General features: G+C 73.2%; 45 protein-coding genes. 26 read left to right on the forward strand and 19 right to left on the reverse strand.

Features of this window, described 5'->3' with window-relative positions; genetic code table 11:
* Positions 1–175: 175 nt before the first annotated feature.
* Entirely contained in the window at positions 176–982 is an 807-nt protein-coding gene (locus AB0C17_RS28275) for a hypothetical protein (protein WP_357389666.1), read from the reverse strand.
* Between the two features lie 74 nt (positions 983–1,056).
* Here AB0C17_RS28275 and AB0C17_RS28280 point away from each other — a divergent pair, with 74 nt between their 5' ends.
* Positions 1,057–2,001 (forward strand): Ppx/GppA phosphatase family protein, encoded by a 945-nt coding sequence (locus AB0C17_RS28280; RefSeq protein ID WP_357471763.1) that lies wholly within the window; start codon positions 1,057–1,059, stop codon positions 1,999–2,001.
* Positions 2,002–2,076: 75 nt separating this feature from the next.
* Positions 2,077–2,883: a sugar phosphate isomerase/epimerase gene (locus AB0C17_RS28285; RefSeq protein ID WP_357389670.1), complete on the forward strand. Its 807-nt coding sequence runs from the start codon at positions 2,077–2,079 to the stop codon at positions 2,881–2,883.
* Between the two features lie 31 nt (positions 2,884–2,914).
* On the opposite strand, the gene AB0C17_RS28290 is transcribed toward AB0C17_RS28285, so the two are convergent.
* From AB0C17_RS28290 to AB0C17_RS28300, 3 genes are read right to left on the reverse strand one after another with little or no spacing between them, the layout of a single operon-like run.
* Complete coding sequence (locus tag AB0C17_RS28290; protein ID WP_357389672.1) at positions 2,915–3,481, reverse strand: CGNR zinc finger domain-containing protein; 567 nt, start codon at positions 3,479–3,481, stop codon at positions 2,915–2,917.
* A 19-nt stretch (positions 3,482–3,500) separates the two neighbouring features.
* Positions 3,501–4,667 (reverse strand): glutathionylspermidine synthase family protein, encoded by a 1,167-nt coding sequence (locus AB0C17_RS28295; protein ID WP_357481277.1) that lies wholly within the window; start codon positions 4,665–4,667, stop codon positions 3,501–3,503.
* Between the two features lies 1 nt (position 4,668).
* On the reverse strand, positions 4,669–4,953 hold the full coding sequence (locus tag AB0C17_RS28300) for a hypothetical protein (protein ID WP_357389676.1): 285 nt from the start codon (positions 4,951–4,953) through the stop codon (positions 4,669–4,671).
* Positions 4,954–5,071: 118 nt separating this feature from the next.
* Between AB0C17_RS28300 and AB0C17_RS28305 the strand changes: the two genes are divergently transcribed.
* Positions 5,072–5,992, forward strand: coding sequence for a proline dehydrogenase family protein (locus tag AB0C17_RS28305; protein WP_357389678.1), 921 nt, complete (start codon positions 5,072–5,074; stop codon positions 5,990–5,992).
* Between the two features lies 1 nt (position 5,993).
* On the opposite strand, the gene AB0C17_RS28310 is transcribed toward AB0C17_RS28305, so the two are convergent.
* Positions 5,994–6,398, reverse strand: coding sequence for a VOC family protein (locus tag AB0C17_RS28310; protein ID WP_357471766.1), 405 nt, complete (start codon positions 6,396–6,398; stop codon positions 5,994–5,996).
* Between the two features lie 76 nt (positions 6,399–6,474).
* On the opposite strand from AB0C17_RS28310, the gene AB0C17_RS28315 reads away from it, so the two are divergent.
* The 11 genes from AB0C17_RS28315 to AB0C17_RS28365 all read left to right on the forward strand — a co-directional run bounded on the left by AB0C17_RS28315 (position 6,475) and on the right by AB0C17_RS28365 (position 16,388).
* Complete coding sequence (locus AB0C17_RS28315) at positions 6,475–7,269, forward strand: alpha/beta hydrolase (RefSeq protein WP_357389682.1); 795 nt, start codon at positions 6,475–6,477, stop codon at positions 7,267–7,269.
* Positions 7,262–7,831, forward strand: a complete 570-nt coding sequence (locus AB0C17_RS28320; protein WP_357389684.1) for a TetR-like C-terminal domain-containing protein — start codon at positions 7,262–7,264, stop codon at positions 7,829–7,831. Before AB0C17_RS28315 ends, AB0C17_RS28320 begins: the two co-directional genes overlap by 8 nt.
* Positions 7,828–8,163: a YrdB family protein gene (locus tag AB0C17_RS28325; protein WP_357389686.1), complete on the forward strand. Its 336-nt coding sequence runs from the start codon at positions 7,828–7,830 to the stop codon at positions 8,161–8,163. The genes AB0C17_RS28320 and AB0C17_RS28325 overlap by 4 nt, the downstream gene beginning before the upstream one ends.
* A gap of 117 nt (positions 8,164–8,280) precedes the next feature.
* A complete protein-coding gene (locus tag AB0C17_RS28330; RefSeq protein ID WP_357481280.1) occupies positions 8,281–9,771 on the forward strand; it encodes a hypothetical protein in 1,491 nt (496 codons plus the stop codon).
* A 29-nt stretch (positions 9,772–9,800) separates the two neighbouring features.
* Positions 9,801–11,198, forward strand: coding sequence for an efflux RND transporter periplasmic adaptor subunit (locus tag AB0C17_RS28335; RefSeq protein ID WP_357389690.1), 1,398 nt, complete (start codon positions 9,801–9,803; stop codon positions 11,196–11,198).
* The gene (locus AB0C17_RS28340; RefSeq protein WP_357389692.1) at positions 11,195–12,082 is read left to right on the forward strand and encodes an ABC transporter ATP-binding protein; all 888 of its coding nucleotides are present in this window, start codon (positions 11,195–11,197) and stop codon (positions 12,080–12,082) included. Before AB0C17_RS28335 ends, AB0C17_RS28340 begins: the two co-directional genes overlap by 4 nt.
* Positions 12,079–13,263 (forward strand): ABC transporter permease, encoded by a 1,185-nt coding sequence (locus AB0C17_RS28345; RefSeq protein WP_357389694.1) that lies wholly within the window; start codon positions 12,079–12,081, stop codon positions 13,261–13,263. The genes AB0C17_RS28340 and AB0C17_RS28345 overlap by 4 nt, the downstream gene beginning before the upstream one ends.
* Positions 13,264–13,475: 212 nt before the next feature.
* The gene (locus AB0C17_RS28350) at positions 13,476–13,685 is read left to right on the forward strand and encodes a helix-turn-helix domain-containing protein (protein ID WP_013288759.1); all 210 of its coding nucleotides are present in this window, start codon (positions 13,476–13,478) and stop codon (positions 13,683–13,685) included.
* Between the two features lie 221 nt (positions 13,686–13,906).
* Positions 13,907–14,008 carry an AURKAIP1/COX24 domain-containing protein gene (locus AB0C17_RS28355; protein ID WP_007465623.1) on the forward strand — a complete coding sequence of 34 codons (102 nt, stop codon included), beginning with the start codon at positions 13,907–13,909 and terminating at the stop codon, positions 14,006–14,008.
* A 119-nt stretch (positions 14,009–14,127) separates the two neighbouring features.
* Entirely contained in the window at positions 14,128–15,201 is a 1,074-nt protein-coding gene (locus tag AB0C17_RS28360; RefSeq protein WP_357389696.1) for an NAD-dependent epimerase/dehydratase family protein, read from the forward strand.
* Positions 15,202–15,530: 329 nt separating this feature from the next.
* A complete protein-coding gene (locus AB0C17_RS28365) occupies positions 15,531–16,388 on the forward strand; it encodes a lysophospholipid acyltransferase family protein (protein ID WP_357389735.1) in 858 nt (285 codons plus the stop codon).
* A gap of 6 nt (positions 16,389–16,394) precedes the next feature.
* On the opposite strand, the gene AB0C17_RS28370 is transcribed toward AB0C17_RS28365, so the two are convergent.
* The 3 genes from AB0C17_RS28370 to AB0C17_RS28380 all read right to left on the reverse strand — a co-directional run bounded on the left by AB0C17_RS28370 (position 16,395) and on the right by AB0C17_RS28380 (position 19,497).
* The gene (locus AB0C17_RS28370; protein WP_357389698.1) at positions 16,395–17,273 is read right to left on the reverse strand and encodes an HAD-IB family hydrolase; all 879 of its coding nucleotides are present in this window, start codon (positions 17,271–17,273) and stop codon (positions 16,395–16,397) included.
* Positions 17,274–17,385: 112 nt separating this feature from the next.
* A complete protein-coding gene (locus AB0C17_RS28375; protein ID WP_357389700.1) occupies positions 17,386–18,243 on the reverse strand; it encodes a DUF5667 domain-containing protein in 858 nt (285 codons plus the stop codon).
* A 282-nt stretch (positions 18,244–18,525) separates the two neighbouring features.
* Positions 18,526–19,497 (reverse strand): ECF subfamily RNA polymerase sigma factor, BldN family, encoded by a 972-nt coding sequence (locus tag AB0C17_RS28380; protein ID WP_357389702.1) that lies wholly within the window; start codon positions 19,495–19,497, stop codon positions 18,526–18,528.
* A gap of 708 nt (positions 19,498–20,205) precedes the next feature.
* Between AB0C17_RS28380 and AB0C17_RS28385 the strand changes: the two genes are divergently transcribed.
* Both AB0C17_RS28385 and AB0C17_RS28390 read left to right on the forward strand, forming a co-directional pair.
* Entirely contained in the window at positions 20,206–20,460 is a 255-nt protein-coding gene (locus tag AB0C17_RS28385; protein ID WP_013288752.1) for a glutaredoxin family protein, read from the forward strand.
* A 24-nt stretch (positions 20,461–20,484) separates the two neighbouring features.
* Positions 20,485–21,126 (forward strand): HAD hydrolase-like protein, encoded by a 642-nt coding sequence (locus tag AB0C17_RS28390; RefSeq protein ID WP_357389737.1) that lies wholly within the window; start codon positions 20,485–20,487, stop codon positions 21,124–21,126.
* A 9-nt stretch (positions 21,127–21,135) separates the two neighbouring features.
* Here AB0C17_RS28390 and AB0C17_RS28395 read toward each other — a convergent pair whose 3' ends face one another.
* Positions 21,136–21,792 carry a response regulator transcription factor gene (locus AB0C17_RS28395; protein ID WP_357389704.1) on the reverse strand — a complete coding sequence of 219 codons (657 nt, stop codon included), beginning with the start codon at positions 21,790–21,792 and terminating at the stop codon, positions 21,136–21,138.
* A gap of 87 nt (positions 21,793–21,879) precedes the next feature.
* Positions 21,880–23,184 (reverse strand): sensor histidine kinase, encoded by a 1,305-nt coding sequence (locus AB0C17_RS28400; protein WP_357389706.1) that lies wholly within the window; start codon positions 23,182–23,184, stop codon positions 21,880–21,882.
* Between the two features lie 390 nt (positions 23,185–23,574).
* On the opposite strand from AB0C17_RS28400, the gene AB0C17_RS28405 reads away from it, so the two are divergent.
* The 6 genes from AB0C17_RS28405 to AB0C17_RS28430 all read left to right on the forward strand — a co-directional run bounded on the left by AB0C17_RS28405 (position 23,575) and on the right by AB0C17_RS28430 (position 30,322).
* Entirely contained in the window at positions 23,575–24,345 is a 771-nt protein-coding gene (locus AB0C17_RS28405; RefSeq protein WP_357389708.1) for a redox-sensing transcriptional repressor Rex, read from the forward strand.
* Positions 24,342–25,715, forward strand: a complete 1,374-nt coding sequence (locus AB0C17_RS28410; protein WP_357389710.1) for a glutamyl-tRNA reductase — start codon at positions 24,342–24,344, stop codon at positions 25,713–25,715. The genes AB0C17_RS28405 and AB0C17_RS28410 overlap by 4 nt, the downstream gene beginning before the upstream one ends.
* Positions 25,712–26,698, forward strand: coding sequence for a hydroxymethylbilane synthase (gene hemC, locus AB0C17_RS28415; RefSeq protein WP_357389712.1), 987 nt, complete (start codon positions 25,712–25,714; stop codon positions 26,696–26,698). The genes AB0C17_RS28410 and hemC overlap by 4 nt, the downstream gene beginning before the upstream one ends.
* Entirely contained in the window at positions 26,695–28,275 is a 1,581-nt protein-coding gene (locus AB0C17_RS28420) for a uroporphyrinogen-III synthase (RefSeq protein ID WP_357389715.1), read from the forward strand. The genes hemC and AB0C17_RS28420 overlap by 4 nt, the downstream gene beginning before the upstream one ends.
* A gap of 14 nt (positions 28,276–28,289) precedes the next feature.
* The gene (gene hemB, locus AB0C17_RS28425; RefSeq protein WP_357389717.1) at positions 28,290–29,273 is read left to right on the forward strand and encodes a porphobilinogen synthase; all 984 of its coding nucleotides are present in this window, start codon (positions 28,290–28,292) and stop codon (positions 29,271–29,273) included.
* Between the two features lie 476 nt (positions 29,274–29,749).
* Positions 29,750–30,322, forward strand: coding sequence for a helix-turn-helix transcriptional regulator (locus AB0C17_RS28430; protein ID WP_357389719.1), 573 nt, complete (start codon positions 29,750–29,752; stop codon positions 30,320–30,322).
* Positions 30,323–30,354: 32 nt separating this feature from the next.
* Here AB0C17_RS28430 and AB0C17_RS28435 read toward each other — a convergent pair whose 3' ends face one another.
* The 3 genes from AB0C17_RS28435 to AB0C17_RS28445 form a co-directional block, all read right to left on the reverse strand.
* Positions 30,355–33,624: a lamin tail domain-containing protein gene (locus AB0C17_RS28435; protein WP_357471785.1), complete on the reverse strand. Its 3,270-nt coding sequence runs from the start codon at positions 33,622–33,624 to the stop codon at positions 30,355–30,357.
* A gap of 92 nt (positions 33,625–33,716) precedes the next feature.
* Positions 33,717–34,733 (reverse strand): GNAT family N-acetyltransferase, encoded by a 1,017-nt coding sequence (locus AB0C17_RS28440; RefSeq protein ID WP_357481286.1) that lies wholly within the window; start codon positions 34,731–34,733, stop codon positions 33,717–33,719.
* A gap of 67 nt (positions 34,734–34,800) precedes the next feature.
* Entirely contained in the window at positions 34,801–36,147 is a 1,347-nt protein-coding gene (locus AB0C17_RS28445; protein ID WP_357481283.1) for a murein transglycosylase, read from the reverse strand.
* Between the two features lie 38 nt (positions 36,148–36,185).
* Here AB0C17_RS28445 and AB0C17_RS28450 point away from each other — a divergent pair, with 38 nt between their 5' ends.
* A complete protein-coding gene (locus AB0C17_RS28450) occupies positions 36,186–36,401 on the forward strand; it encodes a zinc ribbon domain-containing protein (protein ID WP_357389725.1) in 216 nt (71 codons plus the stop codon).
* 155 nt (positions 36,402–36,556) lie between these two features.
* On the forward strand, positions 36,557–39,373 hold the full coding sequence (locus tag AB0C17_RS28455; RefSeq protein ID WP_357389727.1) for an adenylate/guanylate cyclase domain-containing protein: 2,817 nt from the start codon (positions 36,557–36,559) through the stop codon (positions 39,371–39,373).
* Positions 39,374–39,428: 55 nt separating this feature from the next.
* Here AB0C17_RS28455 and AB0C17_RS28460 read toward each other — a convergent pair whose 3' ends face one another.
* Positions 39,429–39,971, reverse strand: coding sequence for a phospholipase (locus AB0C17_RS28460; RefSeq protein ID WP_357389729.1), 543 nt, complete (start codon positions 39,969–39,971; stop codon positions 39,429–39,431).
* 161 nt (positions 39,972–40,132) lie between these two features.
* A complete protein-coding gene (locus AB0C17_RS28465) occupies positions 40,133–41,797 on the reverse strand; it encodes a family 10 glycosylhydrolase (RefSeq protein ID WP_357471789.1) in 1,665 nt (554 codons plus the stop codon).
* 272 nt (positions 41,798–42,069) lie between these two features.
* Here AB0C17_RS28465 and AB0C17_RS28470 point away from each other — a divergent pair, with 272 nt between their 5' ends.
* Positions 42,070–43,563 carry an amino acid permease gene (locus tag AB0C17_RS28470; RefSeq protein ID WP_357389733.1) on the forward strand — a complete coding sequence of 498 codons (1,494 nt, stop codon included), beginning with the start codon at positions 42,070–42,072 and terminating at the stop codon, positions 43,561–43,563.
* 93 nt (positions 43,564–43,656) lie between these two features.
* Here AB0C17_RS28470 and AB0C17_RS28475 read toward each other — a convergent pair whose 3' ends face one another.
* From AB0C17_RS28475 to AB0C17_RS28490, 4 genes are read right to left on the reverse strand one after another with little or no spacing between them, the layout of a single operon-like run.
* Complete coding sequence (locus tag AB0C17_RS28475) at positions 43,657–44,481, reverse strand: carbohydrate ABC transporter permease (protein ID WP_357390638.1); 825 nt, start codon at positions 44,479–44,481, stop codon at positions 43,657–43,659.
* A 10-nt stretch (positions 44,482–44,491) separates the two neighbouring features.
* Positions 44,492–45,451, reverse strand: a complete 960-nt coding sequence (locus AB0C17_RS28480; RefSeq protein WP_357390640.1) for a sugar ABC transporter permease — start codon at positions 45,449–45,451, stop codon at positions 44,492–44,494.
* 6 nt (positions 45,452–45,457) lie between these two features.
* Positions 45,458–46,789 (reverse strand): ABC transporter substrate-binding protein, encoded by a 1,332-nt coding sequence (locus tag AB0C17_RS28485; protein WP_357390642.1) that lies wholly within the window; start codon positions 46,787–46,789, stop codon positions 45,458–45,460.
* 37 nt (positions 46,790–46,826) lie between these two features.
* Positions 46,827–48,338: an alpha-N-arabinofuranosidase gene (locus AB0C17_RS28490; protein ID WP_357390644.1), complete on the reverse strand. Its 1,512-nt coding sequence runs from the start codon at positions 48,336–48,338 to the stop codon at positions 46,827–46,829.
* A 150-nt stretch (positions 48,339–48,488) separates the two neighbouring features.
* On the opposite strand from AB0C17_RS28490, the gene AB0C17_RS28495 reads away from it, so the two are divergent.
* A complete protein-coding gene (locus tag AB0C17_RS28495; protein WP_357390646.1) occupies positions 48,489–49,502 on the forward strand; it encodes a LacI family DNA-binding transcriptional regulator in 1,014 nt (337 codons plus the stop codon).
* Positions 49,503–49,592: the final 90 nt, after the last annotated feature.

A 49,592-nucleotide genomic window follows, 5' to 3' on the forward strand; every position in this document is an offset into this window, starting at 1 on the left:
CTCAAGCAGGTCGACGGCTGGCGCGACATGCCGCTGACCAAGGCCGCCCAGACCGTCCAGGTGTCGGCCTACCCCGACCACTACGCCCAGTGGGAGCAGCAGGCCGCCGACCTCGTCGCCGAGCACTGGAACAAGTAAGCGAGACAGGCCGGCACCCCGAACGGGGTGCCGGCCTTCACGCGCTTGCCGGGTGCGGGGCGACCTGGCCCTGGCGCTGCCGGGCGGCGCAGAGCTCGGCGAGCTTCGCGTACGCGGGCGCGCCGATCAGCGCGGTCAGCTCCGGGCCGTACGAGACGTACATCGGGTCGGTGCCGACGTGCGCGTCGGTGGAGGACGTGCACCACCAGTCGAGGTCGTGCCCGCCCGCGCCCCAGCCGCGCCTGTCGAACTCGGCGAGCGTGGAGATCAGCACCTTCGTGTTGTCCGGCCGCTTGTGCCACTCCTGGTCGCGGCGTACCGGCAACTGCCAGCAGACGTCCGGCTTGTACTCCAGCGGGTGCACCCCGTCGCGCAGCGCCTGGGCGTGCAGCGCGCAGCCGCCACCGCCGGGGAAGTCGGCGTCGTTGAGGAACACGCACGGGGCGTCCACGTCGCGGGTGGCGGTACGCCGGGCCGGGGTCTTGCCGTCGACCGTGTCGTTCTCGGTCCAGTTCTTGAACCCGCGCCGGAAGTGCTGCCACGTCTCCGGCGTCAGCCGCTTCACCGCGGCCCGGACCCGCTTCTCGTCGTCGGAGTCGGTGAAGAACGCGCCGTGCGAGCAGCAGCCGTCGGCGGCCCGGCCGGCGATGATGCCGTGGCAGCCCTGGCCGAAGACGCACGTCCAGCGGGACAGCAGCCAGGTGAGGTCGGCGCGGACGACATGCTTCGGGTCGGCCGGGTCGACGAACTCGATCCACTCCCGTGGGAAGTCCAGCCCGACCTCGCGGCTGCGCGGGTCCTCGGGGTCGTCCACCAGCACGTGAAGCTCGATCTGCCCTGTCACTCGGACCAGCGTACGCGCGGTGACCCCGCCCGGCCGTCGAGCCGACGAAACGTGTTGGCCCTAGGGTCTTTCCCATGCGACTGGGTGTCCTCGACGTCGGTTCCAACACGGTGCACCTGCTGGTGGTGGACGCCCACCACGGCGCGCATCCCTGGCCGGCGCACTCGGAGAAGGTGGTGCTGCGGCTGGCCGAGCAGATCGGGCCGGACGGCGCGCTCACCGTCGGCGGCGCGGACGGCCTGGTCAAGGCGGTCGGCATGGCCAGGGCGGCGGCGGACGGGCTGGGCGCCGAGGATCTGCTGGCGTTCGCCACGAGCGCGGTCCGCGACGCCACGAACGCCGCCGACGTGCTGGCGCGCGTCCGCGACGAGACCGGCGTACGCCTGGAGGTGCTCTCCGGCGCGGACGAGGCGCGGATGACGTTCCTGGCGGTGCGGCGGTGGTTCGGCTGGTCCGCAGGGCGGCTGCTGGCGATGGACATCGGCGGCGGCTCGCTGGAGCTGGCCGCCGGCATCGACGAGCACCCGGACGTGGCGATCTCGCTGCCGCTCGGCGCGGGGCGGCTCAGCCGGGAGCGGCTCGCCGTCGATCCGGCCGGCGCGGCGCCGCCGCCGGCCGAGGCCGTGGAGGAACTGCGGGCGTACGTGGACGCGCAGCTCGACCCGGTGGTGGAGCAGTTGACAGCGGTGGGCTGGGAGCGTCCGGTCGCCACCTCGAAGACCTTTCGCACGCTGGCCCGGCTGGCCGGAGCGGCACCCTCCGGCGCGGGACTGTGGGCTCGGCGCAGCCTGACCCGTACCGGCCTGCGGCAGGTGCTCGGGTTCATCAGGCACATCCCGCCGGCCCAGCTGCCCGAGCTGGAGGGGGTCAGCGCGCAGCGGGCGCACCAGCTCCTCGCGGGCGCGGTGGTGGCCGAGGCGGTGATGCGCCGGCTCGACGTGGACTGCGTGGACATCTGCCCGTGGGCGCTACGGGAGGGCGTGATCCTGCGCCGGCTGGATCAGCTCGCGCCGATGTGACCGTACGAGCGCTCTGGGTAGTTTTGCGGTTGCTCGTCCCGATGCTCGCTGGCGGTTGGGGCTACCCTCGAAAGCGTGACCTACCGCGTTCCGGTGCTCCTGTCCACGTCCTCGGTCTTTCCCGAACGGACCGCGGCGGCGTTCCAGCTCGCCGCCGAACTCGGCTACGACGGCCTCGAAGTGATGGTCTGGACCGACCCGGTCAGCCAGGACGCGGGCGCGCTGCGCGGCCTCGCCGAGCACTACGGCGTACCGGTGCTGTCGGTGCACGCCCCGTGCCTGCTCGTCACCCAGCGGGTGTGGAGCCCCGACCCGTGGGAGCGGCTGCGCAAGGCCGCCGAGCTGGCCGAGACGCTGGAGGCGCCGACGGTCGTGGTGCACCCGCCGTTCACCTGGCAGCGTGACTACGCGCGCACCTTCGCCGACGGGCTCGACACCATCGCCGGGCAGTTCGGTGGGCTGCACTTCGGGGTGGAGAACATGTACCCCGTGCGGATGGCCGGGCGGCAGTTCGTCCCGTACGCGCCGGGCTGGGATCCGACCGAGATCGGGTACGCCTCGTACACGCTCGACCTGTCGCACTGCGCGGCCTCGCACACCGACGCGATGGCGATGGCCGACCGGATGGGCTCCGGGCTGGCACACGTGCACCTGGGCGACGGCACCGGCGAGGGGCGCGACGAGCACCTCGTGCCGGGTCGCGGCGGCCAGCCCTGCGCGGAGATGCTGCGCTCGCTGGCCGGGCGGGGCTTCACCGGCTCGGTAGCGGTGGAGGTGACCACCCGGGGCGCCAAGAGCCGCGCGGTCCGTGAGGCGGACCTGCGGGAGTCGCTGGAGTTCGCCCGGGCGAACCTGACCGCGCCCTCGCCTGTCGACGTCTGACCGCGACGCGTCGCCCCGGCCGGGCGGCGGGTCAGCTCACCGGGGACAGCGGCTGCGCCGGTACGGCCTGCTCGCCGACCGCGGCCCGCTTGCGGGCCCGGTGCGCCGCCACGTGGGAGCGGGTGGCGCAGCGCTCGGAGCAGAACCGGCGGCAGCAGTTGGACGAGGTGTCCAGGTAGACGTTGCCGCAGCGGTCGTCGGCGCAGACCCCGAAGCGGGCGCTGCCGTACTCGCAGAGCCACACCGACAGGCCCCAGACGGCACCCGCCAGGTATTCGGCGGAGACCGACGCGCCCCGGCTGGTCACGTGCATGTGCCAGTCGGAGGAGTCGTGGCCGGAGATGCGCGGCTGCACCGGGAACGCCTCCAGCAGCGCGTTCAGCTCCGCCACCGCCTCGTTGTCCCGGCCGGAGGTGCCGTATTCGAAGACGTCCCGCAGGCGCTTCTGCGCCCGCCGGAAGATCGCGAGGTCCCGTTCCGCGACCTCGTCGCGCATCCAGGCGTTCTCGTCCGGGAAGAGGGCCCGCAGGCCGTCGAGGTCGTCCAGCCGGGCGTTGACGAGCTCGACCCCGGTCCGGGCGTACGCGTCGAAGTTCACGACACCAACGGTAGACGACTCACGGCAGACGCGGTGCGTCGATGTAGTGGGGCAGGAACCGCGCGTAACCGTCGGTGATGAGGCTTTCGCTTTCCCGTACGCCCGCGCCGGCCGACTCGCCGTCCACGATCCAGCTGCCGAGCACCGTCCGGTTGCCCTCGAACTCGGGCAACGCGCGGAACTCCTGGAAGCAGAAGCCCTCCTCGCCGTAGATCCCCGGGTTGGTGATCTCCGTGCCGCCGGTCACGATGCGTACCGATCCGCCTTCGCGGCCGAGCAGCGGCTTGGCCACGTACTCGGTCATGCCGCGCGGCGAGTCCAGGTACGCGGGCAGCAGGTACTCGTGCCCGGGGTACAGCTCCCAGAGCACCGCGAGCAGCGCCTTGTTCGACAGCAGCAGCTTCCAGGCCGGCTCGATCCAGGTGGTGGGCGTGCCGGGGTCGAGCGCCGGCCGCCCGTACGGCTCGGCGAGCATCCACTCCCATGGGTAGAGCTTGAAGCAGGTGGTGATCGGCCGGTCGTCGGCGTCGACGAAGCGCCGCCCGTCCCAGCCGACCCGCTGGATCGGCATGAGCGTCACGTCCAGCCCGGCCTGGCGGGCCGTCTCGGCCAGGTAACCCGCGGTGATCTGGTCCTCGCCCGACTCCTCCTCGGAGGACCAGAGCACGTGCGCCCGCGGCTCGTGCAGCCCGGCGCGGATCTTGGCCCAGGCGCCGACGAGGCGTTCGTGCAGGCTGTTCCACTGGTCCGCGTCCGGGCGGGTGTGCTCCAGCCAGTACCACTGCACGATGCTCGCCTCGACCAGCGCGGTCGGGGTGTCGGCGTTGTACTCCAGCATCTTCGGCGGCCCGCTGCCGTCGTACCAGAGGTCGAACCGGCCGTAGAGCGTCGGCGGGGACTCGCGCAGCGAGCGTGCGACCGCCTCGGCGGCCCACTCGGGGATGCCGAACTCGGCGTACCGGTTGCGGGCCACCACGTGCTCGGCGGCGGCCACCGACATCCGGTGCAACTCCTCGGTGGCCTCCTCCAGCCGGAGCACCTCGTCCAGCGTGAACGCGTACGCCGCCGTCTCGTCCCAGTACGACATGATCTCGCCGTCGGGCAGCTCGGTGTCGACGTACACCAGGCCCTGGGCCCGGATGGTCTCGTCCCAGCCGGGGCGCGGCGTGCTCGCCTCGCGACGCACGTCAGCCGCCGCAGGAGGCGAGGTGGGTGCCGAAGCCGCCGCGTTCGGGCAGCGCGGAGGTCGTCGGGAACGCCTCGCCGCGCGCGCCGGTGGTGGCCGTCGCCGCCGGTACGCGCTGGGCGACGGCGACGACGTCGCCGCCCCCGCCGGCCGGGCCGAGCGCGCAGTCGTCATCGTCGTCGTCGTAACCGTTGTTGCAGCCGGAGAGCGCGAGGGCCAGCGCGGTCAGCGCGCCGAGCTGCACGGAGGCCGAGCGGAGCCGGCGCCGGGGGTGTCGTCGATCCACGTGAACGTTGTAGCCGATCCTCGCCAGCCGGGGGTGCCCGGCCCAGGTCGGAGGAGGGTGCGGGGCGGGCCTCGGACGTACCCGGCGGGGGTCCGGTGGTGAGCGTTACGCTCGGCTCATGCTCCGTTCCGTCATCCTCGCCGCCTCCCGGTCTTCCCAGGTGGAGCGGCTCGTCGCGACGGCCCCGTTCACCCGGGACGTCGTCCGCCGGTTCGTCGCCGGCGCCGCCACCGACGACGCGCTGCGCGCCACCCGCGAGCTGGTCGCCGACGGCCAAGCGGTCACCCTCGACTACCTGGGCGAGGACACCACCACCCCGGAGCAGGCGAATGCCACCCGGGACGAATACCTCACGCTGCTGAGTCGCCTCGCCGCCGCCGGGCTCACCCCGGGCGCCGAGGTCAGTGTGAAGCTGTCCGCGCTGGGCCAGATGTTCGACGAGCAGTTGGCGTACGACAACGCGCGGGCGATCTGCGCGGCGGCCGACGCGGCGGGCACCACAGTCACGCTGGACATGGAGGACCACACCACCACCGACTCGACGCTGGACATCCTGGCGAAGCTGCGCAAGGACCACCCGTCGACGGGCGCGGTGCTCCAGGCGTACCTGCGTCGGACCGAGTCGGACTGCCGGGAGCTGGCCTCGGCCGGGTCGCGGGTGCGGTTGTGCAAGGGCGCGTACAAGGAGCCGGAGTCGGTGGCCTACCAGTCCGCCCGCGAGGTGGACAAGTCGTACGTGCGCTGCATGAACGTGCTGATGTCCGGCGACGGCTACCCGATGCTGGCCACGCACGACCCGCGGCTGATCGCGATCGGGGAGGACCGGGCCCGCTGGTTCGACCGCGACCCGGCCCGGTTCGAGTTCCAGATGCTCTATGGCATCCGCCCGGAGGAGCAGCAGCGCCTGGTCGGCGAGGGTTACACGGTGCGGACGTACGTCCCCTACGGCGACCAGTGGTACGGCTACCTGATGCGCCGGCTCGCGGAGCGCCCGGCCAACCTGGCGTTCTTCGGCCGCGCGGTGCTGTCGAAGAAGTGAGTCAGTCGTTCGACCAGGCCCGGGTGCACAGCACGAGGCGGTAGCCGTCCGGGTCGGCGAACGTGACGCCCCACCTGTCCCAGTACGGGCCGGCGGAGACCCTGGTCCCGCCGGCCCGTTCCAGTCTCGGGACCAGCTCGTCGTCGGCCGGGCCGTCGAGGTAGAGCACGAACAGGTCCTCCCCGGTGGGACGCGGCTCGACCGCGAGCGTCGCGCCGCCGACCAGCTCCAGGTGCCAGCCCGCCCCGGGCAGCCCGAGCATCACCAGGTCGTGCTCGTCCGCGTGACCGCCCTCGCTCCGGTAGAGCACGTCCAGGCCCAGCCCCTGCGTCCAGAACCGTTCGGCGGTGGCGAGGTCGCGGCTCGGGCGGGCGAGGCGTACGTGGGTGTCGGCGGTGATCGGCATGCCCGGGATCGTGCGACCTCATCCCGGGTTGAGGTCAAGCTTGACGGCGATGGCTAATACCATTAGCTTCACGGCTATGACGGTTAGCCAGGTGGCGCGGGACGGCGGCACGATCGCGTACGAGGTGCACGGGTCAGGACCGCTCGTGGTCCTCTCGCACGGCATGGGGGAGAACCGGGCGGCCTTCCGCCACCTGACGCCCCGGCTGGTCGCGGCCGGTTACCGGGTCGCCTCGGTCGACGTACGCGGGCACGGCGACTCCAGCCCGCACTGGCCCACGTACGCCCCCGAGCAGGTCGGCGGCGACCTGCTCGCCGTGGTACGGGCACTCGGCGGCGAGCCCGCCACCCTGGTCGGCAGCTCCTCCAGCGCCGCCGCCGTGGTCTTCGCCGCCGCCGAGGCGCCCGAACTGGTGAGCGGCCTCGTGCAGGTCAGTCCGTTCGTCGGCACGCCGAAGCCGAACCCGCTGATGCGTGTCGCGCAGGCGGCAGTGCTGCGCAGCCCTCGGCTGTTCGGGCTGTTCCACCGCACGCTGTTCCCCTGCGGGCGGCCGGCCGACGACGCCGCGTACCGCAAGGAGCTGGTCGCCAAGCTGCGCGGCCGGATGGCCGCGGTGCGCGGCGTGATCGCACCGGCCGACCCGCACTGGACCGCCCGCGCCCCCGAGGTGCGCCGCCCGGTGCTGGTGCTGATGGGTACGAAGGACCCGGACTTCCCCGACCCGGGCGCCGAGGCGCGGGCCGCGCGCCGGCTGTTCGCCGTGGCCGAGGCCCGGATGGTCGCCGACTCCGGGCACTACCCGCACGCCGACCAGCCCGACGCCACCGCCGCCGACCTGGTCGAGTTCCTGGCGGTGACCGCACGTGCCTAGGGCCGGCCTGACCCCGGCGACTGTGGTGCGGGAGGCCGCCGCGCTCGCCGACGAGGTCGGTTACGAGCGGCTGACCCTTGCCGCGCTCGCGGCCCGGCTCGGCGTCGCGCTGCCGAGCCTCTACAAGCACGTCCGGGGCGCGGACGCGCTGCACCAGAAGCTGGCTGTGCTCGCCACCGCCGAGATCGCCGACGTGCTCACGGCCGCCGCCGCCGGTCGCTCCGGCGGCGACGCGTTGCGCGCCGTCGCCGCCGCCTACCGGGAGTACGCGCGGCGGCACCCCGGCCGCTACCCGGCCGCCCAGCGCGCACCCGACCCGGCCGACCCCGACCACCTGGCCGCCGGGGAGCGCGCGGTCGGCGCGATCCGCGCCATCCTGCTCGGGTACGGCCTCGACGGCGACGCCGCCACCGACGCCATCCGGATGTTCCGGGCCGCCGTGCACGGCTTCGTCGCGCTGGAGGCGGCAGGCGGCTTCGGGCTGCCCCGCGACACCGACCGTTCCTTCGGCGAGCTGGTCGCCGGCCTGGACCGTGCCTACCTCTCCTGGGAGAACCGATGAAGGCGCTGCTGCTCGGCGTGATCTTCCTGCTGGAACTGGCCCTGCTGGGCTCGGCCGGATACTGGGGCTTCACGCTCGGCGCCGGCTGGCCGGTACGCCTGCTGGCGGGGCTCGGGACGCCGCTGGTGATCGCCGTGGTGTGGGGGTTGTTCTGCTCGCCGCGTGCCACTGTGACGTTGCCCGACCCGGCCAAGCTCGCCGTCCAGGCCGCCTGCTTCGTCACCGGCGGCGTGCTGCTGACCTTGGCCGGCCACGCGGTTCCCGGAGTCGCCCTGGTGGCTCTATGGACCGCAGACAAGACCGCGTTGACGCTGACAGGCACCCCGATCTGAGAGATCTTGGAAGGATTCGGCCCCTATGGGGGCCCTTTCGTACCAAGATCTCGGGGGCGCGGCGGAACCGGGGCGGGGCTCTTTCCCGGAACGCCCGATTGGTCGTACCCTTCGCCGGTGACCGACGGCGACGAGCAGCCTCCCGGCCGGGCGACGGACGGCGACGAGTCTCGTCCCACCGCCGGCATGGCCGACGCGAGCGCCGCTGACACCAGCGCCGCCCCCGTCGTGGTGGACGTCCCCGTCTACCCACCGGCACCGGCTGCGGCACCGGCACCGGCTGCGGTGTCGTCGCCGTACCCCGTCACCGTCGCGGAGCCGTACCCTGTACCGCCGGCGCAGCCGGACCCGGCGCGGACAGTGCCGGGACGACGGCGGTGGGCGCTCTGGACCGCGCTCGGACTCGCGCTCGGCCTGGTGGCGGGCGCGGTGCCCGGCGTACTCCTGCGGGAGCCGCCACCGGACGCGGCCGGGCGGACGGCCGCGAAGGACGACCCGGGCACGGCGGCGCAGCGGCGGCTCGGCGAGCGGATGCTCGCGCTGCTGGACCGGCAGGCCACCGCCCTCGTCGGCGCGGACCGGGCCGGCTTCCTCGCGGTCGCCGAACCGGCGGCCCGGGCGGGGCTGACCCGCCGGTACGAGGCGCTGCGGGCGCTGCGCGTCACCACCTGGCGGTCGACGGCCGACGGGGTGCCGGCGGCGGTCGACGGCAAGCCGGGGGAGTGGCGGTTCGTGGTCACAGTCGGCTACTGCTTCGTGGTGCTCGACTGCGCGCCGAGCACGGTGGAACTCGGCACGCGCTGGCGGCTGACGGGGGAGGAGCCCCGGCTGGCCGCCGTGGACCCGTCCGCCACGGACCCGGCGGGCGTGCGCCCGTGGCAGGTGAGCGACCTCGCGGTGGCGGTCGGCAAGCGGGTCGTGGTGGCCACCACGCCCGCCCAGCGGCGCCGGCTGCCCGGCCTGCTCGCCCAGGCCGAGACCGCCGCCCTGGCCGCCGACCGGTACGCGATCGGCGGGACGCCGCCGGACCGGTATCTCGTCTACTACGCCGGGAAGGGCGAGTGGCAGCGCTGGTACGGCGGCGGCCGGCCGAAGTGGACCGCGGGGTACGCGGTGGGCGTCGGCGGGGGACGGCACGACGTCGTGCTCAACGCCCAGATCGTCACCCCGGCCGGCATCGACGACCTGCTCCGGCACGAGCTGACCCATGCCGCCTCGCTGCCCGACCGGGGCTACGCCGACCGCGCGGACTGGTGGCTGGTGGAAGGGCTGGCCGAGTACGCCGGGGCCGACGGCCAGCCCGTGCACCGCTACGACGGCCTGGCCGAGGTGCGGAAGCTGCTGCGCGGCGGGTGGTCCGGGCGGCTGGACGCGGTGGCGCCTGCCGACGACGCCGGCGACGACCGGGTCGGCGGTGCCTACGGCGTCAGCTACCTGGCCGTACGCCATCTGGTCGACAGGTACGGCGAACAGCGGATGCTGGACTTCTACCGGGCCGTCGTGCACCAGGGCCGGTCCCCGGCGCAGGCCGCCGACGAGGTGTTCGGCGACCCGTGGTCGATGCTGCACGACGACTGCGTGGCCTATGTGCGTGGCGTGGTCGGCTGACACGTCGACGTCTGTCGACGGGTCGTAGCATGGGCCGGGTGGCCCGCACCTCCTCGCCGCGGCTGCCCGCGGCCCGCCGCCCCCGTCTCGTCACCGCGGTGCTCGCCGTCGTCGCGCTGACCGGCACGACCGCCGCGTCCTGCGGCGACGACGCCCCGGCGGTGACGGTCGCCCAGGTCTCCCGCGCGCCGGTGAGCGAGGTGATCGACGCTCCGGCCACCGTCACCGCGCGAGCCGCGGCCACCCTCACCGCACCCGCCGACGGCACGCTCGCCCGCCTGCGGGTGCAGCCGGGACAGCGGGTGGCCCGGGGGCAGGTGCTCGCGGTGATCGACTCGCCGTCGGCCCGGGACCGCCTGGCGAAGGCGCGGGACGCGCTGCGCGCGGCGAAGCGGGCCGGGCGGGGCACCGGCACCGGCGACCTGGGCGGCAGCCGGCGCGGCACCGACCGGGCCGCCGACGAGGCGTTCGCCGCCGCCCGCACCGCCGCCGGCAGGGTCGGCGACCCGCGGGTACGCGCGGCGCTGCTGCTCCAGGTCCAGTCGGCGCAGCGACAGTACGAGTCGGCTGCCCGCGCCGCCGACCGGGCCGTCGCGCAGGTGCAGCGCGGGGTGGCCGGCCTGAACAGCGCCGTCGGCGCGCTGTCGGCCGCGCAACGACTCCAGGCCCAGCAGGCGTACGACCTGGCGAAGGCGACTGTGGACGCGCTGACGTTGCGCGCCCCGATCGCCGGTGTGGTGCAGCCGGGCGGCACCCGGTCGGCGGCGCCGGCCGACCTGGCCGGGCTGCTCGGTGCGGCGGGTGGCGCCGGGGTGCCCGGTCTCGACCCGTCGGCGCTGGGCGGTGGCGGGCAGGGCGGTCCGCCGCCGGGCGTTGACGACGCGATTCCGGCCGGGGGCCGGGTCACCGCCGGCACCCCGGTGCTCACCGTCGTGGACATCGGCCGGCTCGGCCTGCTCGCCGAGGTGGACGAGACCGACGTGCTGCTGGTCCGGGCCGGGGTGCCCGCGTCGGTCGAGCTGGACGCGGTGACCGGCGCGACGTACGAGGCGACGGTGCGGTCGGTCGACGTGCTGCCGAGCAGTTCGGCCCGGGGCGGCGTCACCTACCGGGTCCGGCTCGACCTGGGCGCCGGCCGCCTCGGTGAGGCCGAGGCCGCGCCGGCGCCCCGCCCCGGCATGAACGCCGTGGTGCGGCTGCGGGTGCGGGAGGCGGCCGACGCGGTGGCGGTGCCGGCGTCGGCGGTGTTCTCCGCCGACGGGCGGGACGCGGTCTGGGTGCTGCGCGACGGCCGGGCCGACCGGGTGCCGGTGACGGTCGGCGTGCAGGGGCAGGACCTGGTGCAGATCGTCGACGGCGTACGGGCCGGTGACCGGGTGGTGGTGCGCGGCGCCGACCAGGTGCGCGACGGCCAGGAGCTGCCGTGACCGTACCGGCGGTCGAGGCGGTCGACGTCTGGCGCACGTACGAGCTGGACGGGGTGTCGGTGTCCGCGCTGCGCGGGGTGTCGCTCACCATCGACCAGGGCGAGTACGTGGCGGTGATCGGGCCGTCCGGCTCGGGCAAGTCGACGCTGATGCACCTGCTCGGCGGGCTGGACCGGCCCAGCGGCGGCCGGCTGGTGATCGGCGGGCGGGACGTGACCACGCTCACCGCGCCGGAGCTGGCGACGCTGCGCAACGAGACGATCGGCTTCGTGTTCCAGGCGTTCCACCTGCTGGCCCGTACGTCGGCAGTGGACAACGTGGCGTTGCCGTTGGTCTACCGGGGTGTCGGGGCGCGGCAGCGGCGGGAGCGCGCGGCGGCGATGCTGGGCCGGGTCGGGCTCGGCCACCGGCTGCACCACCGGCCCAACCAGCTCTCCGGCGGTGAGCAGCAGCGGGTGGCGATCGCCCGGGCGCTGGTCACCGAACCGGCGGTGCTGCTCGCCGACGAGCCGACCGGCAACCTGGACAGCGCCACCGGCGAGGCGGTGCTGGAGCTGCTGGAACGGCTGAACGCCGAGTCCGGGGTGGCGCTGGTGATGGTGACCCACGACCAGGAGGTGGCTGCCCGGGCACACCGGCGGATAGCGGTACGGGACGGGCTGATCCGGTCCGACAGCGCTCATGATCGACCGCTGTCGGACGGATCCGGCGGACCTGCGACACTGGACCCCGCTCCCAGCGCGGAGCCCCGGTCCGCGTCCGGAAGCGGCCCGGGGCACCCGTCCGGTGGCCCCGGTGGCGCCATCGGGGCCACCGGGCGCCTTCCGCGGGCCGAGGAGCGCCTACCGGCCGAGGGCCGCCGCCGACAGGGCGGCGCCGGATGAGGCTTGCCGAGGCGTGGCGGGTGGCGTCGGACGCGTTGCGGGCCAACCGGCTGCGCAGCCTGCTCACCATGCTCGGGGTGATCATCGGGGTGGCCTCGGTGGTGATCCTGGTGGCCATCGGCACCGGCACGAAACAGCAGGTCGAGCAGCAGGTCGAAGGACTCGGATCGAATTTGCTGCTGGTGGTGCCGGGCCGCATCGAGGTGGGCAACGCGCCTGTGGTGTCGCCGCTGGACCTCGGCGACGCCGACGCGGTCTCCCGGGTGGTCGGCGACCCCGGCCGGGTCGCCGTCACGGTGGCCTCCGGCGCGACCGCGCGGGCCGGCAACCGGTCCGACTTCACTACGGTGCAGGGCGTGCTGGAGACCACCCCGTCGGTGTTCACCAGGTCGCTGTCGCGGGGCCGCTACCTCACCGGGGCGGACGTGGACACCAGCCGCCGGGTGGCGGTGCTCGGCGACTCGGTGGCCCGGGCGCTCTTTCCCGACCGGGACCCGCTCGGCCAGCAGGTCACGCTGGCCGGTGTGCGGTTCCGGGTGATCGGCGTCTTCGCCCCGCTCGGCCAGAGCCTCGGCGTGGACCGGGACGACGAGGTGCACGTACCGGTGACGGCGGCGCAACGGCTCTGGGGCACGCAGCGCATCGACGGCATCGCGGTCAAGGCACCGGACCGGGAACGGATCGACGAACTCGGCGACCGGATCGTCGCGGAGCTGTCCCGCCGGCACCCGGACACCGAGTTCAGCGCCGTCACCCAGCGGCAGATCCTCGGTGTGCTCGGCGACATCCTGGGCGTCCTGACCGGCGTACTGGCCGCCATCGCGGGCATCTCGCTGCTGGTCGGCGGCGTCGGCGTCTCGAACATCATGCTGGTCTCGGTACGCGAGCGGACCCGCGAGATCGGCCTGCGCAAGGCGGTGGGCGCCCGCCCTCGCGACATCGGCGTGCAGTTCCTGCTGGAGGCGGTGCTGCTCACCTCGGTCGGCGGCCTGGCCGGGATGGCGCTGGGCGTGGGCACCGCGCTGCTCGTGGACGCGTTCTCGCCGATCCCGGCGGCGATCACCTGGTGGTCGCTGGCGCTGGCGTTCGGCGTCTCCGCGGCGGTCGGCATCGTCTTCGGCGTGGTGCCGGCACAGCGGGCCGGACGGCTCGACCCGGTGGTGGCGCTGCGCGCCGAGTGAACACCGGTGGCGGATTCGGACGAGACACCCGTCCGGGCGAAAAAGCCCTGGTGGACATCGGGTGAACGGCTGTCCCGCCATGATCAAAGGGTGGAAGGGATCGCGCAGGTCACAGCCGTCCCGCTACCGTACTGGTAACACGCGCGTCGCTCGTCGAGGCGGAAGCACCTGCCCGGTGACACGCGCCGGGCACGGGAATGGGTCGGTGAGCCATGGCCGGGTCGCAGTCCGACGCACGACTGTCGGATGTCAGGTTCCTGACCGTCGCCGAGGTGGCGACGGTCATGCGGGTCTCCAAGATGACCGTCTACCGTCTCGTGCACAGCGGTGAGCTGACCGCGGTGCGGGTTGGCCGGTCGTTCCGGGTGCCCGAGCACGCCGTGCACGAATACCTCAGGGGCGCCTTCCAGGAGTCCGCCTGAGCCCTCGGCGCCCGGTCCGCCCGAGTGCGACGAAAGGGGCATCGACGGGGGCGCGTTGGTCCTGCTGACGCACTCCGGTTAGGCTGGACCACGACCGTGATCGCCCTCTGGTGTGCCCTGCCCACCACGCTGGTCCGGTCCGTTGTCCGCAAGCGGTCAGGATGCCACCTCGCGGTGGTGTTCTCCGGTCCGCCCCGCACGTTGCATCGAAAGGCTGTCGTATGGGCTCGGTGGTCAAGAAGCGCCGCAAGCGCATGGCTAAGAAGAAGCACCGCAAGCTGCTGCGCAAGACCCGCGTCCAGCGTCGCCGTCTCGGCAAGTGACCGGGCCGGGCTCCGGCCCGGCACCCGGCACCACTTGCCAACTGTCGACCCTCGGAGGCTCAGGTGATCAGGCCGTGGACGTCCCGGCTCGATCCCGCCTGCCGCGCTAGGCGCTCGACATGACCCCCGGTGACACCTCCGGTGCCCCGGGGGTCGTCGTCGTGACCGGGGTCGGTCGCTGGCTCGGCGCCCACGTGGCCGCCCGGCTCGCCGCCGACGAGCGGATCGAGCGCGTCATCGGCGTCGACCCGGCGCCGCCCAACCCCGAGCTGGCCGACCTGCTCTCCGACGTCGAGCGGATCCGCCTGGACCTCGACTCGCTCGGTGGCCTCCTGCTCGACCTCGACGTCGACACGGTGGTGCACCTGGCGCTGGTCAGCGCCCCCGACCCGCAGCAGGGCGGCCGGGCGGGGATGAAGGAACAGAACGTCATCGGCACCATGCAGCTGCTCGCCGCCGCGCAGCGCGCGCCCCGGCTGCGCAAGCTCGTGGTCCGCTCGTCCACCGCCGCGTACGGGGTGTCGTTCCGGGATCCGGCCGTCTTCACCGAGGAGACCGAGCCGCGCGAGGTGCCGCGCGGCGGTTTCGGCCGCGACATACTCGACATCGAGGGGTACGTCCGCGGGTTCCGCCGCCGCCGTCCCGACGTCACCGCGACGGTGCTGCGGTTCGCGCCGTTCATCGGGTACGCCGCCGACACCACGCTCACCCGCTACTTCTCCCAGCCCGTGGTGCCCACCGTCTTCGGCCGCGACCCGCGCCTGCAGTTCGTGCACTTCGACGACGCGCTGGAGGTGCTGCACCGGTCCGTCGCCGAGGACCACCCGGGCACCTACAACGTGGCCGGGCCGGGGGTGCTGTCGCTGTCGCAGGCGATCCGCCGGGCCGGTCGGGTGGCGGTGCCGGTCCTGGAACCGGGGCTGGCCGGGGTCGCCGCGGTGGCCCGCAGTCTGGGCTTCGGCCGGTACGGCTTGGACCAGGTGGATCTCTTCGTGCACGGTCGGGTGGTGGACACCAGCCGACTGGAGCGGGAGTACGGCTTCACGCCCCGCTCGACCGCCGCCGCGTTCGAGGACTTCATCCGCGCCCACCACGGCGGCGTCGTGGTCACCCGCGACCAGTTGGCCGCCGCCGAGCAGTTGGTGCTGGAGAGCATCAGGCAGGTCCGGTCGACCGTACGGGAGCGTTCGTGAGCAGCCCCGACGAGCGGCGTGACGCGCGCTACGACGTACCGCTGGAGTTGCCGGATCCGGGCGCGGAGCCGGCGCGGCGCAACGGGCACCGGCGGGTGACCGCGCCGTCCGCCCGCCCGGCGGCGCCGCCGGACGAGCCGGACACCTCCGCCGACGAGCCGGGCGTCGCCGCCGGCGCGGGCGTTCCGGGCCCGGCCACGCCGCACCAGGCCGCGAAGAAGACTGTGGCGAAGAAGACGGTCGCCAAGAAGGCCGTGGCGAAGAAGGCCGTCGCGCCGCAGGCACCCGCGGACGAGGCGTCGACCGACGCCGCGCCGTCGGGGCCGGCGGTGGCCGACCGGCCGGGGGACCAGTGGGACCGCCGGGTGGCCAAGGGGCTGGCGTTCCTGCGGCGGCGGCTGGCCGGCGACTACGAGGTGGACGAGTTCGGCTTCGACCCCGACCTGACCGACGCGGTGGTCCACCCGCTGGTCCGGCTGCTCTACCGGGACTGGTTCCGCACCGAGGTCACCGGCCTCGAGCACGTGCCCGCCGACGGCGCCGGCCTGGTCGTCGGCAACCACTCCGGCACTGTGGCGCTCGACGCGCTGATCCTCTCCACCGCACTGCACGACCGGCACCCGGCGCACCGCTACCTGCGGCTGCTCGGCGCCGACCTGGTCTTCCGGATGCCCGTCGTCTCGGAGATAGCGCGCAAGACCGGCGGCACCGTCGCGTGCAACCCGGACGCGGAGCGGCTGCTCGGCAACGGCGAACTGGTGGGCGTGTTCCCGGAGGGCTTCAAGGGCGTCGGCAAGCTCTACGCCGACCGCTACAAGCTCCAGCGCTTCGGCCGGGGCGGGTTCGTCTCCGCCGCGCTGCGCACCGGCACGCCGATCGTGCCGGTGGCGATAGTGGGCGGCGAGGAGATCTATCCGATGCTGGCCGACATCAAGCCGCTGGCCCGGCTGCTCAAACTGCCGTACTTCCCGGTCACGCCGACGTTCCCCTGGCTGGGGCCGCTGGGCATGGTGCCGCTGCCGAGCAAGTGGCTGATCGAGTTCTGCCCGCCGATCCCGACCGCGCACCTGCGGGACGCCGCCGACGACCCGCTTGTGGTGTTCAACCTCGCCGACCAGGTGCGGGAGACGATCCAGCAGACGCTGCACAAGCTGCTCGAACGTCGGCCGGACCCGTTCGGCCCCTGAGCCGGTTCAGGCGTCGCGGTGGCGGCGCCGGTGCAGCGCCAGGCCGGCGGTGACCGCTCCGGCGAGCAGCCCGGCCGCCGCGGTGGAGGGGACGGCGATGCGTGCGGCCCGCCGCCCGGTGCGGAAGTCGCGCACGTCCCAGCCCCGCTCGCGGGCCTGCCGCAGCAGCGCCGGGTCGGGGTTGACCGCCACCGCACGGCCGACGGCGGAGAGCATCGGCAGGTCGTTCGCCGAGTCGCTGTAGGCCGCGCACCGGGTCAGGTCCAGCCCTTCCACGGCGGCGAGCTGGGTGACCGCCTCGGCCTTCGCCGGCCCGTGCATCAGGTCGCCGACCAGCCGCCCGGTGTACGCGCCGTCGACCACCTCGGCCACCGTGCCGATCGCGCCGGTCAGGCCGAGCCGGGCCGCGATCACCCGGCCGATCTCCACCGGGGCGGCGCTGACCAGCCAGACCCGCTCGCCCGCGTCGAGGTGACGCTGGGCCAGGCGGCGCGTGCCGGCCCAGATGCGCGGCGCCATCAGCTCGTCGAAGATCTCGTCGGCGAGGCGTTCGATGTCGTCCACCCGCCAGCCCTGGACGAAGGCGAGCGCCGCCTCCTTGGCCTGCGACATGTCGCCCGCGTGCTCGGTGGCGAGCAGCCGGAACCGCGCCTGCTGCCAGGCGAACCGGGCCAGGTCACCGGTGGTGAAGTACTTCCGGGCGGCCAGCCCGCGGGCGAACCAGTAGATCGAGGCGCCCTGCATCATCGTGTTGTCGACGTCGAAGAACGCGGCGGCGGTCGGGTCCGGCGTGACTGTGGTCGCCGGTGCCGACGGGGTCTCCGACCAGCCCGCGGTGTGCCCGTGCGCGTCGGTGCTGACGGTCACCTTCCGGCTTCCGGCCACGGTGACCTCCCTGCCTCGACGACGGCGTGCGCCCTCCTCGTCGAGCGTATCCGGCACCGTGTGGCGGCCGGGTGCCCGCCGGGAGAAGTGTGGCGCGATAGGCGTCCGCCGCTCAGCGGTCGGCCGGGCAGGTGGCCGGAGCGGGCCCGAGCGTGTCGCTGGCCCGCGGTGCGGGCAGCCCGCAGGCGATCGCCTCGCGGAGCGCGTCCGCGCGCTTGCCCGCCGCGTCGAGCAGTGCCAGGGAGCGGCGGGTGCGCTCGCGGTCGGCGTGGTCGGGCCGGTCGAGCAGGCCGCTGACGACCCGGCGCTGGCCGGCCAGGAAGGTGTCCACCGCGTCCAGCGCCGTCGGGTCGGAGCGCTGCGCGGCGACAGTGGTCAGCAGGCGTACGCCCTGGCGGGTGTCCGCGTCCATGTCGTCGAGGACGGCACTGAAGCCGACCCGGTCGTCGCGCACCGAGGCGGCCTCGTCGAGCCGGGTGCGGGCGAAGTCGAGGAAGAGCTGCCCACGGCCGATGTCCGAGCTGGCGAGCGCGAGCTGGGCGCGTTCGGTGGAGCGCTTCATGCCGTACAGGGCGTCGCCGGGCAGCGCGTTCTCGCTCGCGGCGGAGATGCCGGAGAGGGCTATCGCCCCGGCGGCCACGCCGACCAGGATCGCTCCCCGGGCCCGCGCCCGGCGGCCGGTGATGGCGGGCAGCAGCGTGCCGCGTACCCCGGTGGTGGCGGTCTTGGCCGGGGCACCGACGCCCTCGCGCTCGGCGGTGGCCACGAGCATCGCCCGCAGGCCGGTACGGAACTCGGCGTCCACCTCGACGTCGGGCCGGTCTGCGGTGAGCCGGCGGCTCACCTCGACGAGCGCGGCGAGTTCGTCGTCCGCCCTGGACCGGACGTGGTGCCGGCGCCCGCCGTTGGCCTCGTCGAGGAGTTGCGCGAAGCGCTCGGCTCGCCGACGGGAGAAGAGGTCGCTGTCCACCGCGGCACCCCCTCTCGCTGGTCACGGCCGGACGGCCGTCGTCGTCACCAGCGACCGGTGGCAGCGTGTGGCCCAGGGCCGACCGGGACGGCCGACCTGACCCGCCGGACCGGGTGGCCCGGGGGACGCCGGGACAACCACTGGTCGCACCCGGAGAAACGGACCGCGCCGGTCGCCGGTTACGGCCGGGACGGCGGAAGAAATCACCGGGAGTGAGGGGCGAGCGGGCACGTCGGGCATGCGACACCGCCCGGCGTCCGTGCGCCGGGAGGGTACGACAGGTCAGGAGTGGAAACCGTCGGGCAGCAGCCGGGCCAGCGCCCGGACCGCCCGGTACTGGAGGGCCTTGATGGCGCCCTCGTTCTTGCCCATGGCGCGGGCCGTCTCGGCCACCGAGAAGCCCTGGAGGAAACGCAGCACGATGCACTCCTGCTGCTCCGGGTTGAGCTGCTTGACGGCGGTGAGCAGGGCGACGTTGGTGATGTGCTCCACCACCGCGGCCTCCGGGCTGCCCTCCGGCCCGCGGTCCTCCCGGTCGGCGTCCAGGACGTCACCGGTGGTGACCTCCAGCCGGTAGCGCCCGGACTTGAAGTGGTCGGCGACCAGGTTGCGGGCGATGGTGACCAGCCAGGCGCCGAGGTCGCGCCCCTGCCAGGTGAAGCTGCCGATCCGCTTGAGCGCCCGCAGGAACGTGTCGGAGGTGAGGTCCTCGGCGAGCTGGCGGTTGCCGACCCGGAAGTAGACGAACCGGAAGACGGTGTCCACGTACCTGTCGTAGATCAGCCCGAACGCCTCGGACTCGCCCGCCTGCGCGCGCTCGACGAGCGTCCACACCTCGGTCGCCGGGTCGGACGGGTCGGGGCGGCTGGGGAAGCCGGTGGTGGGCGCGGCGGCCGGCACGGCCGGCAGGACGGCGGTGTCGCCTGTGGTCACCGCCGGCAGGATCGCGGTCTCGGCGGCGGACGGCTCACTCCCGGTCGCCGCGTCGCCGCGTCGCGCCTGGGCGGGCATGGCCGGGCGGGTCGGGCTGCCCAGGCGGCCGGTCGCGGGCTTCGCGTTGCCGCCGGGCGCCGCGGGTCTCGGTGGCGCCTCGTTCGTGTGGTGCGTGCGGCTGCGTGCCCGCCAGCCCTCGCCGCGGACCGCGAGCTGGCCGTCGGCGCCCCGGGGGCCGGGGTCGGCGCGCTCGTTGAGCGGGTTGCGCTGGGCCGGGCCGGTGACACCGGATGGTCGTTCGGCGTACCCGAAGGTGGTCACCGCGCCTCCCCGGTCCGAGCGGACAGTGACCGTGCCGCGGGCCATGGTGGCGCCGGAGGACCGGGTGGCACCCGGTCGGGCACGGCCGGGTCGGGACGTGCCGACGCGCGGCAGATCCCCTTGAGGTGCTGGTCCAATGCGCTCAACGGCACGGGGGCCTCCTCGGGCTGAGGGGTGTCGACTCACGGCAAATGGGGTGAGCCGACCCGAGTGATGATAGGGCCAACGTCACCCACGCGTGGCAAGTCCGTTACACAGAGCGGAAGTATTTCCCGCCAGGTCGCACACATGGCGGACCGGTTGTCCGTCGCGCGTGGTTGACTTTCGCGCCGGAACCTGGTCCGCAGTGGAAAGTCCTGGTCGGAGCCGATTTTCTTTTCGCTCGGCGTGTCGCGGGGGTGGTGCGGTGGGCTCATCTCGGGCTGTCCGCCGGACACCTGTGGAGATCCTCGTCCCGTGGCAGGGAATCCCACGCTACGGCAATTGCAGTCCCGTGCGGGGGACCCGGCGGGCGTGTCCGGCATGGCCCGGCGGACACGGCGCGCCCGCCGCGCGCGTAACCTGGCCCGGTTCGAGTGCCCGACCGCAGTCGAGTTCGTCGGCAGCCCGCCGCACCCGGCGACCGGGAAGGCGCGCAAGGCCGAGCCGCGCCCGGCGCCCGCGTCCCGTCGCCGGCGCCGCCGACCGAGATCCGCACGGAGGTAACCGATGTCCAGTGACCCGAGGCTCATCCTGATCACCCGGCCCGGCTGCCACCTGTGCGACGACGCGAAGGCCGCGCTCGACCGGGTGGTGGCGGTCACCGGCGACCGCTGGGTGGAGCGGGACGTCACCGGCGACCTGGAGATGGAGCGCGACTACGGCGACCGGCTGCCGGTGGTGCTGCTCGACGGCAAGGAGCACGGCTACTGGCGGGTCGAGGAGGACCGGCTGCTGCGCGATCTGACCACGCCGCAGCTCTAGCCTTAGAGTGCTCGGGTGACGGGTATGCGACGCCACCTCGTGTGGGACTGGAACGGAACGCTCCTCGACGACCTCGACCTGGTGGTCCGGGCCACCAACGTCGCCTTCGCCAGCGCCGGCGGGCCGGCGGTCACCGCGGCCGAGCACCGGGTGCGGTTCCGGCGGCCGATCGCCGACTACTACGCCGAGATGCTCGGCCGGGCCGTGGACGCCGAGTCGTTCGGGACGCTGGACCGGGTCTTCCACGACGCGTACCGGGCCGGGCTCACCACCTGCGCCCTGGCCGCCGACGCCACCGCCGCGATCGAGGCGTGGGAGGGCAGCCAGTCCCTGCTGTCCATGTGGTTCCACGACGAGCTGGTGCCGACCGTGCACACGTACGGGCTGACCCCGCACTTCCGCCGGGTGGACGGGCTGCGCGCCACTGTCGGCGGCGGGCACAAGGCCGAGTGGCTGGAGAAGCACCTGGCCGAGCTGGGGCTGGGCGGGCACGAGGTGGTGCTGATCGGTGACTCGCTCGACGACGCCGACGCGGCCGCCTCGGTCGGCGCCCGCTGCGTCCTCTACACCGGCGGCCTCTCCGACCCGGACCGGCTGCGCGACAGCGGCCACCCGGCCGCCGACACGCTCACCGACGCGGTGACACTGGCCCGCACGCTGGCCTGACCGGCCCGGTCAGGCGCGCAGGTGGGCCAGGACGGCCAGGACGCGGCGGTGGTGGGTGGTCGCGTCCGGGGGCAGGTCGAGCTTGGTGAAGATGTTGCGGACGTGCTTCTCGACCGCGCCGTCACTCACCACGAGCGTCCGCGCGATGGCGGTGTTCGAGCGGCCCTCGGCCATCAGCGCCAGCACCTCGCGCTCGCGCGGGGTCAGCGATCCCAGCGGGTCGTCGCGCCGCCGCCGGACCAGCAACTGGCTGATCACCTCCGGGTCGAGCACCGTGCCGCCGGCGGCCACCCGGGCCAGGCCGTCCAGGAACTCGTCGATCGCGGCGACCCGGTCCTTGAGCAGGTAGCCGATCCCGCCGCCGGTCCCGCCCGCGGTGTCCAGCAGGTCGTCGGCGTACGACACCTCGACGTACTGGGACAGCACCAGGATCGGCGTACCCGGCACCCGGCGGCGGGCCTCCACCGCGGCGCGCAGCCCCTCGTCCGTGTGTGACGGCGGCATCCGCACGTCCACCACCGAGACGTCGGGCCGGTGCGCCACCACCGCCTCGACCAGCGCGACACCGTCACCGACGGCCGCCACCACCTCGTGCCCGTACTCGGTCAGCAGCCGGACCAGCCCCTCCCGGAGCAGTACGGCGTCGTCCGCGATCACCACCCGCATGGGTCCGGTGTCTATCACGCCCCGACCCGGCACCCGCCCGGCGGCCCGGATGCCGGGCGCGCGCCGCGTCACGCGCGGCGGCCCGGCTCACCTCGGCAGTTCGGCGTGGATCCGGGTCGGGCCGCCGGCCGGGCTCTCCACCGCCAGCGTGCCGCCCGCCGCCCGGACCCGGTCGGCGATGCCGCTGAGCCCGTGCCCCTTGGCCAGGTGCGCGCCGCCCGCGCCGTCGTCGGCGACGGTGATCTCCAGCCGGCCCACCTTCCGGGTGACCTCCACCCGGCAGGCGGTCGCCCGGCTGTGCTTCGAGACGTTCGTCAGGGCCTCGGCCACCACGAAGTACGCGGTGCTCTCCAGCCCCGGGTCGAGCCGCCCGGCGGCGGTGCCCAGGTCGTCGTCCACGGTCAGCTCGGTGGGCACCAGGGCGCGGGCGGCGAGCGCGGCGAGCGCGCTGGGCAGGCCCCGGTCGACCAGGATCGGCGGCGCGATGCCCCGGGACAGGGCGCGCAGCTCGTCGAGCGTCTCCCGGGTCTGCGCGACCGCCTCGTCGAGCGTCTGCCGGGCCGCCTCCGGGTCGGCGGCGAGCTGGTGGCGGGCCCGGCCGAGGTCCATGGCGAGCCGGACCAGCCGCTGCTGCGGGCCGTCGTGGATGTCGCGTTCCAGGCGGCGCAGCGCGACCGCCTCGGCCGAGGCGGCGGCCCGCTTCTGCTCCTCCAGCGTGATGATCCGCTGCCGCATCTCGGCCACGCCGGTGAGCAGCGAGTACGCCAGCCCGGCCTGGAGCCGGGCGCAGCCGCGCGCCACCAGCGGAAGCGTGAACAGGGCGAACAGCCCGATAGCGGTGTTCAGCGTGATCCGCGCCCCCGCGCCGTCACCCATCCCGAGGAGCTGGCTCAGGTCCTGGTCGTCGACGCCGCGCGGGATGGCCCAGTCGTAGGTGATGTAGAGCGTGCCGCCCAGCGCCAGCACCCACCAGACCACCAGCAGCACGAACGTGGGCACCGCCACCAGCAGCCGGACGAACGCGTGCAGCAGGTCGAGCCACGACTGCGCGTCCCGGATCGGGGTGAACACCCGCCGCCAGAACCGCGCGCCCGGCTCCGGCGTGCGGTAGACCGGGCGTACCCGGGGCCGGTCCAGCACCCCGGCCAGCCGGAGCCGCTCGATGTCGGCCAGTCCCCGGGCCGCGTAGAGGAAGCCGGCGAGGATCGGCAGTCCGAGCGTGGTCACCAGCAGCCCGGCGCTCAGTGCGATCCCCACCACCGCGAGCACGAAGCTGACGATCGCCAGCGGGAAACCCACCAGTACGTAGGTGGAGTCGCGGGCGAGGCGGCGCAGGAGCCCGTGAACGGGGGACAGCGGTGTGGGCGCGGTGGCCAGTGGTACGGCGGTCATGGTTCGAGGCTATGGGCGCGTGCCCCGCCGACCCATCCCGCACGCGGGCCTCTTCGGGGTGGGGTTCTCCCTACTCGAAAACGTGAGACTCGCCTCGCCGCGCCGGTCACGGAGCGCTACGACCCGCGCGCGATTGGTCAGAGAAGTCTGGAATGAGCAATAATCGCCACGCGCCGCCGACGGACGCGGTTGATCGATCTTGCGGGAATGGAGGGGCAGGTGAAGGCGCGTCGCGAGCTTTCAAGATCGCGATTTGTGCACCCCTTCACAAACACCTACTCTGTAGTTCCGACGCGCCCTGCTAGCACAGCCGGCAATCTCGGTCGCCAGCGGGAGTCCCGAAACGACCGGCCCCCGTCGCTGGTCGAGGATCGCACCGCACGGAGTCTCATGAGCCAGCACCGTCAACCAGGCGCGCCCGATCGCACCGGTGCCATACCGGCGCTTCCGGACCTGCCCGAGGCGACCGTGTCCCGGCTCCCGGAATACCTGCGTGCGCTGCACGCGCTCGCCGACTCCGGGCACGAGACGGTGTCCAGCGAGGGCCTCGCGAACGCCGCCGGCGTCAACTCCGCGAAGCTCCGCAAGGACCTGTCCCACCTCGGCTCGTACGGCACCCGGGGGGTCGGCTACGACGTCGCGCTGCTGATCGACCAGATCTCCTCTGTGCTCGGGCTCACCCAGTGCCGGGCCGTCGCGCTCGTCGGCGTGGGTAACCTCGGTCACGCCCTGGCCGGCTACGACGGCTTCGCCAACCGCGGATTCCGCATCGCCGCGCTGGTCGACGCCGACCGGTCCCGCGTCGGCGAGGAGATCAACGGCCTGGTCGTACGGCACGTCGACGAGCTGCCCGACATCGTCGCCGAGGAGTCGATCTCGATCGGCGTCATCGCCACCCCGGCCCCGGCCGCCCAGGCGGTCGCCGACCAGTTGGTCGCCGTCGGCGTGACGAGCATCCTCAACTTCGCGCCCTGCGTACTCTCGGTTCCGGACGGGGTCGACGTGCGCAAGGTCGACCTCGCCATCGAGCTGCAGATCCTGTCCTTCCACGAGCACCGCAAGGCGTCGCTGACCGCGCTCCCCGCCACCGGCGGGTCCGCCCTCACCGCCCTGCCCGGCGGACTCGCGGCAACCGAGACCCAGGAGGCGATCGGCACGTGAAACTGCTCGTCGTCGGCGCGTCCTACCGCACCGCCCCGGTCGCCACCCTGGAACAACTGGCCGTCCCGCCCGCCGATCTCACCCGCACGCTGGACCGCCTGATCGCCCAGCCGTACGTCGCCGAGGCCGTCCTGGTCTCCACCTGCAACCGGGTGGAGGTCTACGCCGCCGTCTCCGGGTTCCACGGCGGGCTCGGCGACATCTGCGCGGTCCTGGCCGACCAGGCCGGCTGCCAGCCGGCGGCGCTCGCCCCGCACCTCTACGTGCACTACGACGCCGCGGCGGTGGACCACGTCTTCCGGGTGGCCGCCGGTCTCGACTCGATGGTGGTGGGCGAGGCGCAGATCCTCGGCCAGCTCCGCGACGCCTACCACTCCGCCGGTGGCGCCGACTCCGCCGGCCGGCTGCTGCACGAGCTGATGCAGCAGGCGCTGCGGGTCGGCAAGCGCGCGCACGCCGAGACCAACATCGACCGGGCCGGGCAGAGCGTCGTCACCGCCGCCCTCGACCTCGCCGCCGAGCTGCTCGACGGCGACCTGACCGGCCGGCCCGCCATGGTGGTCGGCGCCGGTGCGATGGGCTCGCTGGGCGTGGCCACGCTGTCCCGGCTGGGCGCCGGCCCGCTCACCGTGACCAACCGGGGCGCCGCCCGTGCCGTCCGGCTCGCCGAGTCGTACGGCGCGTCCGCCGTGCCGATGGCCGAGCTGATCACCGCGCTCGCCGCCGTCGACGTCGTGGTCGCCGCCACCGCCGCCACCGAGCCGGTGCTCACCCGCGACGTGGTGACCCGGGCGCTGGCCCACCGGGACGCCGACCGGGGCCCGCTGGTCCTGCTCGACCTGGCCGTCCCGCGCGACGTCGAGCCCGGCGTCGCCGAGCTGCCCGGCGTCGAGGTGATCGACATCGACCGGATGGCCGCCGTGCTCGCCGACGGACCGGCCGCCGCCGACGCCGCCGAGGTGGCCCGGATCGTGGCCGGCGAGGTCGAGGCGTTCCTGAGCTGGCTGCGTGGCGCCGACGTCGCGCCGACGGTGGCCGCCCTGCGCGGCCGGGCCGAGGACGTCGTCACCGCCGAGCTGCGCCGGCTCGGCCAGCGCCGTCCCGACCTCAGCGAGGACCAGCGCGCCGAGGTAGCCCGCACCGTGCACCGGGTCGTGCAGCGGCTGCTGCACCAGCCGACCGTACGGGTCCGCCAGCTCGCCGCCGAGCCCGGCGGCGACCAGTACGCGGCGCTGTTGCGCGAACTGTTCGACCTGGACGTCCCGCAGACGTCCCCGGTCGACACCGTCCCCGACGTGGTCACCACCGACCTCGACGGCCGGCCGTCGTTCGACGCCGCCGACGTCCCGCCCACCGGAGGTGCGCGATGACCGCCCCCCTTCGCCTCGGTACCCGGGGCAGCGCCCTGGCGATGGCCCAGTCCGGCCACGTCGCCGAGGCCCTCACTGCGGCCACCGGCCGCCCGGTCGAGCTGGTCGAGGTGGTGACCGCCGGCGACCGGTCCACCGCCCCGGTGCAGCGGCTCGGCGTCGGAGTGTTCGTCTCCGCGCTGCGCGACGCGCTGACCGCCGGTGAGATCGACTTCGCCGTCCACTCGTACAAGGACCTGCCCACCGCGGCGGCACCCGGCCTGCACGTCGCGGCCGTGCCGCCCCGGCAGGACCCGCGCGACGCGCTGGTGGCGACGAACGGCCGTACGCTCGCCGAGCTGCCGCCCGGTGCCCGCGTCGGCACCGGCGCGCTGCGCCGGATCGCCCAGCTGCACGCGCTGGGCATGCAGTTGGAGGTCACCCCGATCCGGGGCAACATCGACACCCGGGTGGCCCGGGTGCTCGGTCCGGACGCCGACCTCGACGCCGTCGTGCTGGCCCGCGCCGGGCTCAACCGGATCGGCCGTGCCGACGTCATCACCGAGACGCTCGACCCGATGCTCATGCTGCCCGCGCCCGCCCAGGGTGCGTTGGCCGTCGAGTGCCGGGCCGACGACCAGGACGTGATCGAGCTGCTCGCGTTGCTCGACCACGCACCGTCCCGCGCCGCGGTCATCGCGGAACGGGCGCTGCTGGCCACCCTGGAGGCAGGGTGCAGCGCACCCGTGGCCGCGTACGCCGTCCTCGCCGAAGGCGAGCCCACCGACGAGGGCGACGTGAATCAGGAGATCTACCTGCGCGGTGCGGTGATCAGCCCGGACGGTACGCGTGACCTCCGGCTGTCCCGCACCGGAACGCCCGCCGACGCGGCGGAGATCGGCAAGGCACTCGCCGCCGAACTCCTCGAACTCGGCGCCGACTCGATCCTCGGCCAGGACGCTCAGGCCGGCCCGAGGACCCAGCAACTTGGGAGCACAGAATGACCCGCACCCGTAAGCCCGTCGGCCAGATCGCATTCGTCGGGGCCGGTCCCGGCGACCCGGGCCTGCTGACCCGCCGGGCGCTGGACGCCCTGGTCGAGGCCGACCAGGTGGTCTACGACCGGGGCGTACCCGAGTCGCTCCTGGCGCACGTCCGCGCCCAGGCCCGGCCCGACGCCGAGTTCAGTCCCGCCGAGGGCGTACCGGGGGACGTGGCGAAGGTGCTGATCTCCGCGGCCCGGTCCGGGCAGAACGCCGTGCACCTCGTCGCCGGTGACCCGTTCGGCCACGACTCGGTGGTCAAGGAGGTGCAGGCGGTCGCCCGTACCGCCGCGCACTTCGAGGTGGTGCCGGGCGTCGGCCAGGCCGAGGGCGTGGCCACCTACGCGGGTGTCCCGCTGCCGGGCGTACGCACCGCCGCCGACATCGAGGACGTCACCGCGCTGGACTTCGAGGCGCTCGCCACCGCCGTCGGGCGGGGTTCGCTGGCGCTCGCCGTGGACGCCGGTGACCTGGCCGCCGTCCGGGACGGCCTGCTGGCCGCCGGGGTCGACGGCACCACGGCGGTCGGGGTGACCGGCGACGGCACCGGCGAGACGCAGTACACCACCACGTCGACTGTCGACTCCTTCGTCGCGGCGGCACTCGGCTTCACCGGCCGGGTGGTGCTCACCGTCGGCGCGGCCGTCACCGACCGCGACAAGCTGAGCTGGTGGGAGAACCGCCCGCTGTACGGCTGGAAGGTGCTGGTGCCCCGCACCAAGGAGCAGGCCGGCGTGATGAGCGCACGGCTGCGCGCGTACGGGGCGATCCCGTGCGAGGTGCCGACCATCGCGGTCGAGCCGCCGCGTACCCCCGCGCAGATGGAGCGGGCGGTGAAGGGCCTGGTCGACGGCCGTTACGCCTGGGTCATCTTCACCTCGGTGAACGCGGTCCGGGCGGTGTGGGAGAAGTTCGCCGAGCACGGCCTTGACGCCCGCCATTTCGGCGGCGTGAAGATCGCCTGCATCGGTGACGCCACCGCCGAGGCGGTCCGCGCCTTCGGTATCCAGCCGGAGCTGATCCCCTCCGGGGAGCAGTCCTCCGAGGGCCTGCTGGCCGAGTTCTCGCCGCACGACGAGATCCTCGACCCGGTCGGCCGGGTGCTGCTGCCGCGCGCCGACATCGCCACCGAGACGCTGGCCGCCGGCCTCACCGAGCGGGGCTGGGAGGTCGACGACGTGACCGCGTACCGGACCGTGCGGGCGGCCCCGCCGCCCGCCGAGATCCGCGACGCGATCAAGTCGGGCGGGTTCGACGCGGTGCTGTTCACCTCGTCCTCCACCGTGCGGAACCTCGTCGGTATCGCCGGGAAGCCGCATGCGCGGACGGTTGTTGCAGTGATCGGGCCCAAGACTGCGGAGACCGCCACCGAGTTCGGCCTGCGCGTCGACGTGCAGCCGCCGCACGCCTCGGTGCCCGACCTGGTGGAGGCGCTCGCCGCCTACGCCGTCGAGCTGCGGGAGAAGCTCGCCGCGATGCCGGCGAAGCAGCGCCGGGGCTCCAAGGTGCAGGGCCCGACCGCCCTGCGGTTCCGCTGACAGGAGGCCCCGTCATGCCGTACCCCGAGATCCGGCCCCGCCGGCTGCGCCGCAACGCGGCCGTGCGGCGGCTGGTCTCCGAGACCCGCGTCGACCCGGCCGAGCTGGTCGTGCCGATGTTCGTCAAGGAGGGGCTGACCGAGCCGAGGGCGATCGCGTCGCTCCCGGGGGTGCTCCAGCACTCCCGGGACTCGCTGCGCAAGGCCGCCGCCGAGGCGGTCCAGGCCGGGGTCGGCGGGATCATGCTGTTCGGGGTGCCGGCGACGCGGGACGAGACCGGCTCCGGTGGCCTCGACCCGGCCGGCGTGCTCAACACGGCGATCCGGGACGTGATCGCCGAGGTCGGCGACTCGACTGTGGTGATGAGCGACCTGTGCCTGGACGAGTTCACCTCGCACGGGCACTGCGGCCTGCTCACCCCCGACGGCGGGGTCGACAACGACGCCACGCTCGCCGCGTACGCCGACATGGCGGTGGCCCAGGCCGCCGCCGGGGTCCACGTGGTCGGGCCGTCCGGGATGATGGACGGCCAGGTCGGCGTGGTCCGCAAGGCGCTCGACGCCGCCGGGCACCAGGACGTCTCGGTGCTCGCGTACGCGGTGAAGTACGCCTCCGCCTTCTACGGCCCGTTCCGCGACGCGGTGGAGTCCGCGCTGGAGGGGGACCGGCGCACCTACCAGCAGGACCCGGCGAACCTGCGCGAGTCGCTGCGCGAGGTCGAGCTGGACGTGGCCGAGGGCGCCGACATGGTGATGGTCAAGCCGGCGCTGCCCTACCTCGACGTGGTGTCGGCGGTCCGGGCCGCCGTGAACGTCCCGGTCGCCGCCTACCAGGTCTCCGGCGAGTACGCGATGGTCGAGGCCGCGGCCGCTAACGGTTGGATCGACCGGGAGCGGGTGATGCTGGAGACGCTCACCTCGATCCGGCGGGCCGGCGCCCAGATCATCCTCACCTACTGGGCCGTCGAGGCCGCCCAGTTGCTGCGCCAGCGCTACTGACCGCCGCTCGGCCGGCGTCGCCCGCCCCTCTGCTGCCGGCACGTGCGGCAGCGGCGGGCTCGCCTCGCCGGTGCTCCGGTTTCACCCCTCGTTGTGGTCGCCGCTGTCCACATCCCAAAGTGGTAACTGAGCGTGTTCTTTCGGGCGGCAGGACACCCAACCCCGCGCCGACTTTGCTCTGCAGCCATGGGCGCAACCGTCACGAATCGTGAGCGCTGCCTCGGTGGCTGCAGAGCAAAGTCTGGTGAAGTGGTCCTATCTCCGGCGGCGAACGCGAGTATTATGTCCGCTCAAGTCTTGTTTGTGCCGCAGCCGGATCGCTCGTTTTGGTGGCGCGCTTAACGCTGAGTGAGCGTTACCCTCTGTGTGTGGCGACGGTCGGCGCCGGAGCGGGTTCGGACGTCGCATCCCGGGTTTTCCACAGGGGCGGGGAGCGGGGTTGCCCGGCCGGTGGGGGAGACGGGACCGTGGGCGGCGTGACAGACATCGCCGACAGCGAGCCGCGGGCGTCCGCCGCTACGGCGGGAGACGGCGGGCCGGCGCTGCTCACCGAGCCGTTCGACGTCCCGTTTCCGGCACCGGGGATCGTCCGGGCGGTACGTCGCCGGGCCGATGCCAGTCAACGCGAGCTGGCCCGGTTCGCCCGGGTGCATCCCAGCACGATCGGGCGGATCGAGGCGGGCAACCTGACGCCCAGCCTGGCCATGCTGTCGCGCATCGTGGGCACGGCCGGCTTCCGGCTCGTGGTCGTCGACGAGGCCGGCCGGGTGCTCAAGCCCATGCGTGACCGGGCCGACCTGCGTGACGGCGCGGACCGGCGGTACCCATCCCACCTCGACGTGGTCACCGACCCGGAGCCGGGAGAGTGGTGGGCCGACCGGTACGGGCTGGCCCGCCCGCCGGAGACCTTCTACCGCAACCGGGAGGTCCGGGACTGGCTGCGCCGCCGCAGCCAGTGGGAGGTACGGGTGGCCAAGTACCGGAACGTGCCGCCCCCGCCCGACCCGCAGCGGTGCGGATACCGCGGCGGCCCGCCGATCCGCCCATGAGGGGATCGACGGGCCGCCGCGCGGAACACCGCTCAGTCGTCGTTCAGGATCGTCCCGACGCCGGACGGGTCGACGAGCCGCAGGCCCGGCACCCCGGTCACGTACAGCGTGAGCTTCTCGTCCGCCTCGCGTTTGCGGTCGCCGCGCACGGTGACCGGGAACTCCAGCGAGGTCCGGCCGGCGGCCAGCAACCGGCAGCCCACGTACGGGTCGTAGTCCGATCCGGCCAGGGCGGTGCTGCCGTAGGTGGCCGCGCAGATCAGGGCCGGTTCGGAGAGCGGGCGGGACACGGTGACGGTGAACGTCATCGCGCGGGTGCCCTTGTCGCCCTCGACGACCGAGGTGTCCGCAACCCGCAGCGAGGCGCGCGACCGGAACCGCGCCACCTGCGGGTCGTGGTCGCTCGCGCCCCGGTCACCCAGCTCCGGCGCGTCGGTGGGGTAGTCGGCGTTGACGTGCGCCGTCCGTACCTGCACCAGGTCCTTGTGCATCGGGTCGTTGACGAAGAGGTTGTCCAGCGTCTGCGCCTGGCCGCTGAAGGTGTACGAGTACGCCGACGCGGGCGCGTCCGCCACCAGGTCGTCCCAGAGGTTGTGCAGCCCGGCCTCGTACAGCGGGGCGAGCTGGTCCGACGGGATCGGGTTCTGTGCGGTGGCGATCGGGTCGTCGGGGCGGGGGAAGACGTTCAGGTCCCCGCCGTAGACCACCCGGGCGTCCGGGTCGCTCGCCTCGACCGCCTGCACGATCGCCGCCCCGTACGCGGCCTGTTCGCGGCGCTGCCCGACCCGGCTGTCCGGCCCGGACGAGAAGTGGTTGGCGACCGCCCAGAGCGTGAACCGCTCGCTCGATCCGGGCGCGGCCTTGACCGTGAACCGGGCCACCTGCGCGGCGCGGGTGTAGACGTTGCTGCCGTCCACCCCGGTCGACCGGTCCACGTCGGCCGGCAGCACCGCGTTGAACGCCTTCGGGTTCTGCACCTCGGCGTTCGCGGGCAGCGCCGCCGAGCGGTACTGGACGGTCGGGGCGGAGCCCAGCAGCGGGTCCGTGGCGGTCGCCTGGGCGAGCGTCAGCCGGTCGGTGCGGTACAGGAACGCCGAGGCGATGCCCCGGGCGTCCGCGCCGGTCCGGTCGTACGCGGCGGCGTAGGCCGGGCCGCCGTTCGCCGCGATGGCCAGCGCGAGCTCCTGCACCGTGTCCGGCGCGCCGTCGGCGTTGTCGGCGTCGCCGCAGGCCAGTGCGCCGTCGACCACCGAGCAGATGTCCTGGTCCTCGGCCTCCTGCACCAGGATCAGATCCGGGCTGTGCAGCGAGTTGACGATCTGCCGGGCCTGCACGGCCAGCTTCGCCGCGTACGCCTCCGGGCTCGCCGGCACGTAGTCGAACGGCGGGTTGACGCCGGGGCAGCCGGTGTTGCCGGCGAAGTCGCAGCCGTCGAACGGGTCGTCCCGGTAGTCGTACAGGTTCTCCACGTTGTAGGTGGCGATCGCCACCTCACTGCCGCGGTCGGCCGGCTGCGGCGGGTGGTTTCCGGCCGGGTCCGTGCCACCGGTCAGGGTGAGCTGCTCGGGCTGCACGCTGTACTTGCTGAACGCGTACGAGACGGAGCCGTAGGCGTCCTCGGTGAGCGTGTCGAAGGTGCGCGCCTCGGGCAGCAGCGCCCGGGAGTCACCGGCGGTCGCCTTCACGCCACCGGCGCCCAGCAGGATCCGCTGGTTGTTGCCGTTGTCGAAGAGCGTGCCGGGGATGTCGTCGAGCGGGTGGGCGTCCCGGAACACCCGGCGGGCGTACGGGTCGGACCGCTTCATGATCGGGTCCTCGCGGTCCAGCACGTAGATCTCGGAGTCGGCGGTGGAGGAGTAGATGTGCCGGGGCGCGGAGACGCCGCTGCCGGCGCGTACCCGCATCCGCTCGCCCTCGTGCCGCTCCCAGAACAGGTCGGCGGCGGCCGCCTCGGCCGGCGGGATCGCGTCGTCGACCCGGACGACGGTGTCCACGTCGAGGCCGGAGTCGAGCTTGCGGACCAGCGAGGCGCCGGAGAGCTGGGTCTGGTTGAAGTACTCGGAGACCCGCCCGCGCAGCACGACCTCGTCACCGACGGTCGGGGCGTACCCGCCGATCAGCGTGGTGAACGAGCCCATGAAGACGAACAGGCCGTCGGAGGTCAGCGGGTCGCCGTCGGAGGTGCCGAGCCGGCTCTGGAGGTAGAAGCCCCACTGGTCGGCTCCGGCGGAACTGCGGGTCAGCGACATGCCGGTGATGACACCGCGTACGTCGTACAGCGTGGAGCTGGTGCCGTTGCCGCTGGCCGGCGCGAGCGGCGACCGGTCGGTGCGGCCGTCCTCGTCGTCGGCGGTGCGGCCCTGCACCTCGCCGATCGACAGCACGCTCGTGGCCTGCACGGTGAGCGTGCAGGTGGCGGTGTCGCCCTCGTCGTCGGTGGAGGTCACGGTGACCGCGTAGCCGCCGGCCGGCAGGCCGGTGGCGGTGAGCGTCGCGGTGGCCGTGCCGCCGTCCCCGGTCGCCGGGGTGAACGCGGTACGGCTGATCGAGCCGCTCGCCGGCACCGGCACGACCGAGGTGACAGCCAGGTCGGTGACCGTGTCGTCGGCGTCGGTAGCGGTCACCTCGCGGGTCGCGGTGGCACCCGCCGACAGCGTCAGCGCGCCGCCGCAGGCCACCGTGGGTGGCTGGTCGGCCGGGCCGCCGCCGACGGTGTGGCTGCCCAGCCCGTCGAAGGTGTCGGTGGCGAAGCCGGCCCACTGCGCGGCCGGGTCGAACGGGTCCGCCGGGTCGGTGTCGCCGGCGGTCACAGAGGGCAGGCGGCGCAGCGTGTTGTCCGCGGTGCTGGTCAGCCCGCTGCCCCACTCGGTGCCCGGGTCGACGCCGACCTGGCCGAGGGAGTCGACCACCGCGTCACCCTTGCGCAGCACTATCGCGTCGTCGCCGTTGAACAGCGAACCGGAGTACGTCTGGTCGGCCTGGGCGAGGATCGCCGGGCCGGCCGACGCGGCGGCGAAGACGAACACGTCACCGGCGGCGACGGTCCCGGTCAGGGCCACGTTCGTCGAGGTGGTGGCGCCGTTGAAGAAGAGCTGGAGCTGGTAGCCGCCGGCGGCCAGGTCGATCGGTGCGCCGGTGCCGTTGTACAGCTCGACGGCCTTGTTGTTGGACGACCCCTCGACATATTCGGAGATGAACAGGTCGGTGGGCGCGGCGCTGGCCGCGGTGGGCGCGACAGCGATCGCCGTGAGGGTGACGGCGGCGGTGGTCGCGAGCGCGGCGAGGGTGCGGCGCGGGCGCATGGGGCCTCCACGATGGGTGGACATGAACTAACGAACGTTAAGGCTCTCGTGGGTGCGCCGTCCAGCCCTGTCGATGACCGGCCGATGAACGATCAGCGATGACTGTCCAGCCGGTGCACCAGCTCGGCGACGTCCACACCGTATTCGCACCAGTCGCGGTCGGGGCGGTAGCCCAACTCGGCGTTCACCTTCAGCATCGACTCGTTGTCCTGCGCGTTCCAGGTCTGCACCTCGATCACCTCGGGCTCGGCCGAGCGCAGCTCCAGCAGCATCCGCGCCTTGATGGCCCGGTCGATGCCGTAGCCGCGGTGATCGTGGACGACAATCGTGTCGTACTGGTCGGCCCGGGTCGGGTGCTGCGCCGGCACGACCACCTCGGTCAACCCGGCCACCTCGCCGGTCTGCTCGTGCAGCGCCAGCACGATGTACGGCTTCATGCCGCGCCGGTGCAGCGTGGCGAGGCTGTCGCGCAGCCGGTCCGGGTCGTAGGAGCTGGGCCGCAGCTCCACGTCGTCGGAGTCGCGCACCTCGGCCTTGGCCCGCGCGTACGCCTCGATCAGCTCGTCCGGCGGGCCACCCGGCCAGAACTCCACGCGGTAGCCCGCGCCGAGCCCGGCGGCCATCTCGGTGAGCGCCGGCCAGTCCACCGAATGCAGGTCGAGCACGCTGCGGGTCTCCACGTAGTCGCGGGTGAAGCCAAGCGACTCGTAGAACCCGACGGCCGGGGTGTCGCCGACCACCTCCACGCCGATCGACTGGAAGCCCTCGTCCCAGACCCGGCGGGCGGCCACCCGCACCAGCTCACGGCCGATCCCGCTGCGCCGGACCGCCGGGTGCACCAGCACCTCGAGCACGCCGATACCGCCGAGCAGCAGCACGTGCACATGCCCGAGGATCGCACCGGCCGTGCCGTCCGGGGCGGCGTCGTCCTGCGCGACCCACGAGATCCGCCGCTCGCCGGGCATCACCTCGGACAGATACTCCCGCATGGAGCTCTCCCGCCAAGGCGGATCCTGCGGCAGATCGGCCGCCAGGACCGCGTTCAGCGTGTCCAGCAGGGACGCGATCTCGGCGGACGACGCGGTCCTGGGATCCCACTCGCGCACCATCACCCGTCTAGCTTGCCGTCAACGGCAGCCGGGGGGAAGGGTTCAGTCCGCGAATGTACGCGAGCCGTCACCTCACGTTGCGGCTGAGCCTGCCGTACTCGTCGGCCTTGTCGAAGACGGCCTGGGCGTACCGACGCACATCGTTGTAGGACAGGATGGCGCCCCACCAGTCGCCCGGGATGGTCATGTTCCGGCCGCCCTTGCACAGGTAGAGCCCGGCGGCCAGCGCCGCGTCGTCGATGTCGTGCGGGTTCTTCACCCCGTCGCCGTCGGCGTCCGCACCGATCTCCTGCCAGGTGGTCGGGATGAACTGCATCGGGCCGAGCGCCCGGTCGTGGACCCGGTCGCCGTCGAGCAGCCCCTGGTCGGTGTCGAGGATCCGGGACCGGCCGCCCTGCCCGTCGAGCGGCTCTCCCTTGATCTCCGGCAGGGCCCGGCCGTCGGCCTGCAGCGTGGCGCCGTTCGCCGCGCCGTGGCGCGACTCGACGTACCCGATGGCGGCCAGCGTGGTCCAGCTCAGCTGGCACCCACGGTTGGTCTGGGCGAGCACCAGTTCGGCGTACGCGTACGCCTGGAGCGCCACCACGGGGACGCCGGTCACCGCGCTGACCCGCTGCGCCCAGCCGGTGAGCGCGTCGGCGGGGCGTCCGGCCGGCAGCACCGGGGCGGTGGTCGCACCGGGCAGTGGCGTGCCGGGCACTGGCGTGCCGGTCGGTACGGCGCCGCCGGGCAACCCGGTCAGGTCCGGCAACGGTGGTGTGGCGGGCGCGGCGGCGGTCTGCGGCACGCTCTGCGACGGCGTGGCGTCGGCGACCGGCTCCGGCCGGCCGACCGCCGCCGGGACGACCACCGCGCCGGCCGTGGCGGCGGCGGCGACCAGCGCGAGCAGGAACAGCGCGGGCATCGCGGTGCGGCCGCCGGGCCGCCGGGACCAGGCGCGGGTGGCCCGGGCCGCGCCGACAGCGACCTGCCGGGGACGCGCCCGGACAGCGTGCGCGAACGGCATCCGCCGTCGTCGCCCGCCGGCCTCGGCCGCCGTCCCGGCCTTCGCCGCCGCCTCTGCCGTTACCGCCCCGGCCCCGGCCTCGGCCGCCGCTTCGGTGGCCGGCTGCTCACGCTCGTCGTTCGACCCGGGCTCGGCGTCCGCCTTCGCGTGTGGTTCGGGCTGCGGCTTCTCGCCCGGCTTCGCACCGGCCCCCGCGTCGACCGCCGCACCCGTTTCGGCCGCCGTGCTCGTTCCGGCCGCGGCGTCCGCGTCGCGGGCCGGGTCGGCGGGCGGCTCCGGGGGAAGGGGCTTCCGCTCGCGGCGTGGACGCGGGATGGACCGGGTGCCGTCGTCGGGTGGCGCGGCGGGTCGCAGGGGCCGGGCCGTCGCTCGCCGTTCGCCGTCCACCACCCGTCGAGTATCACCCATCGGAGTGACGACGTCAGGCCCGGCCGTACGCTTGGGTCATGCCCCGGTACGAGTTCCGTTGCCGCGCCTGCGGCGACACCTTCGAGGTCAATCGTCCGATGGCGCAGGCCGCACGGCCGGCCACCTGCCCGCAGGGCCACGCCGACACGGTGAAACTGCTGTCCACCGTGGCTGTCACCGGCCGGGGCGGCGCCGCCCCGAGTGGTGGGATTCCCAGCGGTGGTGGTTGCTGCGGCGGCTCCTGCGGTTGCTGACTTTCCGTCGTCCGTCCCGCGTGTCGATCGGGGTCTTGCCGCCGGTGTGATCTTTTGGCACCTTGGGGCGGAATCTGCCCAGCCGTTCTCACGATGCGTGACGGCACGACCATAGGGCAGCATGAACCCGACGTCACCGGGCGGAGGTTCGACGTATGTCCAAAGGACACCACCTCCCCAGCGGGTGGGTGACCTTCGTGTTCACCGACATCGAGGGCTCGACACGGCTGGCCCGGATGCTCGGCCCGGTCTACCGTCCGGTGCTGCACGAGCATCGGCGGTTGCTGCGCGACACCCTGGCCGGCACGGACGGCGCGGAGCTGCTGACCGAGGGGGACTCGTTCTTCCTCGCGTTCCCGGACGCCGCCGCCGCGGTCCGCGCCTGCCTGACCGCGCAGCGGGCGCTCTCCGATCACGACTGGCCCAACCCGGACGCCACCCCACGGGTACGCATGGGGCTGCACACCGGCTACGCCGAGCCCCGCGACGGCGAGTACGCCAGCCCCGAGGTGCACCGGGCCGCCCGCGTGGCCGCCGCCGCACACGGTGGGCAGGTGCTCTGCTCGGCCGCCACCGCCCGGCACGCCGACCCGCTGCCGGACGGGGTGTCCCTGCTGGACCTCGGTCTGCACCGGCTGCGCGGGTTCGACGACCGGGAGCGGCTGTTCCAGCTCGTCGCGCCGGGGCTGGAGCGGCGGTTCCCGCGCCCGCGTACCGCCGACGCGACAGCGCACAACCTGCCCACCCAGGTCACCTCGTTCGTCGGCCGGCAGGCCGAGCGCGCCGAGCTTGGCCGGCTGGTCGAGGCGTACCGGCTGGTGACGGTGCTCGGCGCGGGCGGCGCCGGCAAGACCCGGCTGGCGGTGGAGCTGGCCTCCGGCATCGTCGAGGACTACCCGGACGGCGTCTGGTTCGTCGACATCGCCGCGGTGACCGACCCGGGGCTCGTGGCGTTCGAGATCGCCGCCGTGCTCGGCCTCCGCCCGGAGCCGGGCCGGCCGATGGTCGACACCCTCGTCGAGTACGCGGCGCCGCGCCGGATGCTCGTGCTGCTGGACACCTGCGACGCCCAGACCGCCGCGTCGGCCGACGTGATCAGCCGGCTGCTGGCCGGCGGCCGGGGGGTGCGGGTGCTGGCGACCAGCCGGGAGTCGTTCGGCGTACCCGGCGAGGTGGTGTGGCGGATCCCGCCGCTGTCGGTGGACGAGGGCCCCGACGGCGGGGGGAGCGACGCGGTGGCGCTGCTGCTGGACCGCACCGCCGTGGCCCGGGGCGGACGGGCACCGGAGCCGGCCGAGCAGGCCGACCTGCACCGGGTGGTACGCCGTCTGGACGGGCTGCCGCTGGCCATAGAGCTGGCCGCGGCCCGGCTGCGGGTGCTCTCGGTCGGCCAGCTGGCCGAGCGGCTGGACGACATGCTGGGCACGCTCGACGCCGGCCGGGAGACGGCGGAGCCGCCGCCGGTGGAGGCGGGCTGGAGCGGCAACCAGCAGGACACGGTGGACCTGGTGGCCGCCGCGACCGGCGCCGCCCCGCCCACCCCGGCGAGCCGGGCAGTGCAGCGTTCGGCGAGTGAGCGGCACCTGACCATCCAGGCCACTGTGACCTGGTCGTACCGGACGCTGGGCGCGCGCTCGGCCCGGCTGCTGCGCTGGATGGCGGTGTTCGCCGGCCCGGTGGACCTGCCCACCGTGCAGTGGCTGCTCGACGAGGACCCACTCGACCCGCTCTCGGTGCTGGTGGACAAGTCGATGGTGCTGGCCGAGCCGCACGCCTCCGGCAGCACGTACCGGATGCTCGACCCGATCCGGGCGTACGCGGCCCGGCGGCTGATCGAGGCGGGCGAGGAGCAGAGCGCCCGGGACCGGCACGTCGCCTGGTGCCGGCACGCGCTGGACCGGGCGCACCTGGGGCCGGACGGCCGCCCGGTGACGCTCTCCCTGTACGCGCTCGACCCGCTGGCGAACGAGTTGCGGGCCGCGTTGCGCTGGTGCGCCACCGGCGGCAGCGCGCGGTCGGGCCTGTCGCTCGCGGGTGACCTGGACCAGTGGTGGCGGGAGCGCGGGCTGGCCCGGGAGGGGCGGCTCTGGCTGTTCCGGCTCTACGGCCGGCTGGCCGAGACCGGCGAGGTGATGCCGGACGCCGAACTGGCCGCCGCGTACCACATGCACTCGTTGCACGCGGGCGCGGACGGCGAGTTCGGCGAGGAGCTGCGGTACTCGCAGCGGGCCGAGGCGGCCGCCCGGCAGTCCGGCGACCGGGGGCTGCTGGCCCGGGTGCTGGCCGGACGCGCGGCGCCGCTTGTCGACATGGGGCAGTTCGCCGAGGCGGAGCGGATCTGCCGCGAGGTGATCGACTGGGCGTACGCGCAGGACGTGGTGGGTGACGCGCTGCTGGCCGTCTACAACCTCTCCGAGCTGCTCTGGCGCCGGGGCGCGCTGGACGAGGCGGCCGACCTGCTGGCCGCGGCCCGCCCGGTCGAGGCGTCCCGGCCGGCCGAGCGGGGCGGACGCTCGGTGGACATGCTGCTCGGCATGGTGGCGCTGGCCCGGGGCGATCTGGTCGCCGCGCACGAGCACCTGCTGGTGGCGTTGCGGTCCCGGATGAGCCACGGCTACCTGGGCCGGGCATGCGACACGATAAACGCGATAGCGGTGCGCTGCGCGCTCGCCGGGGACGCGTTGTCAGCGGCCCGGCTGTTCGGCGCGGCGCAGGCCACCCGGGCGAACCTGCGGGCCACGCCGGGGATATACGGCCCGTACTGGTCGGCCCGGCAGACGGAGCTGCGGCGGGTGCTCGGTGACGAGGCGTTCGACGCCGCGTACGGCGCCGGTGCGGGGCTGCGGCTGGACGAGGTGGCGGCGCTCGCGCTGCACGTGGAGCACCCGGACATGGCGGCCGACTCGCCGAGGTTCGGCGGGCGGAAGCCGGGTTCGTGGCCGGCGTTCGAGCCGCGCAGCACGGCGGGCTGAGCCGGGCCGCTGAGCGGCCGTGCGGGAGCCCGCCGGGCGGCGGGCTCCCCATCCGTCAGGCGCGCGCGGCGGCGCGGCGCTCGGCCTCGGCCTTCATCCGGGCGGCGCGGTCGAGGTCGGCCCGCGACACGGCAGCGACCGAGCCGAAGACGCTCACCGCCTGGTAGTACGTCCAGGCGAGGCTGTAGCAGGCGGGCCGGACCACCGCGTTGTACGTGGCGCAGACCCGCTTCAGGTCGGCGTAGAAGGCGTTGTCCAACCGGGACTTGCTGGCGGAGAAGACGCCCATGGCCTTGTGGTTGCGGTAGCCGAAGTCGTGGCGGTAGCAGGAGAGCTTGAAGTTGAACCCGATCGGGTTGTCGGGGCTGGACGAGCAGTAGTCGGTGGACCAGTCGAAGCCGTAGTCGGTCCAGGGCGACCGGTTCTGCCGGGCGCTGTTCCAGGCGTTGTAGCTGGACGCGCTGGTCTGCGTCCAGCTGGTCAGGACGGACAGCTTCTGCTCGGTGCTCACCGCGGCGGCGGCCGGTGCGGCCAGGCTGAGTGCCGTGAGCAGGGCGAGTGTTGCGGCGGCGAGGGTGGTGGCGAGGCGACGGGACACGGGAACCTCCGCATGGGTGGCGTCCGGGATCTCCGGATGTCGACAAGTGTCGATCAAGCCGATGAGCTGCGACGATGTTCCGGGGAACGGCTCGCTGGCATCCGCCCAAACAGACGAATGCCCCCGGGCCGGCGAGGCGGCCCGGGGGCATCCGGTGGAGATCAGCGCACGAAGCGCGGCGGGCTCGCCGGGCTCTCGTTCGCCAGCCGGTCCAGCGCGGTCACGTAGTAGGTGTACTTCGCGCCGTCGGCCGCCGTGGTGTCCACCCAGGACTGCACCGCGTCGTCGGTGGCTCGCACGGTGCCGACCAGGTGCGAGGCGTCCGCGAAGTCGCAGCGCCCGGCCAGGCCGTGCCCGTCGAACCGGTAGATCGCGTACGACGCGGCGGTGCCGAGCGGGCCCTTGCCGTCGGCCGGCTGCCGCCAGCTCAGGCGTACCCCGTCCGCCTCCCGCTGGGCCTTGGTGACCACCGGGAACAGCAGCGGCTTGCGCGGCAGGTGCGTCATGGTGGGCACCAGCGCCGGGCGGGAGTAGTGCTCGGCCGCGTAGATGTCGGTGGCGCCGAGCCGGTTGGCCCGGACCTGCACCGCGGAGAAGTGCACGTTGCCGAGCACCTCCGGGTACGACCGGTTGAGCGTCAGGTGGTTCGACAGCTCCTGCGGGTTCATCCAGAACGACCCGTACGCCGGGTCACCGCTCTTGTAGTCGGCCTGGCCGATGTAGAGCTGCACCCGCGTGCCGCGCACCTGCTCGGCCCACCACGGCACCAGGCGGGCGTAGTCGGCGGCCGGGTACTGGCCGATGTACCAGTAGAGCTGCGGCACGATGTAGTCGATCCACTCCTCCTTGACCCACTTGCGGGAGTCGGCGGAGATGATGTCGTACGACTGCGAGCCGGTGGTGTCCGAGCCGTTCGGGTCGGCCGACGCGTTGCGCCAGATGCCGAACGGGCTGACGCCGAACTTCACATACGGCTTGACCGCCTTGATCTTGGCGTTCATCTCCTGGATCAGCAGGTTGATGTTGTCCCGCCGCCAGTCGGCCTTGTCGGTGAAGCCCCTGTTGTACGCCGCGAACGTGGCGTCGTCGGGCACCTGGTGGGTGCCGCTCGGGTACGGGTAGAAGTAGTCGTCGAAGTGCACGCCGTCGATGTCGTACCGCTTGACCGCGTCCATCATCGCGGTCTGGACGAACTCGCGGACCTCGGGGACGCCGGGGTTGTAGTAGAGCCGGCTGCCGGCGACGCCGGCGGGCGGGTAGGCGAAGACCCAGTCGGGGTGCTGGCGGGCCGGGCTGTCCGGGGCCAGTTGCGACAGGTCGGCGCCGGCGCCGCCGGGCGCGGGCATGGAGACGCGGTACGGGTTGAACCAGGCGTGGAACTCCAGGTTGCGCTTGTGCGACTCGGCGACCAGGAAGTCCAGCGGATCCCAGCCGGGGTTCTTGCCGCGTACGCCGGTCAGGTACTCCGACCACGGCTCGTACGGCGAGGGCCAGAACGCGTCGGCGGTCGGGCGGACCTGGACCACGACGGCGTTGTGGTTGAGCTTCTGCGCCAGGTCCAGCCAGGCCAGGTATTCGGCCTTCTGCTTGGCCACCTGGTCCGGCGCGGTCCAGGAGCCCTTGCTGGGCCAGTCGATGTTCGTCACCGAGGCGATCCACATGGCCCGGAACTGGCGCTTGGGGGTGGCCGGGTCGGTGACGCAGTCGGTGGAGGGGGAAGTGGCGGTGCCGTTGTCGTCGGGTGCGGCCTGCGCCGGCGTGCCGGCGACCAGCGTGCCGAGCAACGCCGCGGCCAGCGCGGCGGCTCCGAGCCGAGTTGCCTTCATGCGGTGCGGTCCCTTCGTCGGGTCCGGGGGGACAGTCGGGGGCGGGCGTTGCGGCAAGATTCGCCGATACACCCATGCCTCCGGTAGGAAACTTTCATCTATCCGTGCCCGGCGCAAGACCTGGACGGCCGATCGATGTCCGGCTCCGTGCGATCGACCGGATCGTGACGATTCCGATACCTGGCGTACGGGATTGGGGTGGAAAACGGCTGGGTAGCTCCCCCGGTCACAGACCGCCACCGTGGCGGCCACACGGCGGGGGAGGTGATCAGATGTCGGTCCTGCGTACCAAGCCGATCCAGGACGTGCTCGCCCAGGGCGACGCCGACGGCGAGGACGGCAAGCCGGGGCTGCGGCGCCGGCTCGGCGCGGTCGACCTGATGGGCTTCGGCATCGGCATCGTGATCGGCACCGGCATCTTCACGCTCACCGGTGTCGAGGCGCGCAACAGCGCCGGGCCGGGCGTGGTGATCTCGTTCGGCATCGCCGGCCTGGTCGCGCTACTCGCCGCGCTCTGCTACGCCGAACTGGCCAGCAGCGTGCCGACCGCCGGCAGCGCCTACACCTACGCGTACGCGACGATGGGCGAGATCGTCGCCTGGATCATCGGCTGGGACCTGCTCCTGGAGTTCGCGCTCGGCGCGGCGGTGGTGGCCCGCGGCTGGTCCGGCTACCTCGCCGACCTGCTCGGCCTGCCCAGCGCCTGGTTCGCCGAGGAGGGCAGCGTCGTCAACCTCGGCGCCATCGGCATCGTGCTGGTGCTCGGCGTGGTCGCCATCGTCGGCATCCGCGAGTCCGCCCGGGTCACAAACCTGCTCGTGCTGGTCAAGGTGGCGATCTGTGCCTTCGTCGTCATCGCCGGGCTGTTCTTCGTCAAGGCGGCCAACCTCAGCCCGTTCATCCCGGCCGCCGAGCCGGCCGGTGCCGGGGACGACGGCATCAAGCAACCTGTCACCCAGGCCATCTTCGGGCTGGAACCCTCAGTCTTCGGCTTCGCCGGGGTGCTCACCGCCGCCGCCGTGGTGTTCTTCGCGTACACCGGGTTCGAGGCCGTGGCGAACCTGGGTGAGGAGACCCGCAAGCCCAAGCGGGACCTGCCGCTGGGCCTGCTCGGCACGCTGCTCATCTCCACGGTGCTCTACATCGGCGTCTCGCTGGTGGTGGTCGGGATGGTCAAGTACACCGAGATCGACGAGGGCGCGCCGATCGCGTCCGCGTTCCGGGCGGTCGGCGCCGGCTGGGCCGCGGTGCTCGTCTCCATCGCCGCCGTCGCCGGGCTCACCAGCGTGATCCTTGTCGACCTGGTGGCCATGGGCCGGATCGGCTTCGCCATCGCCCGGGACGGGCTCATCCCGCCCGCCATCGCCAAGGTGCACCCGCGCTGGGGCACCCCGTACCGGATCGCCGGGATCATGACCGTCGCGGTGGCGCTACTCGCCGGTTTCCTGCCGCTGTCCGCGCTCGCCGACCTGGTCAGCATCGGCGCGCTCTGCGCGTTCACGCTTGTCGCCATCGCGGTGCCGATCCTGCGCAAGCGCCGCCCCGACCTGGAGCGGCCGTTCAAGGTGCCGTTCTCGCCGGTGCTGCCGATCGTCACCGCGCTGGCCTGCCTCTACCTGAGCCTGAACCTCTCGGTCGAGACCTGGCTGCGGTTCCTCGCGTGGATGCTGATCGGCGCGGTCATCTACTTCGGGTACGGCCACCGCAAGAACCGGCTCGCCCGCAGCGAGCACTCGGACACCCCCGAGCCCGCCCCCACCCCCTGACGCCCGGAAGGAAGGGCCCCTTCTTAACGCCAGGCGTTAAGAAGGGGCCCTTCTACTACCGGAGGCGTTAAAAGGGGGCCCTTCCTTACCCGCTCACCCCTTCAGGCCGCTGCGGGAGACGCCCTGGATGACGTGCCGCTGGGCGAGCACGAACAGGATCAGCACCGGCACGCTCGCCAGCACCGCGCCCGCCATGATGACCGGATAGTCGGTCACGTACGCGCCCTGGAGCAGGCCCAGGCCCGCCGGCAGGGTCAGCCGTTCCGGGCTGAACAGCACGTACACCGGCCAGAGGAAGTCGTTCCAGTTGGTCAGGAACGACAGCACCGCGAGCGTGGCCAGGGCCGGCTTCGACAGCGGCAGCAGCACCCGGCGGAACACCTGCCAGTGGTTCGCGCCGTCCAGCACCGCCGCCTCCTCCAGCTCGGCCGGGATGGAGAGGAAGAACTGCCGCAGGAAGAACACCCCGAACGCGCTCGCCGCGCCCGGCACGATCACCACAGTGAGCGTGTCGATCCAGTCCAGCCGCTCGGCGATGATGAAGTTCGGGATGATCAGCGAGGTGGGTGGCAGGAACAGCGTGCCCACGATCAGCGCGAACAGCACCTTGCGGCCGCGGAACCGCATCCGGGCCAGCGCGTACGCGGCCATCGACGCGGTCACCAGCACCAGCAGCGTGTGCAGGGTGGCCGCGAGCATGCTGTTGACGAACCAGCGCAGCACCGGGTTCGCCGCGTTGTCGACTATCTGCTGGTAGCCGTAGGTGGAGAACGGGTCCGGCAGCCAGCCGGGCGGCACCCGCTGCGCGTCGTCGTACGTCTTCACCGACGTCAGCAGCATCCACACCAGAGGGGTCACGAAGATCGCGGTGACCAGGAGCAGGACGCCGTACCGCGCCACCGCGCGCGTGTTCCTCATGTCGTAGCCCTCAGTCTTCCCGGTAGCGGAACAGCCGGAAGTTGGCGACGCTCACCACCGCCAGCATCAGCGCGAAGAACACGCTCATCGCGGCGGCCCGTCCGGCGTCGTAGTCGCGCAGCCCCTCGTCGACGATCCGCCAGACCACGGTCCGGGTCTGCTCGCCCGGCGCGCCCTGGGTGATCAGGAACGCCTGCCCGAACACGTTCGCCGAGGCGAGGATCGTGGTGGTGAAGACGAACAGCATCACCGGGCGCAGGCCGGGGATCGTGACGTGGCGGAACCGGTCCCAGCCGCCGGCGCCGTCCACCTTGGCCGCCTCGTACAGCTCGGCCGGGATGTCCTGGAGACCGGCCAGGTAGATCACCGCGTTGAAGCCGCAGGTCCACCACACGGTCACGCCGACGAGCGACACCCAGGCCCACGGCACGTCGGTCACCCACGGCGTGTCCGAGGGGAGCCCGACCACACCGAGCAGCCGGTTGACCAGGCCCAGGTTGGCATCCAGCAGGAACCGCCAGAGCAGGCCGATCACCGCGACGCCCAGCACGTACGGCGCGAAGAACGCGGCCCGGAAGAACGTCCGGCCGGGGAACGAGCGGTTGAGCAGCAGCGCCAGCCCGAGCGGGACGACCACCAGCAGCGGTACGGAGAACAGCGTGAAGACCCCGGTCGCCCGGACGCTCGACCACCAGTCCCCGAAGATCGCCGAGTCGCTGGAGAACAGGTCCCGGTAGTTGCCGAGCCCGACGAACGGCCGGTTTGGCAGTTGCAGGTCCCACTGGTGCAGGCTGATCCAGACCCCGAACAGGATCGGCGCCAGGCCGAAGACCCCGAACAGGATCAGGTACGGCGCGAGGAAGAGGTACGGGGTCGCGCGGTTGCCGCGTTCCGTCGCGCCCCGGCGGCGGGTGCGCGCCGGGGGCGGCACGCCGTCGCGCGCCGCCCCGACCTCGATCACGTCCGCCACGGCGGATCAGTTCCCGTACTTCTTGCGGCTGTCCTCCAGCTGCTTGTTCGCCTTCGCCGCGCCGTCGTCGAGCGCCTGCTTCGGCGGCTTCTTGCCCAGCGCCGCCTCGTTGAACGCGTTGTAGAAGGTCAGCATGGCCTCGTTCAGGCCCGGCACGGACGGCGGGAACGCGGCGTACTCCAGCTCCGGTGCGAGCGCGTTGACCTCGGTGAGCGCGGTGAACTCGCTGCTCTCCCGCACCGCCTTGCGGGCCGGCACCTGGCCGCCCTTGGCCCAGTCCAGCGAGTGCTGGCTCAGCCAGTTGATGAACACCTTCGCCCCGGCGGTCTTGTCGGCGTTCGCGGAGCGCTGCTTGACGATGGTGAAGTTGTGCGAGTTCGCCCAGGCGGCTTTCTGGCTGCCGATCTGCGGCAGGGGCGCGACGCCCCACTGCACGTTCGCGCTCTTCTTCAGGTCGTTGATCTGCCAGATGCCGTTCCAGTTGAACGCGTTCTTGCCGCTCTTGAACGCCAGGTAGTCGGCGTCCTGGCCGACGTTCGCGGGGGAGTGGCCCTGCTTGATCAGGTCGACCAGCCAGGTGCACGCCTCGACCGCCGGGTCGGAGTTGAACGTCGCCTTCGCCACCTCGGCGTCGAAGAGCGTGCCGCCCCACTGGTGCAGCAGGCTGTAGAACGTCATGCCGCCGGTGAACTGGAACGGGCTGACCCAGAAGCCCTGCACGCCCGACTTCTTCAGCTCGGTGAGCGCGGCCGTGTACTCCTCCCTGGTGGCCGGTGGCTTCTCCGGGTCCAGGCCGGCCTTCCGCATGACCGCCTTGTTGTAGTAGAAGCCCAGCGGGTGCATGTCCAGCGGGATGCCGTACCGCTTGTCGCCGTAGAGGCCGCCCTTCCAGACCGTCGGGGCGAAGTCGCCCTCGCTCAGCTCCAGCGCCTTCGCCACGTCGTCCAGTTCGGTGATCACGCCCCGGGCGGCGAACGTGGCGAGCTGGTCCATGTGCATGACAGCGATGTCCGGGCCGTTGCCGCTGGAGACCGCGCCGGGAAGCTTGCTGTAGTAGTCCTCCCACTGGTACGTGATCACGCTGACCGCGATGTTCTTGTGCTCGCCGTTGAACTGCTGGACGAGCGTCTTGAAGATGTCACCGTCACCGCCGGTGAAGCCGTTCCACAGCTTCAGGTCCACCTTCGGGCCGGTGTAGTCCTTGCCGCCGTTGCCGGCCGCGCCGGAACTGTCGGAGCTGCTGCCGCCGCCGCAGCCGCTGAGCGTCAGCGTGGCCGCCGCGCCGAGCCCGACGCCGAGGCCGAGCAGACGCCGCCGGCTCATCTCGTTCTGGATCATGCGTACTCCTTGGGGGACGGAATGGAGTATTGCCTGGTCACGACGCCGGCACGAAGCGCAGCAGGTTCCAGGAGGTGGCCGGCAGCAGCACGGAGGCCCGGCCGCCGTCGACTGTGGGCGTGGTGAGGTCCCGGGGCGCGACCCGCTCCGGGTCTTCTTCGGTGTTCGTGGCGTCCGGGTCGGTTCCGGCCGCCACCGTGGTGTGCGCCTCGGCCCGCAGGCCGGGCAGGCCGCGCAGGTCCAGGTCGAGCGGGAGGTCCTGCGGACCCCTGTTGACCGCGAAGACGGCCAGCTCGCCGGTCTCCTCGTCGTGCACGGCGACGGTGTCCAGCGCGGGCACGTCGCCGTAGCGCCGGGTCTCGTAGGTCGGGCCGGTGGGCTCGGTCCGCAGCACGGTGCCGCGGGCGTACCGGGCGGTCAGGGCGAACGGGTGGAAGATGCTCTGCCGCCAGGCCGGGCCGCCGTCGCGGGTACGGATCGGGGCGATCACGTTGGCGAGCTGCGCCTGGCAGGCCACGCCGATGCGGTCGGCGTGCCGGAGCAGGGTGATCAGCAGGTCGCCCACCACCACCGCGTCGACGGCCGTGTAGTCGTCCTCGATCAGTGCCGGCGCCTCGACCCAGCCGCGCCGGTCCAGGTCGGACTGGAGGCGGGACTGGTACCAGACGTTCCACTCGTCGAAGGAGATCTTCAGCTTGCGCCTCTGCCGCAGCTTGGCGCCCACGTGGTCGGCGGTGGCGACGACCTCGGTGATGAAGGCGTCCATGTCGACGGCGGAGGCGAGCAGGCTGGCCCGGTCACCGTCGGAGGGGTCGTAGTAGGTGTGGGCGGAGATGTAGTCGACGTGCTCGTACGCGTGCTCCAGCACTGTCGCCTCCCACGCGCCGAACGTGGGCATGCCCCGGTTGGAGCTTCCGCAGGCGACCAGGCTGATCGAGGGGTCGACCATCTTCATCGCGCGGGCGGTCTCGGCGGCGAGCCGGCCGTACTCGTCGGCGGTCTTGTGCCCGACCTGCCACGGCCCGTCCATCTCGTTGCCGAGGCACCACAGCCGCACCCCGTACGGCTGCTCGGCGCCGTGCTTGCGGCGCAGGTCGGATAGTTGGGTGCCGCCCGGGTGGTTGGTGTACTCAAGCAGGTCGAGCGCCTCGGTCACGCCGCGGGTGCCGAGGTTGACGGCCATCATCGGCTCGACCCCGGCCTCGGCCGCCCAGGTCATGAACTCGTCCAGGCCGAACTCGTTGGTCTCGATCGTCTTCCAGGCCAGGTCGAGCCGGCGCGGCCGGTCGCCGACCGGGCCGATGCCGTCCTCCCACCGGTAGCTGGAGACGAAGTTGCCGCCCGGGTAGCGCACCACCGAGACGCCCAGCTCACGGGTCAGGTCCAGCACGTCGCGCCGCAGCCCCCGCCGGTCGGCTGTGGGGTGGCCGGGCTCGTACACCCCGCCGTAGACGCAGCGCCCCATGTGCTCGACGAAGGAACCGAAGATCCGGCGGTCCGCCGGCGCGACCCGGAACGCCGGATCGATAGTGAGCTGCGCGTTCGGCACTGTGCCAACCTCTTCCTCGTGGCGATGGCGAGTGACGGCTGTCACTCCGTTGTCAGTGGTTTCTACAACGTTGTAAGCACCTGTGTAAAGAGGCAGTCGTGTCGTCGCGACGCGGTACGCTGCGGCCAGCGTTCACCGGGAGGAAGTTCAGTGCGGCACAGGCTCAAGGACGTCGCCGAGCGGGCCGGAGTGTCGGTGAAGACCGTCTCCAACGTCGTCAACGGCTACCAGCACGTGCGCGCCGACACCCGGGCCCGGGTCGAGGAGGCCATCGCCGCGCTCAACTACCGGCCCAACCTGTCGGCCCGCAACCTGCGCAAGGGGCGTACCGGGGTGATCGCGCTGGCCGTGCCCGAGCTGGACATCCCCTACTTCGCCGAGCTGGCCCGGCACGTCGTCACCGCCGCCGCCGACCACGACTGGACAGTGCTGATCGACCAGACCGGCGGCCGCTCCGAGCAGGAACGCAAGGCCGCCAGCGGTATCGGCGACCACATGATCGACGGCCTGATCCTGAGCCCGCTCGCGCTCACCGCAGACGACCTCGCCGCCCTGGCCGGCCTGCCCATGGTGCTGCTCGGCGAACGGGTCGACCACGGCCCCGCCGACCACGTCATGACCGACAACGTGGCCGCCGCCCGCGAGATCACCACCCACCTGATCGGGCTCGGCCGCCGCCGGATCGCCGCGATCGGCTCCCAGCGGACCCCCGAGGGCGCCAGCGCCCGGCTCCGCCTGGCCGGCTACACCGCCGCGCTGGCCGAGGCCGGCATCGCCTACGACGACCGCCTGGTGGCGCCCGCGCCGGCCTGGCACCGCGCGGACGGCGCCGCCGCCATGCGGCAACTTCTCTCCACCGGGGTACGCCCCGACGCCGCCTTCTGCTTCAACGACACGCTCGCGCTCGGCGCGCTGCGGGCGCTGCACGAGGAGGGCCTGCGCGTGCCCGAGGACGTCGCGGTGGCCGGCTTCGACGACATCGAGGACGGCCGCTTCTCGATCCCGACGCTGACCACAGTCGCCCCGGACAAGGAGCGCATCGCCCGCCTCGCGGTCGAGCTGCTGGCCGGTCGCCTGGGCCAGGACCGCGACGCACCGCCCCGAGAGCTGGTGGTCTCCCACCAGCTGGCCCTGAGAGAGTCCGCCCCACCCCGCCCCGCCTAGGGCCTGTGTCGAAGTCCGTGCGAGGGCTTGAGCTGTTGGGTGAGGATCTTGGCGTGTCGGTGTTCGAGATGTAGCGAGGTCTCCGGTATC

This window comes from Micromonospora sp. NPDC048887 (assembly GCF_040649715.1).
Lineage (GTDB): Bacteria > Actinomycetota > Actinomycetes > Mycobacteriales > Micromonosporaceae > Micromonospora.

What these genes read in the sequence shown, in the direction of transcription:
- AB0C17_RS28280 (WP_357471763.1), top strand. Translation starts at nt 1,057, where the DNA reads ATGCGACTGGGTGTCCTCGACGTCGGTTCCAACACGGTGCACCTGCTG.
- AB0C17_RS28305 (WP_357389678.1), top strand. Translation starts at nt 5,072, where the DNA reads ATGCTCCGTTCCGTCATCCTCGCCGCCTCCCGGTCTTCCCAGGTGGAG.
- AB0C17_RS28310 (WP_357471766.1), bottom strand. Translation starts at nt 6,398, where the DNA reads ATGCCGATCACCGCCGACACCCACGTACGCCTCGCCCGCCCGAGCCGC.
- AB0C17_RS28315 (WP_357389682.1), top strand. Translation starts at nt 6,475, where the DNA reads ATGACGGTTAGCCAGGTGGCGCGGGACGGCGGCACGATCGCGTACGAG.
- AB0C17_RS28325 (WP_357389686.1), top strand. Translation starts at nt 7,828, where the DNA reads ATGAAGGCGCTGCTGCTCGGCGTGATCTTCCTGCTGGAACTGGCCCTG.
- AB0C17_RS28335 (WP_357389690.1), top strand. Translation starts at nt 9,801, where the DNA reads ATGGGCCGGGTGGCCCGCACCTCCTCGCCGCGGCTGCCCGCGGCCCGC.
- AB0C17_RS28345 (WP_357389694.1), top strand. Translation starts at nt 12,079, where the DNA reads ATGAGGCTTGCCGAGGCGTGGCGGGTGGCGTCGGACGCGTTGCGGGCC.
- AB0C17_RS28350 (WP_013288759.1), top strand. Translation starts at nt 13,476, where the DNA reads ATGGCCGGGTCGCAGTCCGACGCACGACTGTCGGATGTCAGGTTCCTG.
- AB0C17_RS28355 (WP_007465623.1), top strand. Translation starts at nt 13,907, where the DNA reads ATGGGCTCGGTGGTCAAGAAGCGCCGCAAGCGCATGGCTAAGAAGAAG.
- AB0C17_RS28360 (WP_357389696.1), top strand. Translation starts at nt 14,128, where the DNA reads ATGACCCCCGGTGACACCTCCGGTGCCCCGGGGGTCGTCGTCGTGACC.
- AB0C17_RS28385 (WP_013288752.1), top strand. Translation starts at nt 20,206, where the DNA reads ATGTCCAGTGACCCGAGGCTCATCCTGATCACCCGGCCCGGCTGCCAC.
- AB0C17_RS28390 (WP_357389737.1), top strand. Translation starts at nt 20,485, where the DNA reads ATGCGACGCCACCTCGTGTGGGACTGGAACGGAACGCTCCTCGACGAC.
- AB0C17_RS28395 (WP_357389704.1), bottom strand. Translation starts at nt 21,792, where the DNA reads ATGCGGGTGGTGATCGCGGACGACGCCGTACTGCTCCGGGAGGGGCTG.
- AB0C17_RS28400 (WP_357389706.1), bottom strand. Translation starts at nt 23,184, where the DNA reads ATGACCGCCGTACCACTGGCCACCGCGCCCACACCGCTGTCCCCCGTT.
- AB0C17_RS28405 (WP_357389708.1), top strand. Translation starts at nt 23,575, where the DNA reads ATGAGCCAGCACCGTCAACCAGGCGCGCCCGATCGCACCGGTGCCATA.
- hemC (WP_357389712.1), top strand. Translation starts at nt 25,712, where the DNA reads ATGACCGCCCCCCTTCGCCTCGGTACCCGGGGCAGCGCCCTGGCGATG.
- AB0C17_RS28420 (WP_357389715.1), top strand. Translation starts at nt 26,695, where the DNA reads ATGACCCGCACCCGTAAGCCCGTCGGCCAGATCGCATTCGTCGGGGCC.
- hemB (WP_357389717.1), top strand. Translation starts at nt 28,290, where the DNA reads ATGCCGTACCCCGAGATCCGGCCCCGCCGGCTGCGCCGCAACGCGGCC.
- AB0C17_RS28435 (WP_357471785.1), bottom strand. Translation starts at nt 33,624, where the DNA reads ATGCGCCCGCGCCGCACCCTCGCCGCGCTCGCGACCACCGCCGCCGTC.
- AB0C17_RS28440 (WP_357481286.1), bottom strand. Translation starts at nt 34,733, where the DNA reads ATGGTGCGCGAGTGGGATCCCAGGACCGCGTCGTCCGCCGAGATCGCG.
- AB0C17_RS28445 (WP_357481283.1), bottom strand. Translation starts at nt 36,147, where the DNA reads ATGGGTGATACTCGACGGGTGGTGGACGGCGAACGGCGAGCGACGGCC.
- AB0C17_RS28450 (WP_357389725.1), top strand. Translation starts at nt 36,186, where the DNA reads ATGCCCCGGTACGAGTTCCGTTGCCGCGCCTGCGGCGACACCTTCGAG.
- AB0C17_RS28455 (WP_357389727.1), top strand. Translation starts at nt 36,557, where the DNA reads ATGTCCAAAGGACACCACCTCCCCAGCGGGTGGGTGACCTTCGTGTTC.
- AB0C17_RS28465 (WP_357471789.1), bottom strand. Translation starts at nt 41,797, where the DNA reads ATGAAGGCAACTCGGCTCGGAGCCGCCGCGCTGGCCGCGGCGTTGCTC.
- AB0C17_RS28470 (WP_357389733.1), top strand. Translation starts at nt 42,070, where the DNA reads ATGTCGGTCCTGCGTACCAAGCCGATCCAGGACGTGCTCGCCCAGGGC.
- AB0C17_RS28475 (WP_357390638.1), bottom strand. Translation starts at nt 44,481, where the DNA reads ATGAGGAACACGCGCGCGGTGGCGCGGTACGGCGTCCTGCTCCTGGTC.
- AB0C17_RS28485 (WP_357390642.1), bottom strand. Translation starts at nt 46,789, where the DNA reads ATGATCCAGAACGAGATGAGCCGGCGGCGTCTGCTCGGCCTCGGCGTC.